This is a genomic window from Eubacterium ramulus ATCC 29099, assembly GCF_000469345.1.
GTDB classification, from domain to species: domain Bacteria; phylum Bacillota; class Clostridia; order Lachnospirales; family Lachnospiraceae; genus Eubacterium_I; species Eubacterium_I ramulus.
The window spans coordinates 1-57671 of record NZ_KI271109.1 but is presented as its reverse complement, the minus strand read 5'-3'; the positions used below and the strand labels follow the sequence as shown (position 1 = coordinate 57671).

Below are 57671 nucleotides of genomic sequence, written 5' to 3'. Positions count from 1 at the left end.
ACCCTGGATCCGGCTTTCGGTGCTTTCGGGCGCATCAGTGCTGCCGGACACTGCCGCAGTTCACTGTGACATGCGCAGATTGCTGCAATCAGGGCTCCGGCTACAAACAGCAGGATACCGCAGACTCCATAACCTGCATGGAACAGAAAGCGGTAAGATGGAATCTTATACATGACATCGAAAACCATAAACAGGAATTTCGGCATCAGGATAAAACCACCGATATCTCCCAGCAGTCCGCCACAGATACATGCGGATAACGTGTAGGTGAGGTATTTTCCATATACATGTGCATCTGAGAAACCAAGTGCTTTGTATATACCGATCTGTCCGCGTTCTTCCTCTACCAGACGGGTAATGGTCGTCAGGCTGATCAAAATCGCAACCGAAAGAAAGAGAATCGGAAATACCGTTCCAATCGTCTCAATGGAATCTGCATCACTCTGAATGGTGGAAAAACTGCTGATGGAGCTGCGATCCTGCACATACCATTTCGTCATACGAATGGCATCAATATCTGCCTGTGCATCTGCCAGTTCTGCATATGCCTTGCTTCGTTCTTGTTCTAATTTCCGCATCTGCTCTTCCAGCTTTGCGGAACCATCTGCCAGTTCCTGCTCAGACTGATTCAGTTTGTCTGTGTTTTTCTGAATTTCCTGATCTGCTTTGATAAACTGGGTATTGGCATTTTGTTCCTGAAGTTTCAACTCTGCCAGACCTGCCCCAAGTTCTTGTCTGGCGCTGGTCAGTTTTTGTTCCTGTTGTTCCAACTGAGCGGCAGCTCCGGATAATTGTTGCTGCTGTATATTCAGCTCTGTTTCGGCATCGGTAAACTGTTGGATCGCCTCCTGTTTTTTCGTCTGGATAGCTGCCTTTTGCGTTTCTAACTGAAACAGAGTTGTCTGTAGGGATTCATATTGTGTTTCAAGTGTAGACATGCCATCCGGAATCTGCAGTAACTGTGTCTTCCGGTCTTCCAGTACCTGTTTTTGCATATCATAGTCGGCGGCATTCGGATCCAGCTGAAGAATCTGTGTATCCAGTGCAGCATTCAGAACTTCTATCCTGGTTTTCAAATCAGTCTGAAAAGTGGTTTTCTCACTGTTGTATGTGCTACCGTTTTCTACTGCTGTTTCATAGGATTTCCAGGAATCCTGTGGCCATGCATCTCCCATTTGCGTTTGTATCTGAGAGACCTGAGCCAGAATCTGCTCTTTTCCGTCGGATGCCTGTTGCTGTCCCTGAGTCAGCTGTATTTCCGCATTGGATAATTCCTGCATAACAGCTGTTTTTTGCTGCTGTAATGTTGCTGCGCCCTGATTTAATTGAACTTGATGTTCCTTTAATTCTGCCTTTCCGGAAGTTAACTGTTGTTCTCCGGAAGCAAGCTGTGTATAACCGTCAGAAATCTTTACATATCCCTGCCGGAACTGCTCGGCCGCACTCTTTTTTTGCTCATTTAACTGGCGGATTCCGTCCTGAAGTTGCTGCCAGCCATCTGCCAGCCGTATTTTCCCATCATCCAGTTCCGCTCTCGCATCTGTGATTTTCGCATCTGCATCTGCGAACTGAGTATCTGCTTCCAGACGCGCATCTGCCAGTGTTGCAGCAGCATCGGAAACAACTTCATCGTAACGGGCCTGCTCACGTTTTTCCTTGATTTCTTTTTCAATCTGTTTTTTGACAGCATCTACCCTATCCTGATATTCTTCCGAAAAACAGGAAAGGTTCTTTGCACCGCGAACACTCAGTTCAATGGCAGAATATACTTCATTGTCCAGTGCATCAGAAGTGACGTAGAAGAAATATTTTGCTGACTGGGAGGAGCGGAAGGACGCAGCACCGTCATCTGCGATCAGGTCTGCAGCATCCTGCATGATTGCTGTAATCGTATAGCTATGCTGTTTTAGTGCGGAGGTATCCTCATCTCCGGAAGTGCGCTGCGCCGTTAGTGTTACCTGGTCACCGATCTTTTTTTCGGCATCGATACAATAATTTTGTGAAACGGCAATCTCTGATGCACTCTGCGGAAGTGTACCTTCCAGTAAAAGGGGTTGGTTAAATCCTTTCATATCAAGCAGTGTTACCTCTACTTTCTGCTGCAGATCGCCCGCCTGTACCAAGGCGGTTTCACTGTAAGTACCACAGGCTTTTTCTACACCTTTTACCTGAGAGACTGCCTTCACATCCTCATTGGTCAGTCCGAGGGTGGATTGAATCCGGATGTCATACAGATTCTGTCTGTCATAATAATCATCTGCAGATGCGCGCAGATCCCGGCATCCGGCGGATAATCCGGCAAACATGGTAACTCCAAGAAATGTGATCAGAAGAATGGAGAAAAACCGTTTTTTTTCTTTTTTTATTGTTCGTGTTATGTCTTTCCAGTAAGCTTTCATCTGTTTACCACTCTATTTCTGCAATCGGAACCGGAGTCGGATTGCTGGTTTCACTGATTACGGTGCCATTTTTAAACTGGATCAGCCGGTCTGCCATCGGTGCCAGAGCAGAGTTGTGGGTGATGATCAGTACCGTGATTTTCTCCCTGCGGCAGGTATCCTGTAAAAGTTGAAGGATCTGTTTTCCGGTATTGTAGTCCAGTGCACCGGTAGGCTCGTCGCAAAGCAGCAGTTTTGGATTTTTTGCCAGTGCACGGGCAATGGATACACGTTGTTGTTCGCCTCCGGATAACTGTGCCGGAAAGTTTTTAATGCGTTGCTCCAAACCTACTTTCACAAGTGTTTGTTCTGCGTTCAGGGAATCATTGCAGATCTGAGAAGCCAATTCCACATTTTCCAGTGCGGTCAGGTTCGGAACCAGATTGTAAAACTGGAATACAAAGCCAATATCGGTCCGACGGTACTGGGTCAACTGTTTCTTTCCATAGGTGGTGATGTCGGATCCATCTACCATCACATGACCGGAAGTTGCGGTATCCATGCCGCCCAGAATGTTCAGTGCGGTTGTTTTTCCTGCACCGGAAGCACCGAGTATGATCGCCAGTTCTCCTTTTTCCACTGAAAAGGAAGCGTCCTTTAATGCAAAAATAGCATTTCCGCCGGTATTATATTCTTTTGTAATATTCTGAAATTCGATATAAGACATCCTTTTTTCCTCGCAGTAACTTATTATGCTTTTATTATAGGTTTATCTAAAAACAGAAGCAATAAAGAAAGTATAAAATTTCAAAATTATGGAAGTATTTTGAACCAGTCAGAAATGCCGGATACATCCATGGTAGACTGAAGCTGCCGGGTGATTTTCTTTGCATCCCATCCTTTCCAGGAAGTGTCGGTCTGTTTAATGGCAAAAAAGGCAAGAAACAGGCAGAGTGCAAGAAAAAAACGGACACCTAAAAAACTGTGGGGAACTTTTTCAGAACGGTTGTTATCACCGCCTTGCTCATTTGCATTTAGTGGCTGCCCGGAAGTAGAAAAACTGCTTTTTATGGCATTGATGTATCGTTTTCGATCTTCATATTGCTCCGGATGCATACACACACTCCTTTCGAAAAAAGTGTTGATAAAAAAAGAAAGTTTATTATTACAGCCTTTCTCTGGTGTAATGATAAACTTTCCTTGCTTTTATTTACATATGCAGATGTCTTCTGATTCAGAACATCTGTGTTCACCGCACAGGGAGAAGCATCTTTCTGAATTTCTGTATGCGGGCAGATACAAATTCTGGTTTTTATCTTTGAGATAATTCTTCCAATACTTCATCCCAGGTAATTCCTTTGTCTACCATCATGACCATCATATGATACAGGAAATCTGCGATCTCATATTTGATTTCTTCCGGATCCGGATTTTTTGCTGCGATCACAATTTCGGTAGCCTCTTCTCCGACTTTTTTCAGAATTTTGTCAATTCCTTTGTCAAAGAGATAGTTTGTATAAGATCCTTCTTTCGGATGAAGTTTACGGTCCAGGATGATATTGTATTCATTCTCAAATACTTCTAGCGGATTTTTCTCCTTGTACTCTTCTTTGACCAGATCTGTGTAGAAACAGCTGCGCTTGCCGGTGTGGCAGGCAGCACCGATCTGGGAAACTTTTGCCAGAATCGTATCTTTGTCGCAGTCAATGGAAAGAGCCTTTACATATTGGTAATGTCCGGAGGTCATACCCTTTGTCCAGAGTTCGTTACGGCTTCTGCTGTAATACGTCATCTTACCCAGTGACAATGTGGTATAAAATGCTTCCTCGTTCATATAGGCAAGCATCAGCACGTCATTGGTTTTGTAATCTTGTACAATAACCGGAATCATGCCATCGGAATTTAATTTGAACTCCGACCATTCACAGGAGGTCTCCAGATGTCCTGTTTCAATATCCTGTTCTTTTAAATATGCTTTTAAAGCCATGATATCCGTATCTGGTGCACTGATCGTTTTGGATGAAATGCCGTTAATGGTATCATCTGACTGTAATGCTTTGCAGATGCTTTCATTATCTGTTTCCGTCAGAATCATGGAATAGGACATATCGGTAACATTTCCAAGCGTTCCCATCAACGCCGGATCCAGAACGATCAGTTCACTGGTGTTATTTTCAACAGCTTCTTTCTGTTTGAAAAACAGATCTACATTGTGGATAGACAATGCCAGAGTTTCTTTACCGAATCGCATAGCTCCCTCTTTGGATAGCTGTGCCGTCACATCTTTTACCGGATTTAAAATAGCTTTCTTGCATCCGGCATATAATATTTTTTTGATATCCTCCAGACGGTTAATGTTGCCGCCTGCATATACCGGAATCTCAGAAACGCGGTTGATTTCCTTCATGGTATGAAGATTCAGTTCATGTTCTGCATCGTTGTCGGAAAGGTCAAAAAGATAAATTTTGTCGATACCGTTGTCATTATAGAGACGGATCCGTTCCATCAGATCATCCTGTTCCGTGTAATCATTGAAACCGCTGACCAGTTTTCCGTTTTTTAAATAAATTGTTGCAATTAAATTCTTTTTCATTGTTTATAAACTGCCTTTCGTGGATAAAATATCCGTTATGCGCGGATCATAAGAGGAAGCATCATCCAGTGCTTTGCCGAATGCCTTGAACAATGCTTCAATGATATGATGATTGTTTGTCCCGGAAAGTACTTTCATATGCAGATTCATCCCTGCGGAGTAGGAAACAGCATAAAAAAATTCCCGTACCATCTCAGTATCCATGTCACCGACACGATCTGTGGTGAATTCTGCATCAAAAGCAAAATATGGCCGGCCGGACAGATCAATGGCACACAGAACCAGTGTCTCGTCCATGGGAAGTATCATGCTGCCAAATCGTTTGATTCCTTTTTTGTCTCCCAGAGCTTCCCGGATGGCATTTCCAAGGACGATCCCGGTATCTTCGATTGTATGATGACAGTCGACTTCCAGATCACCAGCCACCTTCAAATCCAGATCAAAGAAACCATGTCTGGTGAATCCGGAAAGCATGTGATCAAAAAAGCCTATTCCGGTAGCAATATCCTGCTTTCCGTTTCCGTCTAATGTAAGAGTCAGACTGATATCTGTCTCATTTGTCTTTCTGTGTACCTGTGCATAGCGTTGTTCTGCCATTGTTTCATCCTCCGGTCTTTATTTATCTTCGTCTTCAAATCTGACGCGAATGGAGTTTGCATGTGCAGTCAGCTGTTCGCAGTCTGCAAATTGTGCAATATCTTTGTATACCGCATGTAAAGCATCTCTGGAGTAAGAGATGATACTGGATTTTTTGATAAAATCATCCACGCTTAATGGAGAAAAGAACTTTGCAGTTCCGTTAGTAGGAAGAACATGGTTTGGTCCTGCAAAATAGTCCCCCAGTGGTTCACTGCTGTATTCACCAAGGAAAATAGCACCTGCATTTTTAATCTTTGTCATAACCTCAAATGGATTTGCGGTCACAATTTCCATATGTTCAGAAGCAATCTCGTTCGCTGTCTCAATGGCAGTATCCAGATCCGGGGCAATCAGGATGTAACCGTAGTTTTCCAGAGATTTCTCAATGATCGCTTTTCTGGAGAGCACTTCACAGAAACCATCTACTTCTTTGGATACTTCTTCTGCCAGCTTTTCACTGGTAGTGATCAGAATGGCAGATGCCAGCTCATCATGTTCTGCCTGGGACAGTAAATCAGCCGCAACAAAACGTGGATTGGCAGTTTCGTCAGCCAGAACAAGAATCTCACTCGGACCTGCAATGGAGTCAATGCTGACATGACCGAATACGGCTTTTTTTGCAAGGGCTACATAGATATTTCCAGGTCCCACAATCTTGTCAACTTTTGGAATACTTTCGGTACCGAAGGCAAGTGCGGCAATAGCCTGTGCACCGCCGACTTTAAACACACGGTCTGCACCGGCTTCTTTTGCAGCTACGAGCGTGGATGGATTGACTTTGCCCGCTTTGTTACATGGGGTTGTCATGATGATCTCCTCTACACCTGCTACTTTGGCCGGCATGATATTCATCAGTACAGAAGATGGATAGACGGCTTTTCCACCGGGAACGTATACACCGGCTTTGGCAATCGGAGTTACTTTCTGACCGAGCATGGTGCCAGGGATAGAACTGTCAAACCAACTGTATTGTTTCTGCTTTTCATGATAAACACGGATGTTTTCTTTTGCTTTGCGGATTACTTCTAAAAGCTTTTGATCTACCAGTTCATATGCTTCTGCAATCTCATCCTCTGTCACTTCGATATTGTCTGCTGTTACTGTTGCACCGTCAAATTTCTGTGTATAGTCAAATACTGCCTGGTCACCGTTACTGCGGACATTGGCGATGATTTCGTTTACGCTGCTCTCATACTGGGTATAATTGTTAGGACTTCTCTTTAACAGATCGGTCAGTATATTCTGAATGGTTTCCTTTGTCAGTTTTAATGTACGCATATCTTACTTTTCTCCTTCGCTCATTACCTGGCGCAGATCTGTGATCAGCTTGCTGATGCGTTCCTGCTCCATCTTCATACTTACCGGGTTTACCACCATACGTGCAGATAGCGGACACACTTCTTCTAACACAGCCAGCCCGTTTTCACGCAGGGTAGAACCTGTTTCCACAATATCGACGATGACATCTGCCAGACCGACGATCGGTGCCAGTTCAATCGAACCGTTCAGCTTGATGATTTCCACGGTCTGATGCTTTTTGTTATAAAAATAATCCTTGGCAATCTTCGGATACTTGGTAGCCACACGGATCTGCTCATGATGTTGCAACAAATCTCTGGCAGATTCCGGACCGCAGACACACATCCTGCATTTTCCAAATCCAAGATCTAACACCTCATAAATATTGCGGGCTTCCTGTAAGATGGTATCTCTTCCGACGATACCGATATCAGCAGCACCGTATTCCACGTAAGTCGGTACATCCGGTCCTTTGGCGAGAAAGAAACGCAGTTTTAAGTCTTCATTGACAAAAATCAGTTTTCGCGTGTCTTTATCTTTCATCTCCTCACAGGTAATTCCGATTTTTTCAAACATTTCAAGTGTCTTATTTGCAAGACGACCCTTTCCAAGTGCAAATGTTAAATATCTCATTCTCCGGCCCTCCTACATATAAAAAATAATGTCCTGAATATGGTTCTCTTCTGCATATTTTTCATAAACAGCTTTTGTATTCTGTTCAGTCAGCGGCATCAGTTCCACCTGTTCACCACGGCTTCGGAGTACCTGTGCATCTTTAATAGCATCCTGACGGTACTGCTGGCTGTAAATAAACCATTTTGTCGTATTTTCAAATGGAATCCGTACATTTTGGCGCTGCAGTGCGGCCATCAACTGATTAATGACAACCGCAAACCCGATGGACGGTGCGGATTTGCCGAAGGATTTCAACAAATTGTCATAACGTCCGCCGTTTACAACGGCTTCTCCGCTGCCAAAAGTATAACCGGCAAAAATAATACCTGTATAATAATCAAAACCAGAGATCATAGCCAGTTCGTAAGATACATATTTGTGGATTTTATATAATTCCAACAGTTCATCCAGCTGCTCCAGACGGGTCAGTGCGTTTAACACCCGTGGAAATTCCTGTGCCCATACTTTTGCAGCGGAGATTTTTTCCTTATCCAGCATGACATCTGTCAGCAGACCGAACAACTGTGTTAAACTTTCATCTGTCACATACTGTGCCACCACTTCCTGCACACCGTACAGATTGCGGTTCTGAAGCAGATTCCGGATCTCTTCCATGACATCTTCATCCAGACCGGCTGCTTCAAATAAGCCCCGCAGGAAATCTGCATGTCCAACACTGAGCTGAAATTCTTTCAGACCGGCTGCTTTTAAAAGTTGTGCAGAAAGTGCCAGCATCTCTGCATCTGCCTCTACACTGCCATCCCCGATCAATTCGGCACCGGACTGTGTGTTTTCTTTTAAACGTCCCTGATAACTGGAATTGTTGCGGAACGTATTGCCGGTATAACACAGACGGATGGGAATCGCCTGTTCTATATAATACTTGGATGCACATCGCGCGATGGATGGTGTGATATCCGGGCGGAGAACAAGTGTGTTGCCTTCTCGGTCGAAAAATTTGTACAGATCCCGCGAAGGCGTGGTACCAATCTCTTTACCAAATATATCAAAAAACTCAAAAGTCGGTGTCTGAATCGGATGGTAGCCGTAAGATTTTAATACAGAAAGCAGACGGCCTTCCAGAATGATTTTGCGTTCACATTCCTCATTATAAATATCTCTGACACCTTCGGGCGTATGTAATAATTGATTTTTCACTGCTATGTCCCCTCTTTGTTCCATTTTTATTTTTTTACATAAAAAATATGAAAATCGGATTGATCATTCCCAAACACTTTAGTGTGCTACCATGCTAATATGTAAAAATCTTTAAACATTATAAAAAAATAAAGCTAAAATGTCAATCCCTTAAATTCAAATCCAGCTGAAGCGCATCCAGATATGGCACCAGAAGTCCGGAGTGACCGGTAAAAAAGAACGTCTCATCCAGTTCATCCATACGAAAACTCTTTCTGCCGCCCTGTTGCATCCGCTCCCAGAACTGTGCCAGTTGCCGAAATGGCAGATAATAAAACCGGTCAAGATGGGGATAAAAGATCAGAAAAAATGCAATACCACCCTGCTGCTCAAAATCCCGCATAAATTCCACCTGATGAGGATGAATATTCTGCAGCGGAAACGTATTGACCTGACATTCCTTGGCATCAAAACATACAGGAATTCCCTGCACGACACCGATATAATCCACGGTACTTTTCTGTTCAAAATAAGCCAGCGTGATATGACGGCTCTCTTTGTCCATTTTGATAGGGGTAATAGGCGTTGGGACTTTCTGGATCAGGGCCAGATGATTTTCACGGTACCGTTCATTGGTACGATTGATAAATTCTTCCAGTGTAGAACCTCGCAGCCCTCTTGAATTCCAGGTTGGCATTATAAAATCCCCCGATGCGTCAGTTCCGGATCATCATAGTAAAGAATATTTTCTTTTTCCACGTGAAAGGTTCCATCCTGTACCAAAATACAGTTGACGCTGCAATTCGGCTGATGAATGCTCCAGAATTCATCCATGGACATCTGTCTGATATAAGTCAGAAAGGCACGGATCACGGCTCCGTGGCACACCACCAGAACATTTTCCACGGATGGATCCTGTTCCAATGGAAGAATTTCATTTTTCAAAAAATCTTCAATACGTGCATAAACATCAGAAAAATTATCGCCGGTCTCATCCGCTACATACATGGACGGTTTGGAAAAACAGTAAATCAGATTCTGATCTTTGCTGTTTCGGATTTCACTGATCTTATCTCCTTCGTATTTTCCAAAGCACATTTCACGTACCCGGAGATCCACCTTTACGGAAATATTCTGATGTTCTGCAATAATTTCCGCTGTTTTTACGGCACGCTGATAGGGGCTGGAATAAATGCGCTGAAATCTTATCTCTTCCCGGTCGAATCCGTCCCTGGTATCGCGGGCAAGTTCTTCCCCATATGGGGTTAAAGCGATATCAGAAGAGCCTTGAATCAACCCTTTTTTGTTCCAGAATGTCTCTCCGTGTCTCATAATATATAAATGCATGGTTTCTCTACCTCTTCTCTTTTGCAAGTTTTGTCTGTACCCGTGCAAAGGACGCGGGTTCCGGTGCAGTGACAATCCGGCCGTCCGGAAATTCCATCCGATAGGCATGCAGCAGCTGAGAACGGATCCTGCAGCTGTCCTTTACCGTCTGATTTATTTTTTTATCTCCATATTTACCATCTCCCAGGATTGGATGTCCGATGCTGGCCAGATGGGCACGGATCTGATGGGAACGCCCGGTAATAAGATGTACTTCCAACAGTGTCATGTTTTTATACACTTTCACCGGATGATATGCTGTCTCAATATAAGAAGCATCCGCAAAAGCCTCTTTGTGAACCGTTACTTTATTGTTTTGGTGATTCTTTGACAGATATCCTTTCAAATGTGCATCCTGTGTAAGCTGTCCGGCCACCAGGCAACGGTAATATTTCTGCATGCTGCGTGACTTTAAAGCCTCTGCCATTTCCTGCAGACCACGGATCGTCTTTCCTGCAATCAGAAGTCCGGAAGTGTTGCGATCGAGCCGGTTACAGATGGAAGGATGGAACGTGCGTAATTCCGCACGGGTCAGCTGCCCGCTTTCTAACAGATAATCAATGACCATTTCATTGGCGGAATAGTCGTTTTTTTCTGCTTTCTGTGATAAGATACCCACCGGTTTATTCAGGATCAGAATATCCTCATCCTCATATACGATTTCCGGTTTTGGATGGTGCACAGTGGACATTTTTGCAGCCGGACCGGCAGCTGCAGATTCGGAATGAAGATCTGCAGTCTGCTTTCCCATTGGTGCTTCTGCAAGAGCAGAGGCAAACTTGTTAAAGGTTTCATCGGACAGATAGATTTTAATCTGATCAGAAGTCTGCAATACTTCCTGTCCGGTTGCTTTTTTATCATTTAACACAATATTTTTTTTACGCAGCATTTTATAAACAAATCCTTTGGAAGCCTGATTTAATATTTTGAACAGATACTTGTCCATGCGTTGTCCGGCTTCTTTGGATGATATGGAAAATTCTTTCATGAGCATTTCACTTTCTTAAATTCTTCTAGGATGCGTTTTTTTGTTTGGATTACAAAATGTATCATTTTGTCTGCCTGAAAAATCCAATTATTTCTGTTTTTTCTTGTGCACGTTACGGATTGCTTTCCGCTTTTTCGGATGTGAAGCTCCGGTTCCATTATTGCGTCCATGGTTCTGATAATTACGATTCTGTTGTCCATTATGTTTTGGCCGGATCAGGCATTTGGGTTCAAACCCAATGAGATCCGTGCGGTGAGCCAGATGCAGCGCTTCATATACCAGATCATAGTTTTTCGGATTGCGGTACTGTATGAGGGCACGTTGCATGGCTTTCTCATGCGGATTGTTGGTGACGTACACTTTCTTCATAGTGCGCGGATCCAGTCCGGTGTAATACATACAGGTGGAAATCGTAGATGGTGTTGGATAGAAATCCTGTACCTGTTCCGGCATATAGCCAAGATCCCGGAGATATTCTGCCAGTTCCACAGCTTCTTTCAGAGTGGATCCAGGATGAGAAGACATCAGATATGGAACAAGATACTGTTTCTTTCCGATCCGCTCATTGATTTTTTTATATTCTTCCCGGAACTTGTTATATACTGCTACCGGTGGTTTTCCCATCAGTGATAATACTGAATCAGAAATGTGTTCCGGAGCAACTTTTAACTGTCCGCTGACATGATGTTCACATAATTCCCGGAAAAAAGTTTTATCCTTGTCGCAAATCAGATAATCAAAACGGATACCGGAACGGATAAATACTTTTTTCACATTCGGAAGCACGCGCAGTTCCCGTAACAGGCTCAGATAATCAGAATGATCTACCTTTAAATTCGGACATGGACTCGGGAACAGGCACTGCCGGTTCTTGCAGACACCGCGGGTCAGCTGTTTATCGCACGATGGGCCACGGAAATTTGCGGTAGGACCACCCACATCATGAATATAGCCCTTAAAATCTGGCTCCCAGACCATCTGCTTTGCTTCGTTCAGGATGGATTCATGGCTTCGGGTCTGGATAATTCTTCCCTGATGAAACGTCAGGGCACAAAAACTGCAGCCACCATAGCAGCCACGATTGCTGACCAGACTGAATTTCACCTCTTCGATTGCCGGAACACCACCTGCTTCTTCATAGGACGGATGATAGGTTCTCATATAAGGAAGTGCATATACGGCATCCATCTCACTGGTAGTCAGTGGTTTGGATGGCGGATTTTGCACGACATAGCATTTATTTGGATAAGGCTCAATGAGCCGTTTTGCTGTAAATGGATCCGTATTGCAATATTGTGTATAAAAACTGTGGGCATAGGATTCCTTGCTGGCACAGATTTCTTCGTAAGATGGCAGTGTAATACCATCGTATACACTGTCCGGATCCTTTGTCTTGTATACCGTGCCGTCGATATAAGTAAGATCTTTGATATCAATGCCACTGCGCAGCCCCTCTGCCACAGCCACGATACTGCGTTCTCCCATTCCATATAACAGCAGATCCGCACCGGAATCCAACAGAATGGAACGTTTCACTTTATTTGACCAGTAATCATAATGTCCAAGACGGCGCAGGCTGGCTTCCAGTCCTCCAATGATCAGCGGTGTGTGTTTGTAGGTGCGGCGGATGAGATTGCAGTATACCACGGTTGCGTAATCCGGCCGCCGGCCCGTGATTCCGCCCGGCGTAAACGCATCTTTCTGACGGCGTTTTTTAGATACGGAATAATGATTGACCATGGAATCCATATTTCCACCGGTTACGATAAAACCGATTTTTGGCTCACCCAGGATACTGATACTGTCCGGATTTTTCCAGTCCGGCTGTGAAATAATTCCAACAGAAAATCCATTTGCCTGCAGGATCCTGCTGATGATCGCATGCCCGAAAGACGGATGATCCACATAGGCATCACCAATGACATATACAAAATCCAGCTGCTCTATTCCCTGTGCCTGCATATCGGCACGACTGATTGGTAAAAATTGTTTCATCTATTTAAATCCTCTTAAATCTTCGTAAGTATGATCCAGAACCTGCCTGTAATCTGTGATATAATAATCGGCCAGTCTGTATTTTTCTGCCCGCAGCAATGCAGAATAGTCATCCTCCACGGCACAGACCGTCATACCGGCTCTTTTACCTGCCAAAATCCCCATCGGAATATCTTCAAACACCAGACAATGTTGTGGGGAAACCGCGAGTTTTTCTGCTGTTTTCAGATATACATCCGGTTCCGGTTTCCCTTTATTGACATCACAACTGGTAGTAATGGCATCAATGCAGCCTGTGAGGTTGCGCGCATCCAGAAAAGCATCCAGCAGAAGTCTGGAATTACTGGTTGCAATGCCAATCTTTATATGCTGTTTTTTCAGTAATTGTAAAAATTCATCCAGCCCCGGTTTCAGTGTGGTTTCGTGTATATATTTGTCCAAAGCAATACGATTCCACAGTTCTTTTACTTCTTCCACATTCTTGGAAAGCTGATACTTTCGAATAAAATATTGTGCCGTTTCTGTGAAACTCATTCCCTCGATTTCTTCATGGAGATGTTCCGGCATGGGAAGGCCCTGTTGCCGGAAAAAATCCTGATCAATCTCTTCCCAGATCCACATGGAGTCTGTCATGGTTCCATCCAGATCAAAGATAACAGCTTCTTTCTGTTCTATCATCATATTGTTTCTTCCTTCAATTTTGTAATTTCTTCCAATGTCAGTTCCCGCCAGGCACCGGGTGTCAGTTTCTCATCCAGATGCAGACTTCCCATGGACAGCCGCTTCAGATAGGATACCTTTTTACCTACGGACTGAAACATCCGTTTTACCTGATGAAATTTTCCTTCTGTGATCGTCACGAGAATCTCGGATGTCTGTTCGTTTTCTGCAATATGCAGAATTTTGAGAGCAGCCGGTGCGGTCATTTTCTTTTCACCAATGTCCAGCCCATTCTTGAAGGCTGTAATATCAGACTCTGTCACAATTCCATGGATTCTGGCATAGTAGGTTTTCGGAACATGACGTCCCGGTGCCAGAAGACTGTGATTCAATGCACCGTCATCTGTGATCAACAGCAAACCTTCGGTGTCTTTATCCAGCCGTCCCACCGGGGACAGCCCCCGGCGCAGATTGTCCGGCAGATAATCCATTACGGTTTTATCCTGGCGATCTTCGGTGGCAGTGACGCATCCAGCCGGTTTGTGCAGCATCAGATAATGGTATTCCTGATAAGCGATGGGGTGTCCATCCAGACAGATACAGTCCTTCTTCGGATCACATTTTTCTCCTCCGTCCGTTACAAGTGCACCGTTTTTTGTAATACGTTTCATTTTAATCAGTTTTTTACTCTCAGAACGGGTTGCTACCTGCATCTGAGAGAGAAATTTATCAATGCGAATCATATGTGTTTTTCTTTCTGTCACAATTTTTTATCTATATCATTATAGAGGTATGCCTTCAAATCTGCAAGTTGTTTACGGATAATCAGCATAAATGCGATGCTGCTCCAACTGCTTCAAATATGGATAAGGATTGATGGCTTCCTCTTTATCCGTATTGTGGTGGATATAAATGCCTACGTGCAGATGCACGGCAAACTGCCCGGTTGTGCCTTCTGTTCCATATCCGGAATCTCCTGCAAATCCAAGAAGCTGCCCGGCATGCACCGCCATACCATCTTCCAGATCCGGCGCATAGGATTCCAGATGTGCGTAGTAATAATATGTGCCGGACGCACTGCGAATGCCGATACGCCAGCCTCCAAGCTTCAACCATCCCATCTGCTCCAGTGTGCCATCGGTCATACTGACTATCGGATAAATGCCACGCTCATTCCGGATGGTCATCAAATCCGTGCCCTCATGCTTGCGGGCTCCGCCGAAAGTGCGGGCAGATTGCCAGGAATCTTCATAATTGCAGATGACCGCTCCCGCTTTCCATGTAGTTTCTCTATGCTCATTTTGAAATGCCAGTGGAAAATACTGCAGTTCCGACAGAATCTGTTTATCCAGTACTTTTTTTGTCGTTATCTGCCGGACCGTTCGCAGTCGGTTTGCAAGCAGGCTGTTCCAGACTACCAGCAGCAGAAGTGCGATCAATCGGATTCGGAATACCTTTCTTTTTGCAGTAATAGAAGAATTTTGTCTCCTTTTCATTCTTTTTCTCCAGTCAGGAATTACTTTAAGATATGAAAAATAAACTGTACTATGAAAAATAAACTATTTATTCTATGTATTACAATCTGTATCGGCTATGGTATCATCTGTCCGGATCTGCTGGCAAAATCTGCCGCAAACGGCTTATATCTGTGGTATCATTCGGTATTGCCGACGTTGCTGCCCTTTGGTATCTTGTCAGGAATCATCCTTCGTACCGGTATGTATGATGCGATATTGGAACGGATCAGCCCGTTTCTAAAAGGCATCTATCCACTTCGTCCTCCCTTGTTTTATCCGTTGATCGCCGGATATCTGTTTGGTTTTCCTCTTGGCAGCAAATTATGTGCGGATCTGTACGATCTCGGAAAAATCAGCAAAAACGAAGCTGTGAGGGTCAGCTGTATCAGTAATAATTTCGGGCCTGCGTTTGTCGTAAATTATGTGTTGGCAGCATTACCGGAAGGTGTAATGCCGGACTGGATGTTCCTTGCTATATGTTATGGCACGCCATTGCTTCTTGGTTGGTTTATGCTTTGGAGGGCACCAGAAAATCCGCCGGAAAAAAACTCAGAAAAAATGCCGGCATCCAGATCTGAAATAACTTTAAAAATCATTGATGACGGCATTATGAACGGTTTTACGACAATGATAAAACTCGCCGGATATATTATGTTGTTTTCCATTGCAGCGGATTTCGCAGGTCATCTTCCGCTTCCCGGAACCGCACTGTCAGGTTGCGTTATCGGGCTGCTGGAAATTACGAATGGAATCTATACTGTCTCCGGCACAGAATGGCCGGCAGAAATCAAGTATCTGTCTGCCATGGCAATGGTTTCTTTTGGCGGTATCAGCGGCATCTGCCAGACAGCATCCATGCTGGCAAAACTACAGAGCAGCATACGCACCTATGTAATCTTTAAATTATTAAATGCCATGCTGGCAACACTTTTTACAGCTGCTCTGGTTTGTTATCTGAACCACCAATAACATCGAATTCTTCTTGTGCAGCATCTGTGGAAACTTCCTCGGCCGCTTCAGCTGGTGCTTCCTCTTCCGGAGTCAGTTCGTTCCGGTTTGCTTTTACGATATCATAGCAATTTTGGAGAGAAGACAATAATCCCTCGTATTTTGCCTTGTTTGTATCGATGGCATGAACCACAATGTTTTCCAGATTACCTAACAGGTTATCTGTATATTCGATGGCTGCAGTACGGATGCTGTCAGCATCCTCTGTTGCCTTATCAAGAATCTCCTGCGCCTGGTTAGTTGCAATGGATACTACTTCGTTTGCCTGTGCGTATGCCTGCTGCATAATCTGATGTTCACTGACAAGTTCATTGGTTTGAATCTGTGCCTGAGCAAGGATCTCTTCTGCTTTTGCCTGTGCATCTGCCAGAATAGCATCCTTGTTGCTGATGATCTTCTGATAGCGTTTGATCTCATCCGGCGTTTTCATGCGCAGCTCTGTCAGCAGTTCCTCAAGTTCTTCTTTATTTACAATAATTTTGGAATTTGACAGTGGCTGAAATTTACAACCGTCAATATATTCCTCAATTTCAGAAATGATCTGTTCAATACGGCTTGTCATTTAAATCTCTCCTTTATCGCTTTATGTTAAATTTGCTGTACACTCTGTCTACCAGCTCCTTCGGCACAAATTTTGATATATCGCCGCCGTAGGATGCTACTTCCTTTGTAATCGTAGAGCTTAAATATGCGTACTGAAGACTTGTGGTAAGAAAAATAGTATCAATCTTGGGATTGACGGCATGATTGGTCTGTGCAATCTGTAACTCATACTCAAAATCTGTCACCGCACGTAACCCACGCACAATAATATTTGCTCCGATCTGATCTGCATAATCTGCCAGAAGTCCATCATATGCAGTCACGGTAACATTCGGAAGATGTGACGTAAATTCTTTTATCATACTAACACGTTCGTCCGCAGAAAACAACGGATTTTTCGCATTATTCTTTAAAACTGCAACATTCAGTTCATCCACAATTCTAGATGAGCGCTCAATAATATCAAGATGCCCCAGCGTCATCGGATCAAAACTGCCGGGATAGATTGCTTTTTTCATTTTGTGTGTCAGCGATTCCTGTGATCGCATACCCCTTTACTAAATTCTTTTCAAGAACACGTGCTGATTGGATTTATACTCTTTCACACGTGTAACCTGAAAGCCATATTTTTCCATTTCATATGGATCGGTATCCAGAGATTCTTCCACAATAATGAGAGTATCCTCTGTCAGAATGGAGGAAGTTTTCAGATGTTCCAACACCTCATATTCCAGTCCAAGCCCGTAAGGCGGATCCATAAAAATGATATCAAATACATATCGGCGCTCCAGCATACGCAGTGCGGATAATGCATCCATACACTTCAAATCACAGCTGGATGTAAATTTGGTAAAACGGATGTTTTCCTGGATACATGCCGCTGCTTTCTTGCTGTTTTCAACAAATACTGCTTTTTTTGCACCACGGCTGACTGCTTCCAGACCGATGCCGCCGCTTCCGGCAAACAGATCCAGAAATACAGCCCCCGGCACATCCATCTGTAAAATATTAAATAAAGTCTCTTTAATTCGATCGGTTGTTGGCCGCGTATCTTTGCCTTCAATCGTCTTTAAAGGCATACTGCGGGCCGTTCCTGCTATAATCCTCATAGTGGGCCTCCTAATGATAATAAATGAAAAGCTGTGTCCTGCATCTGATCAATCCTGCTCTTTTAAAACTGCTTTGTTTTTATACAGGTAATCAAGGAGTGATACAATGGTCAGTACCAATGCCACATAAGTTGCAATCAGAGCCAGTACATGAATGATTCCAACGCCTGCCACATACACATCAGCGTTCATGTTCAGAATCAGTAAAATAATCATTGCCATCTGGAATGTAGTCTTAAATTTGCCCCACATACTTGCAGCGATAACAATCTGATGCTCTGCTGCAATGAGACGGAATCCACTGATGATAAATTCACGGGCAATGATAATGATCACGATCCATGCCGGCAGCAATTTTAAGTCTACCAGACAGATCATAGCGGAACATACCAACAGCTTATCTGCCAGCGGATCCATAAATTTTCCAAAGTTTGTGACCAGATTATACTTTCTGGCAATTTTTCCATCCAGCATATCAGTCAGGCTGGCTACGATAAAAATCACAAGCGCCAAGTAATCACCGTTTGCACCAAGTACATCCGTTAACAGAAAAAATACAAAAAATGGAATTAAAATCACACGAAAAATCGTAAGTTTATTAGGTAAATTCATAAGTTCCTCCTATCTCGTATCAGATGTTTTACATCAGTTCTCCGATGAGATCATATTCATAGGCACCGGTAATACGGACTTTGACAAAATCACCGCTTACCAGTTCCGTATCTGTGTTTACAAAAACAAGACCGTCGATATCCGGAGCATCACGGTAGCTTCGTCCTACATAAGCATTTTCATCTGCCACTTTTCCTTCGATCATAACAAGAATTTCTTTCCCAATCATGCTCTCATTTTTATCCAGAATAATTTCCTCCTGCAGCTCCATAACATCTGCCTGCCAGTCTTCTTTGACAGACTCTTCTACCTGATGGTCGAAAGTTGCTGCGGGTGTATTTTCCTCCGGAGAATAAGTAAATGCACCCAGACGGTCAAATTCCGTTTCATTCAAAAACTCCATAAGCTCTTCGTGCTGTTCTGGCATTTCACCCGGAAAACCACAGATCAACGTCGTCCGGATCGCGATATCCGGAATAGCGGCACGCAGGGCGGCGATTTTTCCTTCCAGCATCTCGCGGTTTGTCTTACGGCCCATGCGGCGTAAAATATCGGAATTGATATGCTGGATCGGCATGTCAATATAGTGACATACTTTTTCATTGTCTCGAATCGCTTCGATCAATTCATCATAAATTTCTTCCGGATAACAATACATCAGACGGATCCAGTAAATTCCGGGAATTTTATTCAGTTCATTCAGCAGAATGTGCAGAGATTTTTTACCATACAGATCAATACCATACAGTGTCGTCTCCTGTGCGACCAGAATCAGTTCTTTGACTCCGGCTTCTGCCAGATCCTGTGCCTGACTCAGGATCTCTTCCATCGGTACAGAACGGAAATCTCCACGGATGGACGGAATAATGCAGTAAGTACAGTGTTTGCTGCAGCCTTCTGCGATTTTTAAATGTGCATAATGTCCACCGGTGGACACGCTGCGTTTTGCTTCATGTGTCTCAATGCCGGTCAGTGGCTCATATGCCTCATATTTATCACCAAGCAGTACTTTCTCGATGGCATCGCAGATCTGTTCGGTAGAATTGGTTCCCAGCACAGCATCTACTTCCGGAATCTCTTTCAGAATCTCATCCCGGTAACGTTCTGCCAGGCAACCGCAAACAATCAATGCTTTACAGTTTCCACCGGTGCGGTACTGTGCCATATCCAGAATGGACTGGATACTTTCTTCTTTTGCATCATGGATAAAACAGCAGGTATTGATCACGATGATGTCTGCCTCCTGCTCATCGTCCGTTACCGTGAATTTGTGATGTGTTAATTTTCCAAGCATAAATTCGGAATCGACAAGGTTTTTATCACAGCCAAGTGAAATAAATAATACTTTCATTTGGTTCCTCCATTTATCGTTATTTTAAAAATATCCCTGGTATTTTCGACCATGGGATCTGCAGAAACAACAATGCTGCCTTGTAAAAAAGGCAGCATGTAAAAAGGCAGAATTAGCGATCGCCTTCCTCTTCCACGTCATCATCTTCACCGAGGATCTTTACATTTCCTGTATATAACTCCTCTACAGCGATAGATAAAGGTTTTTTGCCGGCAGCATTTGGAACCAACGGCTCTGCACCACCGATGATCTGGCGTGCACGTTTTGCAGATGCGATAACGATGGAATAACGGCTGTTTACTACCGGCTCCTCACCATACTCTGCATTGTTATTTACGACTTTCATTAATTCATTATAAGATGGATGTATCATGATAAATCTCCTTTCACAAACTGTTTTAAATCATTTTTTATTGTTTCGATGCTGTCAAGATTGTGCCGCATCCGCTGTTGCTCGCTGCAGATAATCTCATGAACGTTTTCTACGGCTTCGTCCAGTTCATCGTTTACAACCAGGTAATCATATACTTCACAGCCGTCAGCTTCTTCCACAGCCCGTGACAGACGGGAGTGGATAACTTCTTCTGTCTCTGTTCCGCGTCCGGTAAGACGTTCTTTTAAAATTTCAGCAGATGGCGGCGTCACAAATAACAACAGGGTCTGTGGAAACTGTTCTTTGATCTTTAACGCACCCTGAATCTCGATTTCCAGAATTACATGCTTGTGTGCCTGAAGCTGTTGCTGTACATATGCCTTTGGTGTTCCATAATAGTTTCCAACATACTGTGCATGCTCCAGAAGTTCATTGTGCTCAATCATAGAAAGAAATTCTTCTTTTGTCTTGAAGAAATATTCCCGGCCATCCTGCTCACCTTCCCGCGGCTGACGCGTGGTAGCTGATATTGACAATGCATATTTTTCCGGGTAACGACGGATCAGTTCTTTCATGATCGTCCCTTTTCCGGAACCCGAAAATCCGGATATTACAATTAATAATCCTGAATCTGCCATGATTCAATCTCCTCTTTACTACATTTCCTTATTTTGAAATCTGCCCGCCAGTGTTTCCGGCTGAAGTGCAGATAAGATAACATGTTCACTGTCCGTCAGGATAATACTTTTTGTCCTTCGTCCCTGTGTGGCATCCACAATCCGTTCGGAATCTTTTGCCCGCTGTACAATTCGCTTTGCCGGAGCTGAGTCCGGATTAATGATCGTTACAATCTTATTTGTATTTACTACGTTTCCAAAACCGATATTGATCAATCCTGCCATAATAGCTCCTTCTTTCCATTTGTATAGCTGCATGCAACCGCTACTCAATATTCTGAATCTGTTCCCGTACTTTTTCAATCTCTGTCTTTAATTCAATGGCAATACCGGATGTCTCAAGGTCATTGGATTTGGACAGGATTGTATTTGCTTCACGGTTCATTTCCTGAGCGATAAAGTCAAGTTTTCGTCCGATTCCTTCGTCTCCTTCCAGTGCCTGAAGCATGGATGTGATATGGCTCTTTAACCGGACTGTTTCTTCGTCGGTACAGATTTTGTCTGCAAACAAAATAATCTCCGTGGACAGACGCGCTTCATCAATCTGGGTATCACCCAGCAGTTCCTGCACTTTTTCCTGCAATTTTGCGCGATATTCTGTCAAAATCTGCGGTGCACGCTGCTCCACCTTCTCTACATTGGATGCCATGTGATGTAACTTTTCAACCAGATCTGCCTTTAAATGTTCACCTTCCGAGGTACGGGCAACGGTAAACTGGGTGCATGCTTCGCGGATTGCCTGGGCAAGCATAGACCAGAGTTCATCTTCATCCGGTGCCTGCTCTTCCATCGTCAGAATCTCCGGATAACGTGACAATGTGCTGACTTTAATATCGTTCTCCAACTGGAATTCTTCTGCCATCTGTTGCAGATATGACAAATATTCCTTTGCAATCGCGGAATTATATTTTACCGCCATCGTCTGTTCGGAAAAATCTTCGTAACTGATAAAAACATCCACTTTTCCACGCTGCATATATTCTTTTAGCAAAGAACGGATAGCTGCCTCAAAAAAATTCAGCTTTTTGGGCATGCGGATATTGATGTCAAGGTATCTGTGGTTTACGGATTTCAATTCCACGGTGATCTTTCGCTTTTCATTGGAAAGTTCACACCGTCCAAATCCTGTCATACTTTTTATCATGTGTCTGCACCTGCTTTATCTCGTATTCTATTTATACAGACATTTTCTGTTCTGCATAATCAATTTATTATAAAATGTTTTTTCACGGAAGTCAAACATTTCCGTTTCTATCAGGAAACATTCCGTTTGAAATGTGGAAATTTACAATGCACGTGAAAGGTGTGAACCTGATTCGGATTCCTTTTGTTTCATATCCTGAAACTGTCGAAATACAAACCAGATGGTAATGACAGCAGCAGCCAGGTCTGCGATCGGTCCGGCATACATAACACCATCAATTCCCATAAATACAGGAAGAATCAGGATCAGTGGCAGTAAAAACAAAATCTGCCGGGTCAGGGACACGATCATACCAAGTTTTGCCTTTCCGATAGATGTAAAGAATCCGGAGGACATTGGCTGAATGCCATTGATAAATGTCATAAACATAAATATACGGAAATACCGTTCCGCAAACCGGTAATATGCTTCATTTCCACCACCAAACAGAGCAATGATCTGGCGTGGAAATATCTGGAAGCAGGCAAAAAATACAATACCGGAAATAATAGCTGCCCAGGCAGCTTTTTTGTATGTTTCCCGCACCCGGTCAAATTTTTCCGCTCCGTAATTGAAGCCGAAAATCGGCTGACATCCCTGGGAAATACCGATTCCGATAGACATAAAGATCATATTTACCTTGGAAATAATTCCTGCACAGGCAATCGGAATGTCTGCTCCATAATCAGAAACAGCTCCGTATTTTCGCAGGATATTATTCATAGTAATCTGAATGATTGCCATGGCAACCTGATTGATACCGGAAGCCATGCCAAGGGCTGTGATCTCACCGAGATATTTCATGTGCGGCATCAGATGATGACGGGTCAGCTGCATTTTAGAAAATTTCCAGAAATAGATAAGAATCATCACTCCGGAAACCACCTGTCCCAGAACCGTTGCCCAGGCAGCACCTTTAATTCCCCAGTGAAAAGCAAAAATAAACAATGGATCCAGAATCGTATTGATGATCGCACCGGTCAGCATACAAGCCATGGAAAAAGAAGGACTCCGGTCCGCACGCACCAGATGACAGCCGCCGGTAGTCAGTATTAGAAACGGTACACCGATGGCTGTAATCCCGGTATAATCAATGGCATAAGGAAGCACTTCCTCGGTCGCACCGAAAATATGCATTAATGGTGTCAGGAAACCAAGTGTTACTGCTGTGATGATCACACCACATACCACCAGCATGGTCAGGCCATTTCCGGCATAGTTTTTTGCAACTTCCGTCTGTCCGGCTCCCGACTTCAGATTAAAATTTGATGCACTGCCGATTCCCAGTAAAAGTGCAACAGCAGTACAGATGATATTTACCGGAAATGCAATATTTGTCGCAGCATTTCCCAGCATACCAACACCCTGTCCGATAAAAATCTGATCTACGATATTGTATAAAGAACTTACCATCATACTGATGATCGCCGGAATGGTAAATTTGAGAATCAAAGAACTTACCTTTTGTGTAGCAAGTGGATTCTGTTGTTCTGTCTGCATACGAAAACTCCCTTCTGTTATCCGTTATGTTTCTCAACTTATCCGTGCAATTATATCTAAAATCCCACGCACAAATTTCTTATGGTCAAACATCCAATATAATAACACACCGTTACTGTTTTTTCCAGTTTAAATTTGCTTTTTTACGAAAATCATGCTAACATTCTTTCATTAGTGAATCACATACTCTTTATGGGAACTTTTAAACCATTGCAGCAAAATTATAAAAGCTTATAAATTATCAGAAAATGTGATTCAGAGCGTTAAGATAGTTAGGAGGAGTTTTATGGCTCTTGATGGAATCGTAGTTGCCAGTCTGGCAAAAGAATTACAGGAAAATTTTACAAATGCACGTTTGAGCAAGATCGCACAGCCTGAGAAGGATGAGCTGCTTCTTACTCTGAAAGGTCCAAACGGTCAGAAACGTCTGCTTTTGTCTGCCAGTGCATCTTTGCCGCTGGTATATATTACCGGAACAAATAAACCAAGCCCGATGACAGCACCAAATTTCTGTATGCTGCTTCGAAAGCATGTGGCTAATGGACGGATTACTTCAATCACGCAGCCTGATATGGAGCGTATTCTTGTATTCGAAATTGAACATTTGGATGATCTTGGGGATCTCAGACACAAGAAACTGATCATTGAGCTGATGGGAAAACACAGCAACATCATTTTCTGTGATGAAAATGACATGATACTTGACAGTATCAAACATATTTCCGCACAGGTAAGTTCTGTTCGAGAGGTACTTCCGGGACGTACCTATTTTATACCTGCTCAGCAGGATAAAATGAATCCTCTGAAAGAAAATGGGGAGCATTTTATGGAACATGCCTTGCAGAAACCATGCAGTGCTTCCAAAGCAATCTATACTTCTTATACCGGTATCAGTCCGCTGGCAGCCAATGAATTCTGCTATCGGGCAAATGTGGACGGTGATGCTCCATGCGCTTCACTGACAGAATCCGAACAACAGAAACTGACAGAAGTTTTTCTGGCTGCCATGTCAGATATCCGGGAAGGTCGTTTTTACCCGAACATCATTATGCATCAGGATGAACCAATTGAGTATGCGGCAATCCCGCTGACTTCCTACGCTTCGGATACAATCCTACCTTATGATTCTATCTCAGAAGTACTGGAAAACTATTATGCGCAGCGCAGTCTTTACACCCGTATGCGTCAGAAATCCGCAGATCTGCGTCATGTGATCAATACACTATTAGAACGAAACCGCAAAAAATATGATCTGCAGAAAAAGCAGTTAAAAGACACTGATAAACGCGAAAAATATAAAGTGTACGGCGAACTGATCCATACCTACGGTTATCAGTTAGAGGAAGGATGCAAGGGATTTGACGCATTGAATTATTATACAAATGAAACAATCCATATCCCTCTGGATGCAACAATCTCACCGTTGGATAATGCGAAAAAATATTTTGACCGGTATGCAAAATTGAAACGTACCTATGAAGCACTCACTGATCTGATCGAGGACACACAGCTTGAAATCGATCACCTGGATTCCATTGCTACGGCTCTCGATATTGCAGAGACAGAAGCTGATCTGCAGCAGATCAAGGAAGAAATGATGGAGAGTGGTTATATCAAACACAAATATTCCAAGAAGAAAACCCAGGGCAAGAGCAGACCATATCACTACCGTTCTACCGACGGATTTGACATTTATGTTGGAAAAAATAACTTCCAGAACGATGAACTGACCTTCAAATTTGCAGAGGGCAACGACTGGTGGTTCCATGCAAAAGGGATGCCGGGGTCCCATGTACTTGTGAAGACAAAAACCGGAGAAATGCCGGATCGTACCTTTGAAGAAGCCGGCCGTCTGGCAGCTTTTTATTCCAAGGGCCGTGGCAATGAAAAAGTAGAGATCGACTATCTACAGAAAAAGAACGTAAAAAAACCCAACAAAGCGAAACCGGGATTTGTGGTATATTATACAAACTATTCGCTCACCATTCAGCCGGATATTACTGGGTTGGAGCTGGTTTCGGAATAATTTTTAAATTAATAAAAAATAAGGAAAATACCGGAAAGAACAATTATGCTGCTCTTTTCCGGTATTTCTGTTTTGGTTATATGGAAATTTATTAATTATATTTATAGAATCCCTCTCCCATTGCCACACCTTTCTTGCCAGCGTTATTTTTTTAACAGCAACCGCCGTCACCCCATACTGGAAATGATCAGCAGCTCCACGGCAAGCTGATCTGCCATCTGCCCGGTTTTGATATTTTCCTCCGTCTGTACACACTCCCGTACAATCTGTTCCAGCCGTTTCCCTTCAAAGGCTCTCGCCTGTCCGGCATATTTACGAACGGCAAATTCCGGCACACCGACTTTTGATGCCATGGATTTGTAGTCAAAACCACCTCCCATCATATCGCTCAGCTGCATCAGAATCTGAAAATGTCTGGTGACCAGAAATAAAATACGCATGGCAGGTTCCTTCAGCATCAGCAGATCATAATACAGATCCAGTGCCCGTTTTGATTCTTTGCGTCCAATAGCTTCCACCATGTCAAATATTTTTCCACTGATCTGATTTGCACAGATAGCCTCCACATCTTCCGCTTCGATGATGTCTTTCTCCATCGTATAACAAAGCAACTTTTCCAGTTCCTGTGTGATCAGTTCCATATCGTTTCCTGTTTTACTCAAAAACAATTCCATAACGGAACGCGTGATTTTTTTGTTTTCTTTTTTTAATGTTCCAAGGATCCATTGCATCAGCACAGCATCCGTCTGACGCTTGAATTCTACCACGCTGCCGTGTTTTTTGATCTGCTTATACATCTTTCCACGCTTGTCCACATCTTCTTCTGCGAAAATAAAATAGGATGTTTCCGGGAGTTCTGCCATGTATGCAGCCAGTTCTTCCGTGCTTTTTTTGAAAAATCCGCTGTTTTCCACCAGAATGACACGGCGTTCTGCAAAAAATGGCAATGTTTCGGCCAGATCGATCAGCGCCTCCGGGCGAATATCTTTTCCGGAAAATACCGAAGTATTCATGGTGTCACCTTCCACGGATAACGCATTTTTCAAGCGTGTTTTATACTGCTGTACCAGATATGGCTCTTCGCCGTATAATAAATAACAATGTTTAAAATTTCCTGTTTTTAAATCTTCCTGTAATGTTTTCATATCTCAAAGTATAATATGAATCCCCAAAAAACACAAGGCGGGAAAGAAAAACTCTCCCGCCATATGTATGCATGTGTTACAATTTATACACATCATTTGTAAAATGCCCCATCGGGCTTTTTACAAATGTGCCGTTGTACATCAGCCACCAAGTTCCACCATACGGTGAATACATCTTCCGGCACCTTCCATGATATCCGCCGGCAATGCAATCTCTTCACCACCACAGCCTTTCAGGCAATTATAAATGTCCATCAGCGTAGTGATTTTCATATTCATGCAGGTAAGCTGCACCGTCAGTGGATAAAACTGCTTATCCGGGCAGTCAAACTGTAAATGCTCTACGATACTGTTCTCTGTTCCGATAATAAATTCTTTGCACTCGGAATTTTTTGCATAGTTCATGATACCAGTAGTAGAACCAACATAATCTGCCTGGGCGACCACTTCCTGACGACACTCCGGATGCACCAGAAGCAATGCGTTCGGGTGAAGCTCTTTTGCTTTTCTGACATGTTCCGGTGTTACGATCATATGGCGTGGACATCCTCCGGTATAAAAGGCAAATTCTTTCTCCGGAATCTGTTCTGCCACATAATGACCCAGGTTTGGATCCGGGACAAAAAGGATTTTATCTGCATCAAGCTTTTTACAGATTTCCACAGCTGAGGATGAAGTGACACATACATCACACTCAGTCTTTAATTCAGATGTTGTATTGATATAGGCAACCACTGCATGATCCGGGTATTTCTGTTTTAATGCGCGCAGAAACTCCAGATCCAGCTGTTCTGCCATCGGACATCCGGCAATCGGATTTGCCAGCCATACACGTTTCTGCGGGCTTAATACTTTGCATGTTTCCGCCATAAAACGGACACCGCACATAATCACATTTTTGCACCTGCTTTTGGAAGCCTGCACACTGAGACCATAAGAATCTCCCATATAATCAGCAACTTCCAGAATATCCTGACTCTGGTATGCATGTGCCAGAATACAGACATCCTGTTCCTTTTTCATTCGCATGATCTCCTGCTGAATTTCTGCTATTGTCATTTTATTTTCTCACTTTCTTTTTTTGCAAATCTTCTCAAACTCACGGTACGCTGCACATTTTACACTGTAATCTAATATTGTATGTAAATGTCAGACGGAAAGGTATCATTTGTTTACGCTTCCACCGGATGAAGATTTTTCATGGAAATATCCAGAATTGGTGCAGAATGAGTCAGTGCACCGCTGGATACAAAATCAACACCGATCTCACAGATTTTTGCAATATTCTCCTTGGTGATATTGCCGGAACACTCTGTCTGGGCACGACCGTCAATGAGCTGTACCGCTTCTTTCATCATATCCGGAGTCATATTATCCAACATAATGATGTCTGCACCGGCATCCACTGCTTCTTTCACCTGTTCCAGTGTCTCTACTTCAATCTCAATCTTGCGGACAAAAGGTGCATATGCTTTTGCCATTTGAACTGCTTTTGTGATGCTGCCTGCTGCTCCGATGTGATTATCCTTTAACAACACACCGTCAGACAGATTATAACGGTGATTACATCCACCACCGATACGGACAGCATATTTTTCAAAAATACGGCAGTTTGGTGTTGTCTTTCGTGTATCCAACAGCGTCACATGGCTGCCTTTCAGCAGATCTGCCACCTGTCTCGTATAAGTTGCAATACCACTCATGCGCTGTAGATAATTCAATGCTACACGTTCACCGGAAAGCAGTACACGGATATCGCCATGTACAGTGGCTATCCGCTGCCCACATGTTACAACATCTCCATCTTTGCAATAAAAGGTAACCACCGTTTTCTCATCCAGTAGTTCAAAAACTCTGGCATACACATCAAGTCCTGCGATTACGCCGTCCTCTTTTGCGATCAGCTCCACTTCGCCCATCTGCACCGTCGGCATAACGGCATTGGTGGATACATCTTCACTGGTAATATCTTCCTGTAATGCAAGGCGGATCAGATTGTCCGCCTGCAGTTTCATCGTTATATCATTCATGGCTGTTCTTTACCCTCTCTATTTCATTTCGTACTGCGGCATGATATTCTGACAGAATCTGCTCCCGATCCTCATACTGTCGTATATCCACCTGTGTACACTGGAATTCTGTTTTTGTGCCAAACAGAATATCATCTGCTGCTCTTCTGGCAAATACCAGTGATTCCAACAGTGAATTACTTGCCAGACGGTTTTTTCCATGGACTCCGTTACAGCTTGTCTCACCACAGGCATACAGTCTCTTCATGGAAGTACGGCTTCCAAGATCCACTTTGATACCGCCCATAAAATAATGCTGTGCTGGAACGACCGGAACCGGCTCCTTACAAGGATCATATCCTTCCTCCAGACATTGCTGATAAATATTCGGGAAGTGACTTAAAATCACATCTTTGCCAAGAGGACGCATATCCTCCCAGACACAGTCGGAACCTTCTTTTTCCATCTGAGCAAAAATTGCCTGACTGACTTTGTCTCTCGGCTGCAGTTCATCTGTGAAACGCTGTCCGTTTTTATCCAACAACAGCGCACCTTCTCCACGGACTGATTCAGATACAAGAAATCTTCGTCCCGGTTTTTGGGAATACAGTGTAGTCGGATGAATCTGTATGTAATCCATATGTTCCAGCTGAATCTGATGTTTCAGAGCAATTCCAAGTGCATCACCGGAAATGTGCGGAAAATTTGTGGAATTCTGATATAATCCGCCGAGTCCGCCACAGGCCAGAACCACATGTTCTGCATACACAGGATATACATTGTTTTCCGTATCCATGATGATGATACCACCGCAGACATTGTCTTTTTCAATCAGATCCACCATGGTCATATATTCACAGATTTCAATATTTTCTTTTGTTTTTACTTCATTAAGCAAAGTCTGGGTGATCTGTTTTCCGGTAATATCTTCATGGAACAGAATACGCGGCTGTGAGTGGGCAGCCTCTCTGGTAAACATCAGATTACCAGTCTCATCTCTGGTAAAATCCACCTTTCTCTCCACCAGATCACGAATGATACTGTTGGAACTGCGGATCATCAGATCTACGGCACGGGCATTGTTTTCATAATGTCCGGCACGCATGGTGTCCTCAAAATAGTTCTGATAATCATCTTCCCCTCGAAGCATGCAGATACCACCCTGCGCCAGGAAGGAATCCGATTGATCTGCCTCCTGTTTTGTAATTAATAATATTCGTTTCCGTTCCGGAAGATTTAAAGCACAGTATAAACCGGCTGCGCCGGTACCTACGATAATGACGTCATAATATTCTTTCATAGTATTTTTCCTCTTTTTAATGCTTCCGCCATTATACTATCATAGTTTACACCTGTCAAGACAGCTGTTTTTCTATTGTCTGATCTGCCACTGACCTTTCCGGTACAGAATCGAAATCTGTCCGCAGTCTTTTGTACAATAAATATCGCAGCCTTCCTTTTCCAGGCGTTCCAATGCCTCTTGGGAAGGATGATGATAACGGTTATGAGCACTGCTGGAAATAAAAGCTGCTTTTGGATGGATGTAATTCAGAAACTCCTCACAGCTGGAGAAACGGGAACCATGGTGCGCCACTTTCAATGCTGTGACCGGATGCAGACGTTGTCGCTTTAATAATAGTTTTTCCTGTTCTTCCCCAAGGTCTCCGGTAAACAGCATCGAAAATGCATGACTTCTCAATTCCCATACCTGTGAGAGACCGTTGCAATCAGCAGCTGTCTCATCGGCATCCGGATACAGGCACTGCAATGTCATTTCTTCTAGATGCAATGTATCTCCTGTGTCTACATAAGAAACACTGGTTCCTTGTTTCTTTGCCAGTTCCGCCAGTTTCTGGCAAGAAGAATCTTCTGACAACGCTTTTGCAAGTAACAACCGATGTACCGGATAACCCTGCTCCAGCAGTTCCTCAAGTCCGGAAATGTGATCCGCATCCGGATGGGTAACAATCCATACATCCACAGCATTTACACGGTGATATTTCAGGAATGGCAGCATACGGTAAGTTCCCACTGCGGCTTCTGAACTGCTTCCACCATCGATCCATATATGACCACCATGTCCATCTGTCAGAAAGATGCCATCTCCCTGTCCGACATCAAGCAGAAAGATACCCGGCGTTTCTGCCGGATGCACCAGAAGGGTTGCTGCCAGAAAGATGCCAAGAATGCCATAAGGAAGTCCTTTCAGGGACAGCCAACGCATATTTTTATTATGGGCAAACAGTTTCCGATACAGTTTCCACAGACAAAAAAACGCCAGCACGATATAATAGGTGATGATCCAGAATGGTTCCGGCTGACCGGTGAGCAGCAGATTCCCCGGAAACAGGCGAAGGATACGCATCCCGGCATCATACAGATTTAAAATTGCATGACATGTCACCAGTATCCAGCCGGCGATTCCCGGCATCCATACATAGATCAATGCAGCTATAAGGCCTCCTCCCAACAGCCAGCTGCTGAAAGGGAGAATCAGCAGATTCAGAAACATGGCATAAAGAGGTACTTCGTAATAGAACCAGGCAGTCATTGGCAGAAGCCATAGCTGCAACCACAGACTAAAGCGTAAATTTTTTTTCAAATCTGTCAGCCGGTTTCTGAGGCTATTTTTTATCCACGCATTGATAGATTTCCGATTCCCCTCATGGTCTGTACGTTTTTCATCTTCTTGTTCCGGAAACAATCTGCTGTACTGAACAATGGCCAGCATTGCCGTAAAAGAAAAAAGAAAACCTGTCTGGTACAGTGTCAATGGGTTGGTGATCAGCAGAAGAATTGCTGCCAGTGCAAGTCCATGGGCTCCATCATAAGTCCGTCCGAAAATCTGTGCCCCCATCATGCACAGATACATGACAATCGCTCTTTGCGCAGGAATCCCAAAACCGCTCATATAAGAAAAGCAAAGGATGCAAAATGTACTGACTGCAGCTGAACAGGGATAAGATCTGCGTAGGAATCGTAAAAATCGATAGACGCTGAAACCGAGAATCGAGATATGCAGACCGGAGACAGACAACAGATGGGATATCCCGGCCTCCTGATATTGCTGTTTGATTTCCGGATCCAGCAAAGACTTTGTCCCGGCTGCCAGAGTACATAAAATACCCGCATCCCGTTGATTCATCTGTTCCGTGTAAATTTGAACGATATGTTTTTGCAGACGATATAACTGTTCACGGCATAACAGAGCAGGGATTTTTTTTATTTGTATCGCATCCTCTCCGTTTTCTACTCTGAGGCGGCAGAGGATATTTTGCTGTTGGTAATAGTCAGCAAAATCAAAATTGCCATCATTACGTGCAGGAGAAAAGCATTGTACCTTGCCGGTAATCTTGATTTTGGCACCAATTGGAATTACATCCGTTTCATTCAAAAAAATAATATGCCCGAGAAACACGGGTGTCTGATCTGTATTCAGATAGGTTTGTTTCAGATGATATAGATAAGAATCAGATTTGATTTCTTTGCCGGTTACAGTTCCGCAAAGTGTAACCTGTGCAGTGGACGAAATGATTTTCTGACGTCCGGTATAGGATGTCAGATGCTGCCGGGTGATACCGGCTCCCAGCAGACAAAAACCTGTCACTAAAAACAGCATGACAATTTGTTCACGTGAGGGATGCTTTTTGTACACCCCTGCTGCACAGGCAAATAATAACAGAACCGCCGGAAAAACATGCTGTACCGAAGGATGTTCTCCGGCCAACAGAATTCCGGCGGTCAATGCGGCTGCTAACAGGCAGATATGATGCTTATTCTCCAGTATCAAGCAATCCCTCCTTCTCCTGTTTCTGCACAACCTCTACGTCGTCTCCATCCTCAATGACAAGATCCAGATTTTTCTTATAATATTCACCGAGGGACATTTTATCCCGGTAGGTAATATCTGTCTTGCCATTTACGGCGATCTGTACTGTATTAATGGTATCAAGTTCCGTCAGAGAATCTACGATGGAATAGATGATCACATCTTCTTTGATTTCAAAATTCTGGGTCAGAAATCCATCATCCAGATTGACCAGGCAGGCTCCATTCATAACAGAGACACTGACCAGCTGTGTTGTATCCGGGATAGCAGAACGGGCATTGGATGATTTCGGACCATCCAGCAGCCGTTCCATGATCAATTTTTCAATGGACGTATTGCCGGAATAATATACATGCTGAGTTTCCCTTACCAGTCCGTCTCCGGTAGCAGACGCAAAATACAATGTCAGATTTGCTTCCTGGATATTGTTAATCTGCTCTCCCGGATTTTCCACAAAGGAATCATTAGTCAAAATGCCGACTTCTACTCCATTTGCATCAGTCAGCGGAAGATTATCCACATAGATCGATACACCATCGATATCATGGATCTGCATCATATTATGCACCACTGCCCCACGACAGAGCACTTCTTCCGGTGCCGGAATATCACCATATGCCTTATTAAAATACAAATACAGCTGGTGATCGGTATATTCATATCGTGCAATTTTTACATTATCCGGAAAAATCTTCTGATATTCTACATCATCACTGTCCTCAGACATACGGGCGATATATTCCTTGATCAGTGCATCCGTATCCGTAGATTCAGGATCATAAGGTTTGCTCACAATTTTCTCTCGCTGTTTATTCAGATAAAACAGCGCATATCCGGTATTTTCCGATTTGTATTTTCCACAACCTGCGGCAATGCCGGAAAACAGAAACAGAAATACCAAAAACAGAATAGCTGTTATGTTTAATCGTTTCATTTTTAATGCCTTTCATGACGGGCAGAACAAAGAACACTTTCTGTCGGTTCTTTGTTCCGTAAAATATGTGTCTGTGGTATCAACTGATGTAAGTCAAAGGAATCCGTACGGTAAACGTGGTTCCCTCACCTTCCATACTGTGTACTTTGATGGCACCGCGGTGCATGATGATGGCATTCCTTGCAATAGCAAGACCAAGACCGGTTCCGCCGATTTCCCTGGAATGTGATTTGTCCACACGGTAAAATCGTTCAAAAATCCTGTTCTGTGCTTCTTTTGGAATTCCGATGCCATTATCCTCCACCGTTACAAAAAAGTTCTGATGATCTGCATTCAGTGAAACATGCACCCATCCATCCGGATTGTTATATTTGATTGCATTTTCAATCAGATTGGTCAGGGCAAGGGTGAGTTTGACTTCATCTACTTCCGCCACTACCGGCCGGAAACTCTCCATAACAAGTTCCACGTTCTGTTTCTGTGCGATCGGACGCAGACGTTTCATGATCCGCTCCAGCAGTTCATTGATCTGAACGCTTGTAATATTGATATTTCCGGCAGATTTATCCATTTTTACCAACGAAAGCAGATCATTGATGATTTTATTCTCACGGTCAATCTCTGCACCAATATCTGTCATAAATTCCCGATAAAGTTCTACCGGAATATCCTCCTGTCCCATCAGGGAGTCTGCAAGGACTTTCATGGAAGTCAATGGTGTCTTCAATTCGTGGGACACGTTAGATACAAACTCCTGGCGACTCTCATCCAATGTCTGCAGACGTCGCAGCATCTCGTCACAGGCTGCAGACATCGTCTCCGTTTCAGAATATGAATTAACACTGATAAAATCGGCTTCATAGCCGTCCTGTACATCTTTTATGGACTTTGTCAGACGACGGAACGGACGCACAAAAGCAGTAGAAACTGCAAATCCGGCGATGACAACAATGACTGCGACCAGAAACTGGATCATCAGGGCATATTGTTTCAAAATGGCAAGGGTGGCAGCAATACTGTCGGTGGAGACACTGACCAACATTACACCGATCACATTTTTCCCGGATTCATCATGCATGGGAAACGTCATCTCAATGTAATGGTTATCTGCATCATATTTCTGCACAGTCTCGCCATTGTATGCCTGCATGACTTCTTCTGAAAGAATTGTTTTCTGCTCGTCCAGTGCATAAGTGTCTTTTACTATGGTAAAAGAACTGTCAATAAGCATCACACGACCATCATAAATAGTTGACAGCTGATCTAATTGTGTTGTGATATTTTTGGAAGAAGTATCCTGCAGATAGTTATTTGCCACAATCTGGCTGGCAAGCAGCTTTGCCTGACTGGTAATATCTACGGTACGGGTATTGACGGCCCGTTTTTCATAGACCGACAGAATACCTGTACGCAGTAAAAATGTCGGAGCGATTCCGAACAAAATAATTAATAGAAAAATGCGAAATTTCAGACTTTTCAAATATGCGATCATTGCTTTCAATTCCATTACCTCTGCTTGTCAGAATGATAATAGTAACCTACCCCCCATTTTGTGTGAACATACTTCGGCTCACTTGGGTTTGCTTCTACTTTTTCACGCAGACGACGCACATGTACATCCACCGTGCGGAAATCTCCCGGGTACTCATATCCCCAGACAAGGTTAAGCAGACGTTCCCTGCTGTAAACTTTTTCCGGTGTCTTTACCATCAATTCCATCAGGTCAAATTCCTTTGCGGTCAGCTTGATCTCACGTCCCTGGATAAACAATCGTCTGCTCTCACAGTCCAGACGTACATCACCATCCACGATCACATTTGGATTTTTCTCCATTTCCTTGCGGGAAGTCCGGCGCATGATCGCTTTGATCCGGGCCTTTACCTCCAGAATGTTGAATGGTTTTGTTATGTAATCGTCGGCACCATACTCCAGGCCCAGGATTTTGTCCATATCATCGCCTTTTGCCGTCAGCATGACGATGGGAACATTGGAAAATTCACGAATCTGCTGGCATACCTGAAATCCATCTAGTTTTGGAAGCATAATATCCAGTAAAATAATATCATATTGTTTATTATGTGCCATTTCCAGAGCTTCTTCTCCGTCATACGCACAATCCACTTCCATACCGTCCTGTTCCAGACTGAACCGGATTCCTTTTACGATTAATTTTTCATCATCTACCACCAGCACTTTTTTCGCCATTTCGTCACCTCATTGAACACTTATGTTATCTTTTATTTTGTCATAGGTTCCCTGTTTGATACCATCTACATTCATGATATCTTCTTTATTTTGAAAGGAACCATGTTTTTCTCTGTACGCAATGATATCTTCTGCCCGGGTCTGTCCAATCCCTTTCAGAGTCATCAGCATGTCAACTGTCGCCGTATTGATATTAACGGTTGCGTCTGTCGCTTCCTTACTATCTGTCGCTGTCGTCTGTCCGGATGCTTCTGCCACAGCATCCTCTCCTACATAGGGGATATGCAGTTTCTGACCATCCGTCAGCAGTTCAGCCAGATTGACAGCATCAGACCGGGCATTTTCCAGCAGGCCACCCGCCATGGCAACTGCTTCGTATGCACGGCTCTGTGCTGAAAGTTCATAAACTCCGGGCTGGCAGACAGCTCCGCAGACATAGACAAACACCGTCTTTCCGGTGTCGTCTGCTTCCGGATATTCAGAATCCTTTATTTCCGAAGATGCATTTTCTTCTGATTCTTCCTGTTTTACATTCTCCGACTCAGATTTTAAAACAGGAATCTCACCGGATACTTCTTCGGTTACTGATTCTTCCGTTCCCAACAGAATATCCTGCGGATCTGTCCGGCAGCCGGAAAATGTTCCCAACAGCAATATCACAGAGCATACAACCAACAATTGTCTCATATAAAATCTCCTTTACTCTGAAAAGCAAAGGATTTCTCAAATACCTGTAACAATTTTATCAAATATCGCAAATATTACAAGTCCTGTTTTTATTTTGCACACTGATTGTACAGAACCAGCAGTTTTTCAACTTTTTCATAGTAGATTTTAGAAAAATTCACGTTCGCTCCCATTGAAAAAGGATTACCCCAGCGACAGCCACTGCCATTCCAATCAGTTTCTGCACAGACCAGTCTGCTTTTTCTGTCCCAAACAAACCGAACAGCTCAATGACATAGGCACTGATCATCTGTGCGATAACAATAAAAAGAACCGCCTGTGCAGGCCCGAGCGTATGCATGCTTTTAACTACCGTCAGGGTAATAAAAGCACCTATGATACCTCCGATTAATACATATTTGGGTTGAACTTTCCAGAGCGCAGCAAATGAACTGCGATCCGTGATGCCCCAGGCAACCAGACAGACAGCCAGTGCCGTAAACTGTACCCAGCTATTTGCCACCCAGAGACTACTCTGCTTTGTCACATCTGTGTTGAAGACTCCCTGAACGCTCATCAGTATTCCTGATAAAATTGCAATTAAAATTCCGATCATAATTTCATTTCCTTTTTGCATTGAATATTTGCATAATTTTTTTGTAAACAGCAGGATAGGAAAAATAACAACCCTATTTTTTCTTCATACTGCAAATTATGCATGTATATATCAGAATGCCACAAAAGATTTCTTTTATACCGGAATTGTTATCCAAAAACAGAATTATTTCGGTCTGTATTTTCTGTCAAAAACAGACAGCTATGCTTTCAAATAGAAAACACAACTGTCTGCTGAAATCATCTTCAAGACGGACAATCTTTCGATTTTTAACCGACTGATAGAAGGATTAGAAGGTTGCAAGTACCTCGTCTAATTTTGTAACCATCTCATCCACATGTTCTTTTTCAATTACCAATGGTGGGACAAAACGAACTACGTTGGAACCTGCCGTAATGATGATCAGACCTTTCTCCAGTGCTTTTGCAGCAACTTGTCCTACCGGTATTTCCATTTCCAGTCCCTGCATAAGTCCCATACCGCGACGATCTGTGATAAAGTCATATTTCGCAGCCAGTTCATCCAGTTTCTGCACCAGATACGGTGTAATCTCATGTACATGATTTATAATCTGATCCTTCTCGAAAATATCAAATACTGTGCTGACTGCAGCTCCTACAAACGGATTTCCACCATAAGTTGTTCCGTGATCACCGGGTGCCAGAGATTTATCTGCCACCTTCTGAGTCATAAGAAATGCACCCACCGGCACACCACAGCCAAGTGCTTTTGCAACAGTCATAATATCCGGTTTCACATCATAATTCTGCCATGCAAACATTGCACCGGTACGTCCCATACCACATTGAATTTCATCCAGGATCAGTAAAATGTCTTTCTCGTCGCAAAGAGCACGTACGCCTTTTAAGAACTCTGGGTCAGCTGGATAAATGCCACCTTCGCCCTGTACCGTTTCCATAATAATGGCACAGGTTTTATCTGTGATCTGTGCTTTCACGCTTTCCAGATTGTTGTACTCAGCAAAACGAATTCCCGGAATCAGTGGTTCAAAAGGTTCCTGATAATGTTTTGTTCCGGTTACGGATAATGCACCAAGACTTCTGCCATGGAAAGAATGCTGCATTGCGACCACTTCGTGACCTGCATGTCCATCTCTGCTGTAGGCATATTTTTTTGCTGCTTTTAATGCACCTTCGATTGCTTCCGTACCACTGTTTGTAAAGAAGATACGATCCATATCTGCTGCAGCAAGTGCTTTTTCAGCTGCTTCCATTGTCGGTACGTTATAATATAAATTAGAAGTATGCAATAATTTATCGACCTGATTTTTCAGTGCATCGTTGTATTCTTTTTTTCCATATCCAAAAGCACAGACAGCGATACCTGCTGCAAAATCAAGATATTTTTTTCCATCTGTATCATACAGATATACACCTTCCCCATGATCTAATACAACAGGGAAACGATTATATGTATGAAGCAGTGCCTGTTCCGCATGATCAATATAATTCTGTTTATTCATGGTCAAATTTTGCCTCCTCATCTCCAAGAATTGCCGTACCGATTCCTTTGTTTGTGAAAATTTCCAGTAACAGGCAATGAGCCATACGTCCATCTAAGATATGTACCCGGGAAACACCATTTTCCACTGCATGAATGCAATTATTTAATTTTGGAAGCATACCGCCAACTACATAACCGCTGTCGAGCAGGTTTTTTGCTTCCGAAACAGTCAGTTCAGAAATCAGTGTGGACGGATCTTTCGGGTCACGGTAAACACCTTCGATATCAGTTAAAAATGCAAGTTTTTCTGCATGAACTGCTGTTGCAATGGCGCAAGCTGCATCATCGGCATTGATATTGTATGTCTGATAATCATCATCCAAACCAATCGGGCAGACAATTGGCAGAAAATCTTTTTCCAGAAGATCAAATAAAATCTTCGGATCCACGGATTTTACATCGCCTACAAAACCGATATCCTGTCCCTGGGAATATTTTTTCTCAACCTTCAGCAAACCACCGTCTTTACCGCTGATGCTGACTGCCTGAACACCAAGTTTCTCTACCATGGATACCAGAGATTTTCCGACTTTTCCAAGTACCATCTCTGCGATTTCCATTGTCTCAGCATCTGTTTTTCTCAGACCGTTTACAAACTCCGGTTCCATTCCGGCTTTTGCCACCCATTTGCTGATCTCTTTTCCACCACCATGTACGATAATTGGTTTGAAACCAACCAGTTTCAGCAGTGTGACATCCTGGATAACACGTTGCTTTAATTCTTCATCGAGCATGGCACTTCCACCATACTTTACAACGATGATCCGGCGGTTAAAACGCTGGATATAGGGTAATGCCTCTATCAACACCTCAGCCTTTGCCCGCAATGCTTCATATTTATCTTCCTTCATTTATCTGTCCTCCTGTAACAACTCACTTTTTTCTCTTATCTCTTGCAAACAAATTAATACCTATCGTTAAAATATACTTGCATTAAGAACGGTAATCCGCATTGATTTTTACATAATCATAGCTCAGATCACAGCCCCATGCCGTCCCCTGTGCATCACCCAGTTTCAAATCTGCGATTGCGGTTACTTCCGGCTCGGATAAAATTTTTGTGGCTTCTTCTTCACTGTAATCAAGTGCGACGCCATTCTCAATGAGTTTTATTTTTCCACCTTTGCTCTCAAAATACAAATCTACTTTATCCGGATCAAATGCTGCTCCGGAATATCCCATGGCACAAAGGATTCTTCCCCAGTTTGCATCATGTCCGAAAATCGCTGCTTTTGTCAGGCTGGAGCAGATTACAGATTTTGCAAGTACCTGCGCCTGTTCTTTTGTCTCTGCATTCACAACTGTTACTTCAAATAATGCAGTTGCACCTTCACCGTCTCCTGCCATCATTTTTGCCAGTGTTGTGTTTACAAAATTCAAAGCTTCACAGAATGCATCATAATCAGCACCTTTTTCTGTAATCTCCGGATTTTCTGCGAGACCATTTGCCATCAGAAGCAGTGTATCATTTGTGGATGTGTCTCCGTCTACGGAAATCATATTAAAGGTATCTTTTACATTTGCAGAAAGTGCTTCCTGTAATAACTCTTTGGAAATCGCAAGGTCTGTTGTAACAAAGGCAAGCATCGTGCACATATTTGGATGAATCATTCCGGAACCTTTGCACATGCCACCGATCGTAACGGTTTTACCGCCAATTTCAAATGTAACAGCAACTTCTTTTTCATGTGTATCTGTAGTCATGATCGCCTTTGCAGCTGCATTTCCTGCTTCCACACCGTCCGCAAGCTTTGGTGCCAATGCATCAACACCTGCCATAATACGATCGATCGGAAGCTGTTTGCCAATAACACCGGTAGATGCCACACAAACTGCACTCGCCGGGATTCCCAGTACTTTAGCTGCCTGATCGGCGGTCTTCTGACAATAATCCAATCCTTCCTGTCCGGTGCAGGCATTTGCAATACCTGCATTGACAACAACTGCCTGCGCATAATCACTGTTTTTCACGATATCCCGATCCCAGAGTACCGGTGCTGCCTTTACAAGATTTGTCGTAAATGTTCCTGCCACACGACACGGTACCTGGCTGTAAATCATTGCCATATCAGTACGATTTTCATATTTGATTCCTGCCGCGGTACAAGCTGCCTGGAATCCTTTTGCCGCTGTCGCGCCACCTGTAATCTGTTTCATGATCCAATCCTCCTGTCAGATACATTTTCACATCGGTATCGTTGTATCTGCTGTTTTTTATTATTTGTTCTAAAATTTAATTTATCTTATTCATTGAATTTTGTAATATTCTCGTCATTCAATATAAAATCATAATAATTCACATCGTCTCTCATTTTCCAGCCTTCGTCCTGCCAGAAGTGATTGCCGAGTTCATTTTTCTTAAAAGCGATCAGATTTACTTTGTTGATCTGCTCACGCTGTAAGGCACGCATTGCCGCTGTTGCCATCTGCTTTCCAATGCCGTGGTTACGATAAGCCTCATTCACGCACACATGGTAAAAACAGCCGGTTCTACCGTCATGTCCGCATAAAATCGCCCCTACCAGTTTGCCGTCCGCTTCTGCCACAATACTGGTAGTCGGATTCCGTTTCAGAAAACGCGCTGTCCCTTCTCTGGAATCATCAATGCTTCGGATTCCAAATCCTTTTATGGTCATCCACAGTGCATATACTTCATCATAATCTTTCATCGTCATCGGGCGAATCTTTATTTCCATAAAATCTTGTTTCCTTCCATACATATTTATAATTACGGGAACATCGGAACAAGATTCAATCCTTCGCTTTCATCCAGACCAAACAGCAGGTTCATATTCTGAACTGCCTGTCCCGCAGCACCTTTCACAAGATTATCAAGGGCCCCCATCATAACAACTCTTCCGGTACGCTCGTCAATCTTGAAATTAACATCCACATAGTTGCTGCCCTCTACCCATTTTGTCTCAGGCACAACATCTTTTTCCAGCACACGAACAAATTTCTCATTCGCATAATATTTATCATAAGCAGCTTTCACTTCTTCATAAGTAGGAAGGGATCCGTCAGCTTTTCTGTTTAAAGTGGCATACTCTGTTGCCAGAATACCACGGTTCATCGGAACAAGATGAGGTGTAAAGTTGATAACAATCTCTTTACCAGCTGCATAACCAAGCTGCTCCTCAATTTCCGGAGTATGACGATGCGTTGCCACACCATATGCTTTCATATTTTCATTTACTTCACAGAATAAATTTGCAACTTTTGCACCGCGACCAGCTCCGGAAGTACCGGATTTTGCATCAATGATCAGTGTATCCGGATCAATCAGACCTTCTTTTACAAGCGGATAAGCAGTTAAAATAGAACAGGTTGTATAACATCCCGGATTCGCCACCAGACGGGCATTTTTTACTTTATCACGGTTAATTTCACACAGACCATATACTGCTTCTTCAATAAACTGTGGACTCTTATGCTCAATCTTATACCATTTTTCATATGTAGCGATATCTTTGATACGGAAGTCCGCACTCAAATCTACAATCTTTGTTCTGGATAAAATCTCCTCTGTCAGAACAGATCCCAAAAAACCTTGCGGTGTTGCAGTAAAAATCACATCTACCTGTTCACAAAGTGCTTCCATATTATCATCCAGACATGCTGCATCTACAATCTCAAACATATTGTGATATACAGATGCATATTTCTGGTCAATATAACTTCTGGATCCATACCAGACAATCTCAACTTCTTTATGTCCCATCAGAATACGTACAAGTTCTGCTCCTGCATAACCTGTTGCTCCGATAATACCTGCTTTAATCATTTGCAGCCTCCTTAATTTTGTCGAATGAACTGTTTCCTATAATAATACTTCTCATGCAATTCGTAAAGTATTGATTTTCAACTCTGTGTTTTTTATACACAAGGATGTATATTTATACATTTATTCATTTTTCCATTCATTCTTGCCTTTTCTATGTATTTTTGTCCTGCATCAAATAATAACACAAGTTTTTTCAAAAAGAAAGGACTTTTTCCTTTTTTTGCCATTCTGTGCGTACTGAATAAAAAGATGTATTTTTATAAACAAAATATGTATAAATTTACACTTGCATTCTGAATCCGATTGTAGTATGATGAATCAGGTCGAAAGCAAAAGATATGTTTGTTTTCAGAAAAAATCAGAAGAAACGGTCTGCGACAGACCTGCTTAACGATAAGAAAGAAAGGATCTATTACAATGAAAGAAAAAGTTATTTTAGCATATTCCGGCGGACTTGATACAACAGCCATCATCCCTTGGTTAAAAGAAACATATGATTATGATGTAGTATGCTGCTGCATCGACTGCGGACAAGGCAAAGAGTTAGAAGGACTTGAGGAGCGTGCTCAGTACTCAGGTGCTGCTAAATTATATATCGAAGATATCTGTGACGAATTCGCAGAGGATTACATCCTTCCTTGTGTTCAGGCAGGTGCTGTATATGAGAACAAATACTTACTTGGTACTGCTATGGCTCGTCCGGGTATTGCAAAAAAATTAGTTGAGATTGCCAGAAAAGAAGGCGCTGTTGCTATCTGCCACGGTGCAACCGGAAAAGGAAATGATCAGATCCGTTTTGAGCTTTCTATCAAAGCACTGGCTCCGGATATCAAGATCATTGCTCCATGGCGTGATCCGAAGTGGACCATTGATTCCCGTGAAGGCGAAGTTGAATACTGTAAAGCACATGGCATCGATCTTCCGTTCGCTATGGATCAGAGCTACAGCCGCGACTGCAACTTATGGCACATCAGCCATGAAGGGCTGGAACTGGAGAATCCTGCCAATGAACCGAACTATGACCACCTTCTTGTATTAGGTGTTTCTCCGGAAAAAGCACCGGATGAACCGGAATACGTTACAATGACATTTGAATCCGGTGTCCCGAAAACAGTAAACGGCAAAGAGATGAAAGTTGCTGATATCATCCGCGAGCTGAACCGTCTTGGCGGAAAACATGGTATCGGTATCATCGATATCGTTGAAAACCGTGTTGTTGGTATGAAGTCCCGTGGTGTATATGAGACTCCTGGCGGAACCATCTTACTTGAGGCTCAGAAACAGTTAGAGGAGCTGACGCTTGACCGTGCTACTATGGATACAAAGAAAGATATGGGTAACCGCATGGCCCAGATCGTATACGAAGGAAAATGGTTCACACCGCTTCGTGAAGCAGTTCAGGCATTTGTAGAATCCACTCAGAAATATGTAACCGGTGAAGTTAAATTCAAACTTTATAAAGGAAACATCATCAAAGCCGGTACTACTTCTCCATACTCCTTATACAGTGAGTCTCTGGCAAGCTTTACAACCGGTGACCTTTACGATCATCACGATGCAGATGGATTCATTACATTATTCGGTCTGCCGTTAAAAGTTCGTGCAATGAGAATGCAGGAACTGGCAAAAGAAAACCAAAAATAAGTTTGTACTTTGCACAAACGATAACTTCTTGGACGACAGTTCAAAAATTTCCCCCGGTAACAGAATGTTCTTATCACTCTGCTGCCGGGGCTTTTATCTCAGATATTTCATGCCATGTTCAAATTCCAGGTTCAGTTTCAGATGAAATACAAACAATATTTTAGTTCGTACTCTGTTTTTCCTTTAATAAATAAATTCTGGATTCAAAATCCGTACATGGCTCTGCACCTTGCGGAACTTCTCCTGCACTCACATCCGTAGTGATCAATCCAAGGTTCATCAGTTCATCACCATAATGTTTTGTATTTGCCAGTTCATTCTCATACAGTTTATCCGGATCCAATCCCTGTAGTTTTACACAGCTATATGGCAGATTTACACCATTCAGAACTCTGTAATAGCCCACAAGTGCTTTGCTTTTGTCTTCACTGACAACCATCCAGACCGTTTCATTTCCGTTAAACGGACTTTTTAATCTGTAAAATGTACCGAACTGAAGTAATTCACGATATTCCTTCATAAATCGGATCTGTGCTTTCACTTCTTCTATCTCTGCATCAGACAACTTATTCAAATCCAGTTCATAACCAAACGTTCCAAAATACGCAACATTTGCCCTTGTATGTAACGGTGTATTACGAAAAACCTGATGATTTGGTATTACAGATACATGGCTTCCCATGCTGCTGAGCGGATAACACATGGATGTCCCATATTGTATTTTCAACCGTTCTACAGCATCTGAATCGTCACTAACCCATCCCTGCGGTGCATAATAAAGCATTCCTGGATCAAAACGCCCTCCTCCGCTTGCGCAGGACTCAAAAAGCACCTCCGGGAACGCTGAAGTCAGACGTTCGTACAGATTATAAACGCCCAAAATATAGCGATGAAAAATTTCTCCCTGCTGATCCGCCGGATATGCGATACTGTAACATTCCGTAATGCTCCGGTTCATATCCCATTTTATATAGGATATGTTTGACTCAGAAAGCAATTTTGCAATCATCCCATAAATATAATCCACAATTTCTTGTCTTGAAAAATCCAGTACATATTGATATCTTCCATGAGATACTCGCCGTCCCGGTGTCTGTAAGATCCAGTCTGGATGTTTTCTATACAGATCAGAATCTTTATTCACCATTTCCGGTTCAATCCAGAGACCAAATTTCATTCCAAGTTCTTCGATTCGATTTGCAAGTCCACTGATTCCATTTGGCAGTAACTCCATATTTGCAATCCAGTCTCCCAGTCCAGCGCGGTCATTTCTTCTGGCACCAAACCAGCCATCATCCAAAACGAATAATTCTACGCCACATTTCTTTGCTTTACTTGCAATTTCAACCAGACGTTCTTCTGTAAAATCAAAATAAGTAGCTTCCCAGTTATTGATCAGAATCGGTCTGCATCGATCCCTCCAGTAGCCTCTGGCCAGACGTCTTCCGTAAAGCTTATGAAATGTCTGACTCATTCCATTTAATCCGCTCTCTGAATAGACCATGACTGCTTCCGGAGTTTGGAACATTTCTCCAGCTTCCAGTTTCCAGTCAAATCCTTTCGGATTTATTCCCGCTGTTATTCTTGTTACATTGTGCGTGTCGACTTCCGCCTGAATACGGAAATTGCCACTGTAGATCAGACTGAATCCGATTGCTTCTCCCCGATATTCATTCGTATGTTTTCTCCGTAAAACCATAAATGGATTGTGTTCATGAGAAGAATTTCCGCGCCTGCTGTCAATTGCTGTGATTCCCTGTTCCAATGTTCTTTCTTTTATATAGCGTTCTCTCGCCCATGCTCCTGATAGCTGCATCCACACATAATCCTGATCTGGGAGATCCAGACTCAGACTCATTACATTTAACAGATGCACCGTTTCTGTTCCCGTATTTTTCACACAAACGCTCCGTGCAATTGCATTATACTCAGAAAAAACAGTATACAAAAGTTCCAGCAGAACTCCGGTCAATGCATCTTTCAAATAAACCCGAAGTGTCATTGCTTCTTCGTCTGATTCTGTATAAGTAGCCGGAAGCCCCTGTAATTTTACCTTTCCCGCTGTAATCTCATATCCTTCATACACAAATTCTGAGATTCGACTTCCATTTTTTTGCAATATTTCAATTGCAGGATGTCTGTAATCCGTTGTCCCGTATACCGGATATTCCTGCCTGATATGCTCCAGAGAAAAATTCCGGTCACCCTCATATATATACGAAGTCATGGGACGCTGACATTCTTCGACCAGATAAGAAAAATCTGCCTTATCATGAATTCTTTTTCCAAAATAAAGGTGTCCCATATGTCCGTTTTTTAATACACACATAATGTAACTTATTTTGTCATTATATAAATGAAATGTTTTTGTTTCTTTGTGAAATACGATATTTCTCATAAATGTCTCCTCCAACAGATGCTACCAAATAGCTACATAAAAAAATCAGTTAAAACAATACCGCATCTGTTCTGTTCCCTGTAAATTTTTCCATATAAATTTGCCATTTTCATATATCATATATCCATGCCAACTTTCCTCTTTTGGAATAGAAACAGATCCGGGATTCATGTAAATATAATCCGGATGTTCCACACATTTTGGTACATGGGTATGTCCATTCAGCAAAATGTCTCCTTTCTGAAGAGATGGCAGATTGCCCTCATTAAAATGATGACCATGTGTGGCATAAATTACATTTTTCTCATCTGCGATTACACAATAATCTGCCAGAACCGGGAACTCCAGCACCATCTGGTCTACTTCCGTATCACAATTTCCCCGCACACAGAGAATATCCTGTTTGTGTTGATTTAAAAGTGCGATCACTTCCTTTGGATTGTAGTCTTTTGGCAGATCATTTCTTGGACCATGGTACAAAATGTCACCAAGCAATAATAACCGGTCTGCTTTTTCTTTGTCGTATGCTTCCAGCAATTCTCTGCAATAATATGCTGATCCATGAATATCTGATGCGATCATCCATTTCATAAATAATATCCTCCACGTATCGTATTTATTAAGTCTATCTATATTATTATGTTTATGTTCTTTTTGTTTTTATAAAAATAGTGACTAGATAACGTTTCCTTCTATTTTCTTTAGAGAACCAGCGTCTCTAAATCTTCTGGCACAAAAATAATTCCATTGAAATACTTTCGTCCTTCATTTTGATAAAGTTCTTTTCTTCGTAGCAGATTTATGTCTTCCGTATGATATAACAACAGATTTTTTACATGCAATTCTTCTGCCAGTTTGCTTGCATCTGCCACTGTGGAATGATGCTTTTCATACGGATGAAAAATATCTGCTTCGCTCTCCAGACAAAATGCTTCATGCAATAACCATGTGCTGTTCTCTGCAAACTGTTTTTCACATGGATTATATGGCTCATCACCGCAACAGGTAAGTTTTTCTCCATTACCAAGTTCCATGCAGAAACCGAATTGTTTCGCTTTCGTTGACTGGATATCGAAGAACGTAACTTTTTTAGATAAAATGCTGACAGACTCATCATCTGCAACGGGAATGAGATGCAGTCGTTTTCCAATAAACGCAACATCTTTCTTTTGCAGAAGTTTCACTGCCAGATTTTTCAGCAGTTCAATTAATTCTTCATGCGCATAGACCGTGGCCTCACCTTCATATTCGCCCTGTCTCATGTGCTGACAGATCATACGCAACATCCAAATGATACCGGTAATATGATCAATATGCTTGTGCGTCACAAAAATGGTTTTGATGTCCTTCCAGTTGATTCCGGCGTGTTTTAACTGATGCAGTATCGTACTTCCTCCACCACCGTCTACCATAAAATATTGCTGATCTTCCTGTAATACAAAGCAGGTGTTGTAGCACTCCGTCACAAGCGCACTTCCGGTTCCAAGCATTGTGAGTTCCATAATTTTCTCCTTCTGAATCCAAAAACTATAGGGATATTATAACACATATGATTTGCAAATACATATTTTTTCCATTCCTCTACTACACATTGCCAACATGCAATGTTATAATAGACAAACATGATACTAAAATATTTTTGAGGTGAAAAAATGACCATACGAACTGCTACTATGAATGACTTAAATGCGATCACTGCTGTGGAAGCAGAATGTTTTCCAGCGGCAGAAGCGGCTTCCAGAGAAGAATTTTCCAAACGACTGACATATTATAACGACCATTTCTGGTTGATGTTTGATGAAGATAAACTCATTGCCTTTGTGGATGGATTTGTAACAGATGAAGAAACTCTGACCGACGAAATGTTCCATGACGCTTCCATGCACAACCCTAACGGCGCATGGCAGATGATTTTTGGTGTAAATACGATTCCTGATTATCGCAAACATGGCTATGCCGGTGAACTGATCAAATCCTGCATTGCAGACGCAAAAGCACAGGGCCGAAAAGGACTTGTTCTGACCTGCAAAGAAAAATTGCTGCACTACTATGCAAAATTCGGTTTTGTAAATGAAGGACTTTCTGAATCCGATCATGGCGGCGCAGAATGGTATCAGATGCGTATTACATTTTAAAAAGGAGCCATTTTCGGCTCCTTTTACTTCCTGCTTATAGGACTTAATTCCGGGTAGCTGACGTTAGCCTTATATGACATTCTACTTCCAACGATAATGTCCCACAATATCATCCCGTTTTTCCAAAATATCCTATTCATAGGATTTCTGCCACGGATCATTGTGATGAATCACATATGAAACACCATTTTTATTTCTCCGGTCTGAAACAATCCCGATATGCTTTTGAAAAATGATGATATCTCCGCCCTGCCACTGCTCTGTTTTGGAAACATCGGTGGTCAGGCTTTCTCCATTATTGGCAAAAAACACCTGTAGATTTTTCACTCTGCGAAAGTCAATGTTTGAATCTGGCTCTTGGATATCATAATCTTCCGGATGATTCTGAATGTCTTCATTTACAAGCTGCATCAGATCATAACCGGCAGCCTGCATTGCAAATGCTACCACATCCGTACACACACCATAATTATCATTCGAATAACCACTGTTATAATATTTACTCTTATACTTCGGTTTTGTGTTAATATAATTCAAAGCTCCCTGAAGGATGTCTGTCTGATCGTCAATGCCATCCTGATCATAATCTATGGAGCTGTGCACTTGTTCATATTTTTGTTCGGATAAATCAGCTAATCTTTTCGGAGAAGTATGCTGATATCGAAGGAAAATGCCAATAACTATGACGACTACTATCACAAGTATAATAAAAATAAATTTCTTCTTTTTCATATAATCTAACCTATAATTTGTACAAGTCCAAGTTTCATGTGTTCTTCTCTCCAATTCTTTGTAAATGGTGGATCTGCCAAGTTTGTCTGCTATTAGAATATCAACAATCTCAATTTTTGAGTGCATTTATTTCGTTTTGCAGATATTCAAAAAATAACCCGATATGATAGCCATCCGCTACAGCATGAGCAATCGTAATATTTACGGGCATATCTATTCTATTACCATTCTTTTCATATTTTCCCATCGTAATAATTGGGAAAAAAGCCGGTTCCCCATTTGCCACTCTGCTTCCATAACCAGTAAAAGCCGTCCAAGGTGTACAGGAGATACAATAAAAATTTGCCGGTTGTTGTTCTTTTACTTTAATTCCTTTTTTGTCCTTATAAGTATGCATATCTGTTGTTATATTCTGAAAGCATTTTTCAAAATCTTCCTCATATTCCGACCAGCAATCGGAAAAAGTTTTGTCATCCTGATGAAAAATTGTATAATTTGGATTTATTTTATCCCATACGCATAAATTTCCTTTGTTGTCCCGAAACATCTTGAAATTTTCTATTTTATTAAGAACTTTGGTAACAATATATATTACAGTCGGATAAAATTTGTAGTTGTGAATATAGCAGAAATCCAATAAATTTTTAACATCAATTGGTGCTGTCATATTTACTTCTATTTTCAATTTTTCTGTATAATACCGATAATGTTCTTTACGCACCCAATTTTCAATATCTATCTTTTTAAAATTCATAAATCATGCCATCCCTTTTCATTTAGTTCTCTCCATTCGTTCACTTGACGCGGGGGAATGCTTATTTTGCGTTCAAATTTTATTTCATATCAAGTAAAATACCATACACCGTTTCGTTCCCCTTAACTACAAAAGTCAGATTTTCCTTTGCCTGATTCAACAGGTGAAATAAGCTCCGTACTTCAGATTGTCCATTTCGCATCGGATGTATGGATCTGAAATACAGTTCATCGTCATAGTAATAACGTTCATCTAACACTACAACCATTTTCACCGTATCACAAATCGCTGTAACCCCAAGCTCTGCCCTTTCCATCTGCGGAAAATGATATCCCTGCCGTATGTAATCCCGCACCAATATATCTGCTTCTTTTGCATCATTTGCATACACCACAGACACATGCGGAAATTCATTTTGATTTTTCCTTACAGGCAAGTGCATCATATTTTGAATAAAAGAAGAAAGTTCCGCATTAGTTCGAATCCGATTTGTCAAGCGGAAGGTCTGTAGGTTCGGCAGTTCTTCCATTCGTTTCATGGTACTCTGATCTATTTCTTTCGGTGAGATCATTTCTTCTGAATCACTGGAAAAAATGATCGGACGATCTTCACTCATATTCAGTAATACATTTAATTTTTCAACCGAAAGCAGATGTGCCTCATCCACCAATATTGCATGATAATCCTCTAACGAAAATTGTGTTTCCAACTGATTATCTGACAAAAAATCAATTCGCTGTAAACGTTTATGTAAAATTTCCCATTTCTTTCCTGCTTCCCCACAATGAATGATACAGACCTGCTGTCGGTTGGATAGTTTCATGGCAATATCATAAAGAAGCAATGTCTTTCCGGTCCCAGGCAGACCACTGAAAGAAAAATATCCGGTCTGTTCCTCGCAGATTTTCTTTAAAATCTGACGTTTGATATCCCGCTGCTGTGCCGTCAGAAAATATTCTTTGTTTAAAAATCGATTCGGTTCTGTCAACGGCGAAAACAGATACCATTCTGCCCGAAACAGATTTTCAATATCACCAGAATAGTCCTTGCCCTCTTTTTGCAAAGCCGCACACAACTGATTCCAACTTGCCTCTATTACATGATCGTGATTTGTCAACCGCATCAGGCGATTCTGACTGCTGATATAAGTATAAGACTGAATCGGTTTACCAAGTGCGGACAGATAATATCGATTTTGAATTAATTGTTTTTGTATCGCTTCCTCAGAAACTGCTCCACTTTTCAGCTCAATGTTGATGATCTGATTTTCTCTGATCTGCAACAAATCAAATTCTTTGCCTAGACGTGGAATCTGAAAAGAATAAAACAGTCGAAGTGCTGATACATCCTGCATATGAAGTTCCAGCCGCTCCACCAGTGCGCGCATACTTTCCAGTTCCCACTCTTTCATTTTCAGCATGTGTTCTCTGCCGGATAACTGCTGCTCCAGTTTTTGTAAATGTTCAATATTCTGTTTTCTGGTTAATGCATAAATAGATATTGATTTCATAAATTACCCTTTATTTATTGTACAAAGATTTACTGCATTGTATCATTTTATGATTTCATTTCACTGTTACAATAATTTTATTAAAGTAGCACCAAACACCATCACGCAAACACCAACGATTTTCTGTACATTCATCGTTTTTTTCGGAGATTCAAATAACCCGAAATGATCTACTAGTATGCCGCCGGTTGTCAGACCGATCAGAATAATGATGACTGCCAGTCCCGTTCCAAAAATTTCTGCCAACTCTACGTTTGCAAGTACATAAATGCCACCGAATACGCCTCCGATCCACATCCACCATGGATTTTTCTCATTCATATGTTCCCGTGTCTGCACCACCGCACATTTCCCCTGCATCAATCGTAAACCGATGCAAATAACGCATAAACAGCTTAATCCAACTGTAAATGAAATAGCAGACGCTTTGATCGGAGAATCGACAACTTTTCCCAGATGTCCGTTAATGGCAGTCTGCACACCACTTAATGCACCGGACAATACACCAAATATTCTCCATAGCCAGATATCCGCATGTGCATTTTCTTTCGGATTATTTTTGCCGGCTTCTCTTTTTGCCAGAGATACAATTACTACGCCAGCTACAACCAAAACCGCTCCAAAGATCCGAAATACGGAAATCGGTGTTTTCAATGAATAAAAGAATCCAAAATGATCAATTACCAGCCCCACCAGAATCTGCCCCAGAACCGGCAGTATAACCGCAAGCGTTCCGCCCAATTTTGCAAACAGTAAAATATTTCCAGTAACATATATAAAACTACAGATTCCACCAAACCAAATCCAGACTGGCTCATGCAACATTTTATCAAATGGAATATGTACACCCTGTCCTAAAATCAATAATAACAATACTAAAAATATCAATGAAACTGCAAAAGATACAAGCGATGCCCGATAAGGGGAACCTACTTTTTTCCGTAATCTTGCATTGATGCTTGTTTGAATCGGGACACCAATACCTGCCAGTATTCCAAAAATAATAGACATTTTCCAACCTCTCCTCTACTTCCTATTTTCTATCATACACCAAAAAAGACTATAAACCAAACTGTTATGTTCAGAAACAGTAAAATTTATAGTCTTCTTTTATGTTGAGACAAACTTATTATTCATTTATTTCATGTATTTTTTTATATTAACGATGTTATATGTATTTGTCAATCATTTATAGCATTTCGCCTTCATATACCATTCCAGGAAGGCATCTAACGTAAGCATATTATCCAGATCCAATGTTCTACTGATAACTTTTCTTTCTCAAATTCACGGTCAGTTTTGATTCTATCATATAGTAATCCACTCAATCATACATATTTTCCCATATCATATGCCTGTTGTAAAACCTGTGGACATTCTTTTACCAATCCGGCCTCCATGATATTTGGCGCATAAATTCTTCCCTTCACCACAGAATGATCCAAATGCTCCACAAATCCATCCAAATCTCCAAGGGAACGTTCAATGATATCTGTTCCAAGTCCTGCTGAAACAATATAATAAACATCCTTATGTCCAAGATTTTGCCAGATTGGATATGTTCTGTCAATACTTTTTGTTTATTAAAATAAATCCAACATACTATCCAGATAAATTGCTTCTCTGACCTGCAGTTGATACTCTGGTTTGGTCATATAATACAATAAAAATTCTAATACAATGGCACTACCTAATCCACGGCCTTCAATTTTAAAATTTGTAAATCCCATTGGCACATACACATTCTGAATATCGCCAATACTGATAAATGCTGGATTTTTCATCGCCTCTGAAAAACGATATCCATATGCAGCATTTGGTGCTGTACAACGATGATCTGGACAGTTTTCATCCAGATTTTGTAGACTGACCGTCTCATAACATTTCCTTCTATCTTTGCAGCCAATCCAACAACACTCATTGCACAAAAATTCTACTTTGTCTTTTCCTGATAGCGTCAATGTATTTAACTGATCAAAGGATTTATTTAATCGAAAATCAGGTACGATATACTGAAACTCTTTTCGTTTTACTTCTTCCGCAAATTCGTGAAAATCGGTCAATACTTTCGTTGTGGAAGATACTAAATAAAGATTCGGATAGTTTTGTTTTAAATAATCCACCAGTAATTCTGAATGGACGATAACACCATTTTTTACACTATTATTATCTGAATTACCATCTTCACTTCCTTGCTCAAATAAGGCACATAATTCGTTGCACTTTCTATCTGATAAATGTGCTTTTCTAAGCATGGAATTACTGAAAGTCAATCGGGCAGATATGCCATATTCATTTATCAATTTTAAAACTTCTTGCGGATTTTCATCTCCACATCCGATTCTTCCACCGCCCCAGAGACAGCCTTCCGGTGCACCGTAAATGGAACTGATCTCGCACCAGTCATAAAAATACTCTCTGTGCTCCTGATAAAGAGGAAGGAATATTCGATACAGATCATAAAATTCAAACAACCCCGGTAAATGATAATATGCTTTTTTCTTAACGACATTCATTTTTCATCACTCATCTATTCAAGAATGCCCTCGGCATTCGTACTGCGAGATGCACGTCATGCAGCGCATGACATATTCTTCTGTGCATCTCTGCAATTCTGCCAGAGGCTATATCAGATGGGAGATTGAGTCCCATTACTGATCTACACTTGTTGTTTACCACCTATAAAGGCGTTATCTCTCATCTGATATATCTTTTATCTTTTTTGCAGGAACTCCGGCATAGACGGTATTCTCCGGCACATCTTTTGTTACCACAGATCCGGCACCTATTACAGCGCCATTTCCAATAGACACTCCTGCTAAAATAGTCGCATTTGATCCAATCCAGACATTTTTACCTATGTGAATTGGTTGTGCAATCATTGATGCGCGCTTCGTCGGATTCATATCATGATTTAATGTCGCAATCACTACATTATGACCAATCAGGGCACCATCATCGATAAAAATACCTCCCTGATCCTGAAACTTACACCCACTGTTAATAAACACATTTTTTCCGATGTGGATATTAATTCCACAGTCCGTATAAAATGGTGGAAAAATTCCAAATGTTTCATCAATTTCTGACTGCGTCAGTTTACTCATCAAGCTTCGCAATTCTTCTGGTGTATGATAATTGTAATTCATTTCACATGTTAGTTTCATTGCACGTTGGGAAAATGCATGGAACTCCAGATGCAAAGGACTTCCACCACCAATATAAGATTCGTTTTTTATTGTATTTCTAAATTCTTCTGCTGTCATTCTCGTTACTCCATAAAATTCATATTTTAATCTACATTTTTTTCAAATCTTTATTTTAAATACATTTCAAGCATTCCATTTATAGAACTTTTTATCTCAGTTATGATATCCATACAGAGTTCTTTTTTCATTCCAGCCATAGTTCCAACTGCAAGAAGCTCTTTCTTTCCAGGATTACGACCATTTCCATCTACCGTAGTCGTATGTTCCCCATAATATGTGTTGCTGTATGTGAGATCATATGCCGGACTCAATCGCCAGCTATCTGCAGATTCATCATACAAATACAGGGAGATACGCTATCATATCTCCCTTAAAATCATTCTTTTTACCGTTCAAATGTCTTTCCCATGCTGAACTGCTCTAATAATGTACTCATTTCTTCATATTCCTTTCCGTCATTTACTACAAATATTGTATTTACTTCCAATTGAAGTGCCATCATTAGATTCATTGTATTTATACTATTGATGGCAGCCATTGTTGATACATTCATATTGCACCTCGCTTTACATAAAATCAGCCAATGTCATCTGACCATTGATCCAGCTTTTCTGCTCCGCCTTATGCACCCTATCATCCGGCATCCGATTTCCAATCAAAAACGGTGAGGTCGGATCATGTCTGGCATAATTTGTATTTACCGTATCCGCATCATAATTTGCATAACAATACCGACACAGATGCAGACAAGTATTATAGGCTCCGATATCTGCTCCCAACAAACAGGCACATTCTTTCCGAAGCTGATTTCTCTTTGGAAAATCCATGCTTGTATGCAATGCCTGTTCATAAATCTGTTCTGTCATGCATCCGCTGCAGTCTGCTCCATATACTGCCAGTTCGTCACCTTCTCCACATGGGCGGACCGTCATACCATGTTCTGCTGCAATCTCAATCATTGCCTTACCAAGATACAGACGTTCTTCTTTTTCCACTGCCCGCACTTCCGGGAAATTCTTTCGCACTTTCTGATACAGATCAATAAAGCTGATCACACAGTTTTTGGTATATCCTTCCAGTACAGATGCAATATGCGTGAATTGCCGGATATGATAATCTGCCGTATAAGTGTCATCCCCAACAATGGGATCATATCTCCAGCCAATTGAATCAATTCCTACAATCTCAGATAATTTCTGAAATGACAAAAGCACATGCTCTTTATCCGGAACCATCGGTTCAATTTCTTTTCCATAAGGTGTAATTGTTACATACCAATACATGCCATATGGCTGCAATAAATCCATATATTTTAGCATTGGTTCCGGATTCTTTGTACAAAATCCGATCAGATCTACAACGGAAGGATCTAAACTGTATTCCGTCACTTGAATTGGATTATAGGGATTTCGCACACAGACAAATCCTTCCCGTATTCTGTTCGCAAACCAGTCTGCATAAAATGCTGGAATGTCAGTACGCATCCCTGTATGAATAATCATAATTTCTGTCCTTTGCAAAATATAGTATAAAGACAGTATAGCATAAAATTTTCTGTTTTACTGTATATAAAATTCGTACTTTTTCAAAAATTTCACCATATTTGTACGGTAATTATTTTTATATATACAAAAACAGACCCACATTTTTGCGAATCTGCTTTTTCACCTGTATATTCTTCTTTCTAAAGTTGTAATTTATCTGTCATGGTTTCCTCCACATAATTTTTTCATTAATAAAGTAGATATCGGTATGACAAGTACACAGGACAGTGCTCCAAAAATCATAAAAATACAATTTTGAAACAAAAGCCTGGAATTTAACAGAATCCCCAAGGATTGTTTTTGCATTCGCAAGTATGCAAACAAAATCATGGATTCACCAAGATAAGCAAACAGTAACGTATTAACCGTTGTTCCCAATATGCTTTTTCCAATCTGCATTCCACTCTGAAACAGTTCTGTGTTACTCATATCTGGTTTATGTATCTTCACTTCATAGAGTGAAGTAGAAACAGTCAATGCCAATTGCAAAAAACAAAATGAATATTGTAATAAGCACTGCCGTAAACGCAGATAGCGTTTTTCGGTTTATTCCGTTTTGGTAAAACAACGTAATGCAACAAATAACCACACTGAGACAAATCGTCACTGGAAAAACCGGTACTCCGCTGGCAATAAGCCAGATCGCAATGCACAGAATAAGCAGGTTCCCTGCCAATGCAATTAGAGACATCACTCCTCTGTCGCCCCCGACAATGGCAATCAAAGCAACCAATATTAAACCAAATATCACTAACATAACGTTGTCCTCTTTTTCAAATTACTTTTTAATATTCCGGAGGTAATTAGCACGGAAACTGGTATTGCAAGTACAATACCGATACTTTCCACAAAAAAGCGGCAAAGTTCACACAGAATATGCAAACGAATAATTGTCAGAAACGATACATCATTATTCATACGAATCAGGCACATTGGTATCAATCCACTGATAAACACAAACAGCAATATATTAATCATCGTCCCCATAATATCATGTCCGATTTCTCTGCCTGATCGAAACAGCTGCCGAAATGATATTTCTGGTTTCAGCTTTATAATTTCACTTAATGCAGTTGATATATCTACCGCAACATCCATAATGGCACCCAGCCCGGACAGTAATATTTCTGCATAAAATATTTCTTCCGGATTATCGATACTTCTGAGATCCAGATATTCCATAGTAGAAAAATCCAGTTCTTCTGTATGATGTACAACCAGGGAGAAAACTGTCATAACCATTGCCAGCACACAGAGCGTAGATAAAAGTGCCGATACTGTTTTTTTATTGCATCCATTCATGCAAAACAAGGTAACGATTGCAAAGGCAATCACCATTTTATTGCAGACACGTGACATGCTCCCACCACTTAAATCACAGATT

At 41.9% G+C, this 57671-nt stretch carries 58 protein-coding genes and 1 pseudogene (1 of these 59 running past the window's edge); 4 read left to right on the top strand and 55 right to left on the bottom strand.

From position 1 onward, the window contains the following. The 15 genes from HMPREF0373_RS05920 to HMPREF0373_RS05850 form a co-directional block, all read right to left on the bottom strand. On the bottom strand, positions 1 to 2399 hold the 5' portion of the coding sequence (locus tag HMPREF0373_RS05920; protein ID WP_021738737.1) for an FtsX-like permease family protein. It extends 1165 nt beyond the left edge of the window; 2399 of the gene's 3564 nt are visible here — the first part of the coding sequence; it begins with the start codon at positions 2397 to 2399; its stop codon lies beyond the left edge, outside the window. A 4-nt stretch (positions 2400 to 2403) separates the two neighbouring features. After that, positions 2404 to 3105 carry an ABC transporter ATP-binding protein gene (locus tag HMPREF0373_RS05915; protein ID WP_021738736.1) on the bottom strand — a complete coding sequence of 234 codons (702 nt, stop codon included), beginning with the start codon at positions 3103 to 3105 and terminating at the stop codon, positions 2404 to 2406. Positions 3106 to 3191: 86 nt separating this feature from the next. Further along, positions 3192 to 3494 carry a hypothetical protein gene (locus HMPREF0373_RS05910; protein ID WP_021738735.1) on the bottom strand — a complete coding sequence of 101 codons (303 nt, stop codon included), beginning with the start codon at positions 3492 to 3494 and terminating at the stop codon, positions 3192 to 3194. 196 nt (positions 3495 to 3690) lie between these two features. After that, a complete protein-coding gene (hisIE, locus tag HMPREF0373_RS16375; protein WP_021738733.1) occupies positions 3691 to 4971 on the bottom strand; it encodes a bifunctional phosphoribosyl-AMP cyclohydrolase/phosphoribosyl-ATP diphosphatase HisIE in 1281 nt (426 codons plus the stop codon). 3 nt (positions 4972 to 4974) lie between these two features. Next, positions 4975 to 5568 carry an imidazoleglycerol-phosphate dehydratase HisB gene (gene hisB, locus HMPREF0373_RS05900; RefSeq protein ID WP_021738732.1) on the bottom strand — a complete coding sequence of 198 codons (594 nt, stop codon included), beginning with the start codon at positions 5566 to 5568 and terminating at the stop codon, positions 4975 to 4977. Positions 5569 to 5586: 18 nt separating this feature from the next. Then, on the bottom strand, positions 5587 to 6888 hold the full coding sequence (gene hisD, locus HMPREF0373_RS05895; RefSeq protein ID WP_021738731.1) for a histidinol dehydrogenase: 1302 nt from the start codon (positions 6886 to 6888) through the stop codon (positions 5587 to 5589). 3 nt (positions 6889 to 6891) lie between these two features. Next, positions 6892 to 7542, bottom strand: a complete 651-nt coding sequence (gene hisG, locus HMPREF0373_RS05890; RefSeq protein ID WP_021738730.1) for an ATP phosphoribosyltransferase — start codon at positions 7540 to 7542, stop codon at positions 6892 to 6894. Positions 7543 to 7554: 12 nt separating this feature from the next. Continuing rightward, the gene (gene hisZ / locus HMPREF0373_RS05885; protein WP_044963129.1) at positions 7555 to 8742 is read right to left on the bottom strand and encodes an ATP phosphoribosyltransferase regulatory subunit; all 1188 of its coding nucleotides are present in this window, start codon (positions 8740 to 8742) and stop codon (positions 7555 to 7557) included. A gap of 142 nt (positions 8743 to 8884) precedes the next feature. Then, positions 8885 to 9418: a Holliday junction resolvase RecU gene (locus HMPREF0373_RS05880; RefSeq protein ID WP_021738728.1), complete on the bottom strand. Its 534-nt coding sequence runs from the start codon at positions 9416 to 9418 to the stop codon at positions 8885 to 8887. After that, positions 9418 to 10068, bottom strand: coding sequence for a histidine phosphatase family protein (locus HMPREF0373_RS05875; RefSeq protein ID WP_021738727.1), 651 nt, complete (start codon positions 10066 to 10068; stop codon positions 9418 to 9420). Before HMPREF0373_RS05875 ends, HMPREF0373_RS05880 begins: the two co-directional genes overlap by 1 nt. A 7-nt stretch (positions 10069 to 10075) precedes the next feature. After that, positions 10076 to 11095, bottom strand: a complete 1020-nt coding sequence (locus tag HMPREF0373_RS05870) for an RluA family pseudouridine synthase (RefSeq protein ID WP_044963127.1) — start codon at positions 11093 to 11095, stop codon at positions 10076 to 10078. A gap of 87 nt (positions 11096 to 11182) precedes the next feature. Continuing rightward, positions 11183 to 13090 (bottom strand): YgiQ family radical SAM protein, encoded by a 1908-nt coding sequence (locus HMPREF0373_RS05865; RefSeq protein ID WP_021738725.1) that lies wholly within the window; start codon positions 13088 to 13090, stop codon positions 11183 to 11185. Beyond that, positions 13091 to 13771 (bottom strand): HAD family hydrolase, encoded by a 681-nt coding sequence (locus HMPREF0373_RS05860; protein ID WP_021738724.1) that lies wholly within the window; start codon positions 13769 to 13771, stop codon positions 13091 to 13093. It abuts the gene before it with no gap. Further along, positions 13768 to 14493 (bottom strand): pseudouridine synthase, encoded by a 726-nt coding sequence (locus tag HMPREF0373_RS05855; protein ID WP_021738723.1) that lies wholly within the window; start codon positions 14491 to 14493, stop codon positions 13768 to 13770. The genes HMPREF0373_RS05860 and HMPREF0373_RS05855 overlap by 4 nt, the downstream gene beginning before the upstream one ends. 72 nt (positions 14494 to 14565) lie before the next feature. After that, positions 14566 to 15246 (bottom strand): M23 family metallopeptidase, encoded by a 681-nt coding sequence (locus tag HMPREF0373_RS05850; protein WP_021738722.1) that lies wholly within the window; start codon positions 15244 to 15246, stop codon positions 14566 to 14568. Between the two features lie 51 nt (positions 15247 to 15297). On the opposite strand from HMPREF0373_RS05850, the gene HMPREF0373_RS05845 reads away from it, so the two are divergent. After that, on the top strand, positions 15298 to 16236 hold the full coding sequence (locus HMPREF0373_RS05845) for a sporulation integral membrane protein YlbJ (RefSeq protein ID WP_021738721.1): 939 nt from the start codon (positions 15298 to 15300) through the stop codon (positions 16234 to 16236). On the opposite strand, the gene HMPREF0373_RS05840 is transcribed toward HMPREF0373_RS05845, so the two are convergent. From HMPREF0373_RS05840 to HMPREF0373_RS05795, 10 genes are all read right to left on the bottom strand, one after another. Continuing rightward, on the bottom strand, positions 16199 to 16837 hold the full coding sequence (locus HMPREF0373_RS05840; protein WP_021738720.1) for a hypothetical protein: 639 nt from the start codon (positions 16835 to 16837) through the stop codon (positions 16199 to 16201). The genes HMPREF0373_RS05845 and HMPREF0373_RS05840 overlap by 38 nt on opposite strands. Before the next feature lie 13 nt (positions 16838 to 16850). Next, the gene (coaD, locus tag HMPREF0373_RS05835) at positions 16851 to 17336 is read right to left on the bottom strand and encodes a pantetheine-phosphate adenylyltransferase (RefSeq protein ID WP_021738719.1); all 486 of its coding nucleotides are present in this window, start codon (positions 17334 to 17336) and stop codon (positions 16851 to 16853) included. Between the two features lie 39 nt (positions 17337 to 17375). Next, positions 17376 to 17927, bottom strand: coding sequence for a 16S rRNA (guanine(966)-N(2))-methyltransferase RsmD (gene rsmD / locus HMPREF0373_RS05830; RefSeq protein WP_021738718.1), 552 nt, complete (start codon positions 17925 to 17927; stop codon positions 17376 to 17378). A gap of 48 nt (positions 17928 to 17975) precedes the next feature. Further along, positions 17976 to 18539, bottom strand: a complete 564-nt coding sequence (gene pgsA, locus HMPREF0373_RS05825) for a CDP-diacylglycerol--glycerol-3-phosphate 3-phosphatidyltransferase (protein WP_021738717.1) — start codon at positions 18537 to 18539, stop codon at positions 17976 to 17978. Between the two features lie 28 nt (positions 18540 to 18567). Continuing rightward, entirely contained in the window at positions 18568 to 19890 is a 1323-nt protein-coding gene (gene rimO, locus HMPREF0373_RS05820) for a 30S ribosomal protein S12 methylthiotransferase RimO (RefSeq protein WP_021738716.1), read from the bottom strand. 112 nt (positions 19891 to 20002) lie between these two features. Continuing rightward, entirely contained in the window at positions 20003 to 20263 is a 261-nt protein-coding gene (gene rpoZ, locus HMPREF0373_RS05815) for a DNA-directed RNA polymerase subunit omega (RefSeq protein ID WP_021738715.1), read from the bottom strand. Next, positions 20260 to 20904: a guanylate kinase gene (gene gmk / locus HMPREF0373_RS05810; RefSeq protein ID WP_373927709.1), complete on the bottom strand. Its 645-nt coding sequence runs from the start codon at positions 20902 to 20904 to the stop codon at positions 20260 to 20262. The genes rpoZ and gmk overlap by 4 nt, the downstream gene beginning before the upstream one ends. A gap of 15 nt (positions 20905 to 20919) precedes the next feature. Further along, complete coding sequence (locus tag HMPREF0373_RS05805) at positions 20920 to 21165, bottom strand: DUF370 domain-containing protein (protein WP_022036089.1); 246 nt, start codon at positions 21163 to 21165, stop codon at positions 20920 to 20922. A 40-nt stretch (positions 21166 to 21205) separates the two neighbouring features. Continuing rightward, positions 21206 to 22084: a YicC/YloC family endoribonuclease gene (locus tag HMPREF0373_RS05800; RefSeq protein WP_021738712.1), complete on the bottom strand. Its 879-nt coding sequence runs from the start codon at positions 22082 to 22084 to the stop codon at positions 21206 to 21208. A 141-nt stretch (positions 22085 to 22225) separates the two neighbouring features. Beyond that, positions 22226 to 23623, bottom strand: coding sequence for an MATE family efflux transporter (locus tag HMPREF0373_RS05795; RefSeq protein WP_021738711.1), 1398 nt, complete (start codon positions 23621 to 23623; stop codon positions 22226 to 22228). A gap of 286 nt (positions 23624 to 23909) precedes the next feature. Between HMPREF0373_RS05795 and HMPREF0373_RS05790 the strand changes: the two genes are divergently transcribed. Then, a complete protein-coding gene (locus tag HMPREF0373_RS05790) occupies positions 23910 to 25649 on the top strand; it encodes an Rqc2 family fibronectin-binding protein (RefSeq protein WP_021738710.1) in 1740 nt (579 codons plus the stop codon). Between the two features lie 167 nt (positions 25650 to 25816). Here the strand turns inward: HMPREF0373_RS05790 and holA are convergent, their stop codons facing one another. The 15 genes from holA to argC form a co-directional block, all read right to left on the bottom strand. Then, positions 25817 to 26794, bottom strand: a complete 978-nt coding sequence (gene holA / locus HMPREF0373_RS05785) for a DNA polymerase III subunit delta (RefSeq protein ID WP_021738708.1) — start codon at positions 26792 to 26794, stop codon at positions 25817 to 25819. A gap of 141 nt (positions 26795 to 26935) precedes the next feature. Beyond that, positions 26936 to 27853, bottom strand: a complete 918-nt coding sequence (gene nadA / locus HMPREF0373_RS05780; RefSeq protein ID WP_021738707.1) for a quinolinate synthase NadA — start codon at positions 27851 to 27853, stop codon at positions 26936 to 26938. A gap of 113 nt (positions 27854 to 27966) precedes the next feature. Further along, complete coding sequence (nadC, locus tag HMPREF0373_RS05775; RefSeq protein ID WP_021738706.1) at positions 27967 to 28824, bottom strand: carboxylating nicotinate-nucleotide diphosphorylase; 858 nt, start codon at positions 28822 to 28824, stop codon at positions 27967 to 27969. Then, a complete protein-coding gene (locus HMPREF0373_RS05770) occupies positions 28817 to 30103 on the bottom strand; it encodes an L-aspartate oxidase (protein ID WP_021738705.1) in 1287 nt (428 codons plus the stop codon). Before HMPREF0373_RS05770 ends, nadC begins: the two co-directional genes overlap by 8 nt. Positions 30104 to 30175: 72 nt before the next feature. Beyond that, a complete protein-coding gene (locus HMPREF0373_RS05765; protein ID WP_021738704.1) occupies positions 30176 to 32593 on the bottom strand; it encodes a DNA internalization-related competence protein ComEC/Rec2 in 2418 nt (805 codons plus the stop codon). Next, positions 32577 to 33566, bottom strand: coding sequence for a GerMN domain-containing protein (locus HMPREF0373_RS05760; RefSeq protein WP_021738703.1), 990 nt, complete (start codon positions 33564 to 33566; stop codon positions 32577 to 32579). The genes HMPREF0373_RS05765 and HMPREF0373_RS05760 overlap by 17 nt, the downstream gene beginning before the upstream one ends. Positions 33567 to 33645: 79 nt before the next feature. Next, on the bottom strand, positions 33646 to 35073 hold the full coding sequence (locus HMPREF0373_RS05755; protein ID WP_021738702.1) for a sensor histidine kinase: 1428 nt from the start codon (positions 35071 to 35073) through the stop codon (positions 33646 to 33648). Next, positions 35073 to 35771 carry a response regulator transcription factor gene (locus HMPREF0373_RS05750; RefSeq protein WP_021738701.1) on the bottom strand — a complete coding sequence of 233 codons (699 nt, stop codon included), beginning with the start codon at positions 35769 to 35771 and terminating at the stop codon, positions 35073 to 35075. Before HMPREF0373_RS05750 ends, HMPREF0373_RS05755 begins: the two co-directional genes overlap by 1 nt. A 9-nt stretch (positions 35772 to 35780) precedes the next feature. Next, positions 35781 to 36458 carry a helix-hairpin-helix domain-containing protein gene (locus tag HMPREF0373_RS05745; RefSeq protein WP_021738700.1) on the bottom strand — a complete coding sequence of 226 codons (678 nt, stop codon included), beginning with the start codon at positions 36456 to 36458 and terminating at the stop codon, positions 35781 to 35783. Between the two features lie 157 nt (positions 36459 to 36615). Further along, entirely contained in the window at positions 36616 to 37053 is a 438-nt protein-coding gene (locus HMPREF0373_RS05740) for a DMT family transporter (protein WP_022035645.1), read from the bottom strand. Positions 37054 to 37342: 289 nt separating this feature from the next. Next, positions 37343 to 38536, bottom strand: a complete 1194-nt coding sequence (locus tag HMPREF0373_RS05735; RefSeq protein ID WP_021738697.1) for an aspartate aminotransferase family protein — start codon at positions 38534 to 38536, stop codon at positions 37343 to 37345. Beyond that, positions 38529 to 39428: an acetylglutamate kinase gene (argB, locus tag HMPREF0373_RS05730; protein WP_021738696.1), complete on the bottom strand. Its 900-nt coding sequence runs from the start codon at positions 39426 to 39428 to the stop codon at positions 38529 to 38531. The genes HMPREF0373_RS05735 and argB overlap by 8 nt, the downstream gene beginning before the upstream one ends. A gap of 82 nt (positions 39429 to 39510) precedes the next feature. Then, on the bottom strand, positions 39511 to 40734 hold the full coding sequence (gene argJ / locus HMPREF0373_RS05725) for a bifunctional glutamate N-acetyltransferase/amino-acid acetyltransferase ArgJ (RefSeq protein WP_021738695.1): 1224 nt from the start codon (positions 40732 to 40734) through the stop codon (positions 39511 to 39513). An 86-nt stretch (positions 40735 to 40820) separates the two neighbouring features. Next, a complete protein-coding gene (locus HMPREF0373_RS05720; protein ID WP_022035647.1) occupies positions 40821 to 41273 on the bottom strand; it encodes a GNAT family N-acetyltransferase in 453 nt (150 codons plus the stop codon). A gap of 32 nt (positions 41274 to 41305) precedes the next feature. After that, a complete protein-coding gene (gene argC, locus HMPREF0373_RS05715) occupies positions 41306 to 42361 on the bottom strand; it encodes an N-acetyl-gamma-glutamyl-phosphate reductase (RefSeq protein ID WP_021738693.1) in 1056 nt (351 codons plus the stop codon). Positions 42362 to 42778: 417 nt separating this feature from the next. Between argC and HMPREF0373_RS05710 the strand changes: the two genes are divergently transcribed. Beyond that, on the top strand, positions 42779 to 44005 hold the full coding sequence (locus tag HMPREF0373_RS05710) for an argininosuccinate synthase (RefSeq protein ID WP_021738691.1): 1227 nt from the start codon (positions 42779 to 42781) through the stop codon (positions 44003 to 44005). 160 nt (positions 44006 to 44165) lie between these two features. On the opposite strand, the gene HMPREF0373_RS05705 is transcribed toward HMPREF0373_RS05710, so the two are convergent. The 3 genes from HMPREF0373_RS05705 to HMPREF0373_RS05695 form a co-directional block, all read right to left on the bottom strand. Beyond that, positions 44166 to 46403 (bottom strand): alpha-galactosidase, encoded by a 2238-nt coding sequence (locus HMPREF0373_RS05705; protein ID WP_021738690.1) that lies wholly within the window; start codon positions 46401 to 46403, stop codon positions 44166 to 44168. 45 nt (positions 46404 to 46448) lie between these two features. Next, the gene (gene yfcE / locus HMPREF0373_RS05700) at positions 46449 to 46994 is read right to left on the bottom strand and encodes a phosphodiesterase (protein WP_021738689.1); all 546 of its coding nucleotides are present in this window, start codon (positions 46992 to 46994) and stop codon (positions 46449 to 46451) included. A gap of 110 nt (positions 46995 to 47104) precedes the next feature. After that, entirely contained in the window at positions 47105 to 47905 is an 801-nt protein-coding gene (locus tag HMPREF0373_RS05695; protein WP_021738688.1) for an MBL fold metallo-hydrolase, read from the bottom strand. Positions 47906 to 48055: 150 nt separating this feature from the next. Here HMPREF0373_RS05695 and HMPREF0373_RS05690 point away from each other — a divergent pair, with 150 nt between their 5' ends. After that, positions 48056 to 48538 carry a GNAT family N-acetyltransferase gene (locus HMPREF0373_RS05690; RefSeq protein ID WP_021738687.1) on the top strand — a complete coding sequence of 161 codons (483 nt, stop codon included), beginning with the start codon at positions 48056 to 48058 and terminating at the stop codon, positions 48536 to 48538. 132 nt (positions 48539 to 48670) lie between these two features. Here the strand turns inward: HMPREF0373_RS05690 and HMPREF0373_RS05685 are convergent, their stop codons facing one another. The 12 genes and pseudogenes from HMPREF0373_RS05685 to HMPREF0373_RS05635 all read right to left on the bottom strand — a co-directional run. Beyond that, the gene (locus HMPREF0373_RS05685; protein WP_044963133.1) at positions 48671 to 49270 is read right to left on the bottom strand and encodes a DUF1287 domain-containing protein; all 600 of its coding nucleotides are present in this window, start codon (positions 49268 to 49270) and stop codon (positions 48671 to 48673) included. Between the two features lie 109 nt (positions 49271 to 49379). Next, positions 49380 to 50024 carry a chloramphenicol acetyltransferase gene (locus HMPREF0373_RS05680; RefSeq protein ID WP_021738685.1) on the bottom strand — a complete coding sequence of 215 codons (645 nt, stop codon included), beginning with the start codon at positions 50022 to 50024 and terminating at the stop codon, positions 49380 to 49382. A 79-nt stretch (positions 50025 to 50103) separates the two neighbouring features. Continuing rightward, positions 50104 to 51534: a DNA/RNA helicase domain-containing protein gene (locus tag HMPREF0373_RS05675; protein ID WP_021738684.1), complete on the bottom strand. Its 1431-nt coding sequence runs from the start codon at positions 51532 to 51534 to the stop codon at positions 50104 to 50106. A 66-nt stretch (positions 51535 to 51600) separates the two neighbouring features. Continuing rightward, positions 51601 to 52545 (bottom strand): DMT family transporter, encoded by a 945-nt coding sequence (locus tag HMPREF0373_RS05670; RefSeq protein WP_021738683.1) that lies wholly within the window; start codon positions 52543 to 52545, stop codon positions 51601 to 51603. 317 nt (positions 52546 to 52862) lie between these two features. Next, a complete protein-coding gene (locus HMPREF0373_RS17265) occupies positions 52863 to 53000 on the bottom strand; it encodes a hypothetical protein (RefSeq protein ID WP_242831189.1) in 138 nt (45 codons plus the stop codon). Positions 53001 to 53117: 117 nt separating this feature from the next. Then, a complete protein-coding gene (locus HMPREF0373_RS05660) occupies positions 53118 to 54050 on the bottom strand; it encodes a hypothetical protein (RefSeq protein WP_021738681.1) in 933 nt (310 codons plus the stop codon). A gap of 174 nt (positions 54051 to 54224) precedes the next feature. Further along, positions 54225 to 54800 carry a sugar O-acetyltransferase gene (locus tag HMPREF0373_RS05655; RefSeq protein ID WP_021738680.1) on the bottom strand — a complete coding sequence of 192 codons (576 nt, stop codon included), beginning with the start codon at positions 54798 to 54800 and terminating at the stop codon, positions 54225 to 54227. Positions 54801 to 54850: 50 nt separating this feature from the next. Next, on the bottom strand, positions 54851 to 55084 hold the full coding sequence (locus HMPREF0373_RS05650; protein WP_021738679.1) for a HipA domain-containing protein: 234 nt from the start codon (positions 55082 to 55084) through the stop codon (positions 54851 to 54853). A 44-nt stretch (positions 55085 to 55128) separates the two neighbouring features. Continuing rightward, positions 55129 to 55296, bottom strand: a complete 168-nt coding sequence (locus HMPREF0373_RS16695; RefSeq protein ID WP_021738678.1) for a hypothetical protein — start codon at positions 55294 to 55296, stop codon at positions 55129 to 55131. 13 nt (positions 55297 to 55309) lie between these two features. Beyond that, complete coding sequence (locus tag HMPREF0373_RS05645; protein WP_021738677.1) at positions 55310 to 56245, bottom strand: DUF1848 domain-containing protein; 936 nt, start codon at positions 56243 to 56245, stop codon at positions 55310 to 55312. Positions 56246 to 56440: 195 nt separating this feature from the next. Beyond that, positions 56441 to 57044: pseudogene (locus HMPREF0373_RS17715) on the bottom strand (YibE/F family protein). Further along, a partial coding sequence (locus tag HMPREF0373_RS05635) for a YibE/F family protein (RefSeq protein ID WP_044963124.1) occupies positions 57038 to 57671 on the bottom strand: 634 nt, incomplete at its 5' end. The gene HMPREF0373_RS05635 and the pseudogene HMPREF0373_RS17715, both read right to left, overlap by 7 nt.

What these genes read in the sequence shown, in the direction of transcription:
- HMPREF0373_RS05915 (WP_021738736.1), bottom strand. Translation starts at nt 3,105, where the DNA reads ATGTCTTATATCGAATTTCAGAATATTACAAAAGAATATAATACCGGC.
- HMPREF0373_RS05910 (WP_021738735.1), bottom strand. Translation starts at nt 3,494, where the DNA reads ATGCATCCGGAGCAATATGAAGATCGAAAACGATACATCAATGCCATA.
- hisIE (WP_021738733.1), bottom strand. Translation starts at nt 4,971, where the DNA reads ATGAAAAAGAATTTAATTGCAACAATTTATTTAAAAAACGGAAAACTG.
- hisB (WP_021738732.1), bottom strand. Translation starts at nt 5,568, where the DNA reads ATGGCAGAACAACGCTATGCACAGGTACACAGAAAGACAAATGAGACA.
- hisD (WP_021738731.1), bottom strand. Translation starts at nt 6,888, where the DNA reads ATGCGTACATTAAAACTGACAAAGGAAACCATTCAGAATATACTGACC.
- hisG (WP_021738730.1), bottom strand. Translation starts at nt 7,542, where the DNA reads ATGAGATATTTAACATTTGCACTTGGAAAGGGTCGTCTTGCAAATAAG.
- HMPREF0373_RS05880 (WP_021738728.1), bottom strand. Translation starts at nt 9,418, where the DNA reads ATGCCAACCTGGAATTCAAGAGGGCTGCGAGGTTCTACACTGGAAGAA.
- HMPREF0373_RS05875 (WP_021738727.1), bottom strand. Translation starts at nt 10,068, where the DNA reads ATGCATTTATATATTATGAGACACGGAGAGACATTCTGGAACAAAAAA.
- HMPREF0373_RS05870 (WP_044963127.1), bottom strand. Translation starts at nt 11,095, where the DNA reads ATGAAAGAATTTTCCATATCATCCAAAGAAGCCGGACAACGCATGGAC.
- HMPREF0373_RS05865 (WP_021738725.1), bottom strand. Translation starts at nt 13,090, where the DNA reads ATGAAACAATTTTTACCAATCAGTCGTGCCGATATGCAGGCACAGGGA.
- HMPREF0373_RS05860 (WP_021738724.1), bottom strand. Translation starts at nt 13,771, where the DNA reads ATGATGATAGAACAGAAAGAAGCTGTTATCTTTGATCTGGATGGAACC.
- HMPREF0373_RS05855 (WP_021738723.1), bottom strand. Translation starts at nt 14,493, where the DNA reads ATGATTCGCATTGATAAATTTCTCTCTCAGATGCAGGTAGCAACCCGT.
- HMPREF0373_RS05850 (WP_021738722.1), bottom strand. Translation starts at nt 15,246, where the DNA reads ATGAAAAGGAGACAAAATTCTTCTATTACTGCAAAAAGAAAGGTATTC.
- HMPREF0373_RS05845 (WP_021738721.1), top strand. Translation starts at nt 15,298, where the DNA reads ATGAAAAATAAACTATTTATTCTATGTATTACAATCTGTATCGGCTAT.
- HMPREF0373_RS05840 (WP_021738720.1), bottom strand. Translation starts at nt 16,837, where the DNA reads ATGACAAGCCGTATTGAACAGATCATTTCTGAAATTGAGGAATATATT.
- coaD (WP_021738719.1), bottom strand. Translation starts at nt 17,336, where the DNA reads ATGAAAAAAGCAATCTATCCCGGCAGTTTTGATCCGATGACGCTGGGG.
- rsmD (WP_021738718.1), bottom strand. Translation starts at nt 17,927, where the DNA reads ATGAGGATTATAGCAGGAACGGCCCGCAGTATGCCTTTAAAGACGATT.
- pgsA (WP_021738717.1), bottom strand. Translation starts at nt 18,539, where the DNA reads ATGAATTTACCTAATAAACTTACGATTTTTCGTGTGATTTTAATTCCA.
- rimO (WP_021738716.1), bottom strand. Translation starts at nt 19,890, where the DNA reads ATGAAAGTATTATTTATTTCACTTGGCTGTGATAAAAACCTTGTCGAT.
- rpoZ (WP_021738715.1), bottom strand. Translation starts at nt 20,263, where the DNA reads ATGATACATCCATCTTATAATGAATTAATGAAAGTCGTAAATAACAAT.
- HMPREF0373_RS05805 (WP_022036089.1), bottom strand. Translation starts at nt 21,165, where the DNA reads ATGGCAGGATTGATCAATATCGGTTTTGGAAACGTAGTAAATACAAAT.
- HMPREF0373_RS05800 (WP_021738712.1), bottom strand. Translation starts at nt 22,084, where the DNA reads ATGATAAAAAGTATGACAGGATTTGGACGGTGTGAACTTTCCAATGAA.
- HMPREF0373_RS05795 (WP_021738711.1), bottom strand. Translation starts at nt 23,623, where the DNA reads ATGCAGACAGAACAACAGAATCCACTTGCTACACAAAAGGTAAGTTCT.
- HMPREF0373_RS05790 (WP_021738710.1), top strand. Translation starts at nt 23,910, where the DNA reads ATGGCTCTTGATGGAATCGTAGTTGCCAGTCTGGCAAAAGAATTACAG.
- holA (WP_021738708.1), bottom strand. Translation starts at nt 26,794, where the DNA reads ATGAAAACATTACAGGAAGATTTAAAAACAGGAAATTTTAAACATTGT.
- nadA (WP_021738707.1), bottom strand. Translation starts at nt 27,853, where the DNA reads ATGACAATAGCAGAAATTCAGCAGGAGATCATGCGAATGAAAAAGGAA.
- nadC (WP_021738706.1), bottom strand. Translation starts at nt 28,824, where the DNA reads ATGAATGATATAACGATGAAACTGCAGGCGGACAATCTGATCCGCCTT.
- HMPREF0373_RS05770 (WP_021738705.1), bottom strand. Translation starts at nt 30,103, where the DNA reads ATGAAAGAATATTATGACGTCATTATCGTAGGTACCGGCGCAGCCGGT.
- HMPREF0373_RS05760 (WP_021738703.1), bottom strand. Translation starts at nt 33,566, where the DNA reads ATGAAACGATTAAACATAACAGCTATTCTGTTTTTGGTATTTCTGTTT.
- HMPREF0373_RS05755 (WP_021738702.1), bottom strand. Translation starts at nt 35,073, where the DNA reads ATGGAATTGAAAGCAATGATCGCATATTTGAAAAGTCTGAAATTTCGC.
- HMPREF0373_RS05750 (WP_021738701.1), bottom strand. Translation starts at nt 35,771, where the DNA reads ATGGCGAAAAAAGTGCTGGTGGTAGATGATGAAAAATTAATCGTAAAA.
- HMPREF0373_RS05745 (WP_021738700.1), bottom strand. Translation starts at nt 36,458, where the DNA reads ATGAGACAATTGTTGGTTGTATGCTCTGTGATATTGCTGTTGGGAACA.
- HMPREF0373_RS05740 (WP_022035645.1), bottom strand. Translation starts at nt 37,053, where the DNA reads ATGATCGGAATTTTAATTGCAATTTTATCAGGAATACTGATGAGCGTT.
- HMPREF0373_RS05735 (WP_021738697.1), bottom strand. Translation starts at nt 38,536, where the DNA reads ATGAATAAACAGAATTATATTGATCATGCGGAACAGGCACTGCTTCAT.
- argB (WP_021738696.1), bottom strand. Translation starts at nt 39,428, where the DNA reads ATGAAGGAAGATAAATATGAAGCATTGCGGGCAAAGGCTGAGGTGTTG.
- argJ (WP_021738695.1), bottom strand. Translation starts at nt 40,734, where the DNA reads ATGAAACAGATTACAGGTGGCGCGACAGCGGCAAAAGGATTCCAGGCA.
- HMPREF0373_RS05720 (WP_022035647.1), bottom strand. Translation starts at nt 41,273, where the DNA reads ATGGAAATAAAGATTCGCCCGATGACGATGAAAGATTATGATGAAGTA.
- argC (WP_021738693.1), bottom strand. Translation starts at nt 42,361, where the DNA reads ATGATTAAAGCAGGTATTATCGGAGCAACAGGTTATGCAGGAGCAGAA.
- HMPREF0373_RS05710 (WP_021738691.1), top strand. Translation starts at nt 42,779, where the DNA reads ATGAAAGAAAAAGTTATTTTAGCATATTCCGGCGGACTTGATACAACA.
- HMPREF0373_RS05705 (WP_021738690.1), bottom strand. Translation starts at nt 46,403, where the DNA reads ATGAGAAATATCGTATTTCACAAAGAAACAAAAACATTTCATTTATAT.
- yfcE (WP_021738689.1), bottom strand. Translation starts at nt 46,994, where the DNA reads ATGAAATGGATGATCGCATCAGATATTCATGGATCAGCATATTATTGC.
- HMPREF0373_RS05695 (WP_021738688.1), bottom strand. Translation starts at nt 47,905, where the DNA reads ATGGAACTCACAATGCTTGGAACCGGAAGTGCGCTTGTGACGGAGTGC.
- HMPREF0373_RS05690 (WP_021738687.1), top strand. Translation starts at nt 48,056, where the DNA reads ATGACCATACGAACTGCTACTATGAATGACTTAAATGCGATCACTGCT.
- HMPREF0373_RS05685 (WP_044963133.1), bottom strand. Translation starts at nt 49,270, where the DNA reads ATGAAAAAGAAGAAATTTATTTTTATTATACTTGTGATAGTAGTCGTC.
- HMPREF0373_RS05680 (WP_021738685.1), bottom strand. Translation starts at nt 50,024, where the DNA reads ATGAATTTTAAAAAGATAGATATTGAAAATTGGGTGCGTAAAGAACAT.
- HMPREF0373_RS05675 (WP_021738684.1), bottom strand. Translation starts at nt 51,534, where the DNA reads ATGAAATCAATATCTATTTATGCATTAACCAGAAAACAGAATATTGAA.
- HMPREF0373_RS05670 (WP_021738683.1), bottom strand. Translation starts at nt 52,545, where the DNA reads ATGTCTATTATTTTTGGAATACTGGCAGGTATTGGTGTCCCGATTCAA.
- HMPREF0373_RS05660 (WP_021738681.1), bottom strand. Translation starts at nt 54,050, where the DNA reads ATGAATGTCGTTAAGAAAAAAGCATATTATCATTTACCGGGGTTGTTT.
- HMPREF0373_RS05655 (WP_021738680.1), bottom strand. Translation starts at nt 54,800, where the DNA reads ATGACAGCAGAAGAATTTAGAAATACAATAAAAAACGAATCTTATATT.
- HMPREF0373_RS16695 (WP_021738678.1), bottom strand. Translation starts at nt 55,296, where the DNA reads ATGAATGTATCAACAATGGCTGCCATCAATAGTATAAATACAATGAAT.
- HMPREF0373_RS05645 (WP_021738677.1), bottom strand. Translation starts at nt 56,245, where the DNA reads ATGATTATTCATACAGGGATGCGTACTGACATTCCAGCATTTTATGCA.